This is a genomic window from Prosthecobacter sp. (assembly GCF_044226605.1).
Taxonomy (GTDB): domain Bacteria; phylum Verrucomicrobiota; class Verrucomicrobiia; order Verrucomicrobiales; family Verrucomicrobiaceae; genus Prosthecobacter.
In genome coordinates this window covers 112,948-168,848 of record NZ_JBGAGS010000016.1, presented here as the reverse complement: position 1 = coordinate 168,848, position 55,901 = coordinate 112,948, and the positions used below count along the sequence as shown (strand labels likewise).

General features: G+C 60.7%; 54 protein-coding genes (2 of these 54 only partly in view). 23 read left to right on the top strand and 31 right to left on the bottom strand.

The window, feature by feature from the left end; translation table 11 throughout:
- Positions 1–61: the 5' portion of a preprotein translocase subunit SecG gene (gene secG, locus ACILSO_RS22155; RefSeq protein ID WP_395739646.1), read on the bottom strand. The gene continues 620 nt to the left of window position 1, outside the view; 61 of the gene's 681 nt are visible here — the first part of the coding sequence; the start codon lies at positions 59–61; the stop codon falls past the left edge of the window.
- Between the two features lie 536 nt (positions 62–597).
- On the opposite strand from secG, the gene ACILSO_RS22150 reads away from it, so the two are divergent.
- From ACILSO_RS22150 to ACILSO_RS22135, 4 genes are all read left to right on the top strand, one after another.
- The gene (locus ACILSO_RS22150) at positions 598–2,751 is read left to right on the top strand and encodes a VIT domain-containing protein (protein WP_395739645.1); all 2,154 of its coding nucleotides are present in this window, start codon (positions 598–600) and stop codon (positions 2,749–2,751) included.
- Positions 2,752–2,812: 61 nt separating this feature from the next.
- Complete coding sequence (locus ACILSO_RS22145; protein ID WP_395739644.1) at positions 2,813–3,976, top strand: VWA domain-containing protein; 1,164 nt, start codon at positions 2,813–2,815, stop codon at positions 3,974–3,976.
- 494 nt (positions 3,977–4,470) lie between these two features.
- Positions 4,471–5,157, top strand: a complete 687-nt coding sequence (locus ACILSO_RS22140; RefSeq protein ID WP_395739643.1) for a response regulator transcription factor — start codon at positions 4,471–4,473, stop codon at positions 5,155–5,157.
- Between the two features lie 104 nt (positions 5,158–5,261).
- Positions 5,262–7,688: a sensor histidine kinase gene (locus ACILSO_RS22135; protein ID WP_395739642.1), complete on the top strand. Its 2,427-nt coding sequence runs from the start codon at positions 5,262–5,264 to the stop codon at positions 7,686–7,688.
- Here ACILSO_RS22135 and ACILSO_RS22130 read toward each other — a convergent pair whose 3' ends face one another.
- Positions 7,689–8,129, bottom strand: a complete 441-nt coding sequence (locus ACILSO_RS22130) for a 3-hydroxyacyl-ACP dehydratase FabZ family protein (protein ID WP_395739641.1) — start codon at positions 8,127–8,129, stop codon at positions 7,689–7,691. It abuts the gene before it with no gap.
- A gap of 59 nt (positions 8,130–8,188) precedes the next feature.
- Between ACILSO_RS22130 and ACILSO_RS22125 the strand changes: the two genes are divergently transcribed.
- From ACILSO_RS22125 to ACILSO_RS22115, 3 genes are read left to right on the top strand one after another with little or no spacing between them, the layout of a single operon-like run.
- Positions 8,189–8,953 carry a lysophospholipid acyltransferase family protein gene (locus ACILSO_RS22125; RefSeq protein ID WP_395739640.1) on the top strand — a complete coding sequence of 255 codons (765 nt, stop codon included), beginning with the start codon at positions 8,189–8,191 and terminating at the stop codon, positions 8,951–8,953.
- A gap of 32 nt (positions 8,954–8,985) precedes the next feature.
- Positions 8,986–10,353, top strand: coding sequence for a sulfatase-like hydrolase/transferase (locus ACILSO_RS22120; protein WP_395739639.1), 1,368 nt, complete (start codon positions 8,986–8,988; stop codon positions 10,351–10,353).
- Between the two features lie 59 nt (positions 10,354–10,412).
- Positions 10,413–11,291, top strand: a complete 879-nt coding sequence (locus ACILSO_RS22115; RefSeq protein WP_395739638.1) for an alpha/beta hydrolase — start codon at positions 10,413–10,415, stop codon at positions 11,289–11,291.
- A 23-nt stretch (positions 11,292–11,314) separates the two neighbouring features.
- Here ACILSO_RS22115 and ACILSO_RS22110 read toward each other — a convergent pair whose 3' ends face one another.
- Complete coding sequence (locus ACILSO_RS22110; RefSeq protein ID WP_395739637.1) at positions 11,315–11,779, bottom strand: L,D-transpeptidase family protein; 465 nt, start codon at positions 11,777–11,779, stop codon at positions 11,315–11,317.
- 110 nt (positions 11,780–11,889) lie between these two features.
- Here ACILSO_RS22110 and ACILSO_RS22105 point away from each other — a divergent pair, with 110 nt between their 5' ends.
- The 4 genes from ACILSO_RS22105 to ACILSO_RS22090 are packed head-to-tail and all read left to right on the top strand — an operon-like array spanning position 11,890 to position 14,152.
- Positions 11,890–12,477 (top strand): TetR/AcrR family transcriptional regulator, encoded by a 588-nt coding sequence (locus tag ACILSO_RS22105; RefSeq protein ID WP_395739636.1) that lies wholly within the window; start codon positions 11,890–11,892, stop codon positions 12,475–12,477.
- Positions 12,478–12,532: 55 nt separating this feature from the next.
- Complete coding sequence (gene trxA, locus ACILSO_RS22100) at positions 12,533–12,847, top strand: thioredoxin (RefSeq protein ID WP_395739635.1); 315 nt, start codon at positions 12,533–12,535, stop codon at positions 12,845–12,847.
- A gap of 49 nt (positions 12,848–12,896) precedes the next feature.
- Positions 12,897–13,340, top strand: a complete 444-nt coding sequence (locus ACILSO_RS22095) for a DUF5069 domain-containing protein (RefSeq protein ID WP_395739634.1) — start codon at positions 12,897–12,899, stop codon at positions 13,338–13,340.
- A gap of 53 nt (positions 13,341–13,393) precedes the next feature.
- Positions 13,394–14,152: an SDR family oxidoreductase gene (locus tag ACILSO_RS22090; protein ID WP_395739633.1), complete on the top strand. Its 759-nt coding sequence runs from the start codon at positions 13,394–13,396 to the stop codon at positions 14,150–14,152.
- A gap of 255 nt (positions 14,153–14,407) precedes the next feature.
- On the opposite strand, the gene pncA is transcribed toward ACILSO_RS22090, so the two are convergent.
- Genes pncA through ACILSO_RS22030 form a run of 12 tightly spaced genes read right to left on the bottom strand, consistent with a single transcriptional unit; the run spans position 14,408 to position 23,429 of the window.
- Positions 14,408–15,007: a bifunctional nicotinamidase/pyrazinamidase gene (gene pncA, locus ACILSO_RS22085; RefSeq protein WP_395739632.1), complete on the bottom strand. Its 600-nt coding sequence runs from the start codon at positions 15,005–15,007 to the stop codon at positions 14,408–14,410.
- Positions 15,004–15,525 (bottom strand): endonuclease V, encoded by a 522-nt coding sequence (locus ACILSO_RS22080; protein ID WP_395739631.1) that lies wholly within the window; start codon positions 15,523–15,525, stop codon positions 15,004–15,006. Before ACILSO_RS22080 ends, pncA begins: the two co-directional genes overlap by 4 nt.
- A complete protein-coding gene (locus tag ACILSO_RS22075; protein WP_395739630.1) occupies positions 15,522–16,961 on the bottom strand; it encodes a nicotinate phosphoribosyltransferase in 1,440 nt (479 codons plus the stop codon). Before ACILSO_RS22075 ends, ACILSO_RS22080 begins: the two co-directional genes overlap by 4 nt.
- Positions 16,962–16,968: 7 nt before the next feature.
- Positions 16,969–18,006: an ADP-ribosylglycohydrolase family protein gene (locus tag ACILSO_RS22070; protein WP_395739629.1), complete on the bottom strand. Its 1,038-nt coding sequence runs from the start codon at positions 18,004–18,006 to the stop codon at positions 16,969–16,971.
- Positions 18,003–18,350 carry a hypothetical protein gene (locus ACILSO_RS22065; RefSeq protein WP_395739628.1) on the bottom strand — a complete coding sequence of 116 codons (348 nt, stop codon included), beginning with the start codon at positions 18,348–18,350 and terminating at the stop codon, positions 18,003–18,005. Before ACILSO_RS22065 ends, ACILSO_RS22070 begins: the two co-directional genes overlap by 4 nt.
- Positions 18,347–18,862, bottom strand: a complete 516-nt coding sequence (locus ACILSO_RS22060) for an O-acetyl-ADP-ribose deacetylase (protein WP_395739627.1) — start codon at positions 18,860–18,862, stop codon at positions 18,347–18,349. Before ACILSO_RS22060 ends, ACILSO_RS22065 begins: the two co-directional genes overlap by 4 nt.
- On the bottom strand, positions 18,859–19,377 hold the full coding sequence (locus tag ACILSO_RS22055; RefSeq protein WP_395739626.1) for a macro domain-containing protein: 519 nt from the start codon (positions 19,375–19,377) through the stop codon (positions 18,859–18,861). Before ACILSO_RS22055 ends, ACILSO_RS22060 begins: the two co-directional genes overlap by 4 nt.
- Complete coding sequence (locus ACILSO_RS22050; RefSeq protein ID WP_395739625.1) at positions 19,374–19,919, bottom strand: RNA 2'-phosphotransferase; 546 nt, start codon at positions 19,917–19,919, stop codon at positions 19,374–19,376. Before ACILSO_RS22050 ends, ACILSO_RS22055 begins: the two co-directional genes overlap by 4 nt.
- Entirely contained in the window at positions 19,916–20,872 is a 957-nt protein-coding gene (locus ACILSO_RS22045; RefSeq protein WP_395739624.1) for an ADP-ribosylglycohydrolase family protein, read from the bottom strand. Before ACILSO_RS22045 ends, ACILSO_RS22050 begins: the two co-directional genes overlap by 4 nt.
- A gap of 24 nt (positions 20,873–20,896) precedes the next feature.
- Entirely contained in the window at positions 20,897–21,910 is a 1,014-nt protein-coding gene (locus ACILSO_RS22040; RefSeq protein WP_395739623.1) for a hypothetical protein, read from the bottom strand.
- Complete coding sequence (locus tag ACILSO_RS22035; RefSeq protein ID WP_395739622.1) at positions 21,907–22,737, bottom strand: TIGR02452 family protein; 831 nt, start codon at positions 22,735–22,737, stop codon at positions 21,907–21,909. The genes ACILSO_RS22040 and ACILSO_RS22035 overlap by 4 nt, the downstream gene beginning before the upstream one ends.
- Positions 22,734–23,429, bottom strand: coding sequence for an NUDIX hydrolase (locus tag ACILSO_RS22030; RefSeq protein ID WP_395739621.1), 696 nt, complete (start codon positions 23,427–23,429; stop codon positions 22,734–22,736). Before ACILSO_RS22030 ends, ACILSO_RS22035 begins: the two co-directional genes overlap by 4 nt.
- A gap of 257 nt (positions 23,430–23,686) precedes the next feature.
- Between ACILSO_RS22030 and ACILSO_RS22025 the strand changes: the two genes are divergently transcribed.
- From ACILSO_RS22025 to ACILSO_RS22010, 4 genes are all read left to right on the top strand, one after another.
- A complete protein-coding gene (locus tag ACILSO_RS22025; RefSeq protein WP_395739620.1) occupies positions 23,687–24,712 on the top strand; it encodes an aspartate-semialdehyde dehydrogenase in 1,026 nt (341 codons plus the stop codon).
- A gap of 382 nt (positions 24,713–25,094) precedes the next feature.
- A complete protein-coding gene (locus ACILSO_RS22020; RefSeq protein ID WP_395739619.1) occupies positions 25,095–26,771 on the top strand; it encodes a sensor histidine kinase in 1,677 nt (558 codons plus the stop codon).
- The gene (locus tag ACILSO_RS22015) at positions 26,768–27,451 is read left to right on the top strand and encodes a response regulator transcription factor (RefSeq protein WP_395739618.1); all 684 of its coding nucleotides are present in this window, start codon (positions 26,768–26,770) and stop codon (positions 27,449–27,451) included. Before ACILSO_RS22020 ends, ACILSO_RS22015 begins: the two co-directional genes overlap by 4 nt.
- Positions 27,452–27,568: 117 nt before the next feature.
- The gene (locus ACILSO_RS22010; protein WP_395739617.1) at positions 27,569–28,645 is read left to right on the top strand and encodes a dipeptidase; all 1,077 of its coding nucleotides are present in this window, start codon (positions 27,569–27,571) and stop codon (positions 28,643–28,645) included.
- Between the two features lie 15 nt (positions 28,646–28,660).
- On the opposite strand, the gene rtcA is transcribed toward ACILSO_RS22010, so the two are convergent.
- The 4 genes from rtcA to ACILSO_RS21990 form a co-directional block, all read right to left on the bottom strand.
- Positions 28,661–29,686: an RNA 3'-terminal phosphate cyclase gene (gene rtcA, locus ACILSO_RS22005; protein WP_395739616.1), complete on the bottom strand. Its 1,026-nt coding sequence runs from the start codon at positions 29,684–29,686 to the stop codon at positions 28,661–28,663.
- A gap of 93 nt (positions 29,687–29,779) precedes the next feature.
- Positions 29,780–31,267: an RtcB family protein gene (locus tag ACILSO_RS22000; RefSeq protein ID WP_395739615.1), complete on the bottom strand. Its 1,488-nt coding sequence runs from the start codon at positions 31,265–31,267 to the stop codon at positions 29,780–29,782.
- Positions 31,268–31,298: 31 nt separating this feature from the next.
- Positions 31,299–31,991 (bottom strand): hypothetical protein, encoded by a 693-nt coding sequence (locus tag ACILSO_RS21995; RefSeq protein WP_395739614.1) that lies wholly within the window; start codon positions 31,989–31,991, stop codon positions 31,299–31,301.
- Between the two features lie 541 nt (positions 31,992–32,532).
- The gene (locus ACILSO_RS21990; protein WP_395739613.1) at positions 32,533–34,101 is read right to left on the bottom strand and encodes an RNA-binding protein; all 1,569 of its coding nucleotides are present in this window, start codon (positions 34,099–34,101) and stop codon (positions 32,533–32,535) included.
- Between the two features lie 196 nt (positions 34,102–34,297).
- Here ACILSO_RS21990 and rtcR point away from each other — a divergent pair, with 196 nt between their 5' ends.
- Positions 34,298–35,899, top strand: coding sequence for an RNA repair transcriptional activator RtcR (rtcR, locus tag ACILSO_RS21985; RefSeq protein ID WP_395739612.1), 1,602 nt, complete (start codon positions 34,298–34,300; stop codon positions 35,897–35,899).
- Positions 35,900–35,903: 4 nt separating this feature from the next.
- Here rtcR and ACILSO_RS21980 read toward each other — a convergent pair whose 3' ends face one another.
- Genes ACILSO_RS21980 through ACILSO_RS21970 form a run of 3 tightly spaced genes read right to left on the bottom strand, consistent with a single transcriptional unit; the run spans position 35,904 to position 39,289 of the window.
- A complete protein-coding gene (locus ACILSO_RS21980; protein WP_395739611.1) occupies positions 35,904–36,650 on the bottom strand; it encodes a pseudouridine synthase in 747 nt (248 codons plus the stop codon).
- A gap of 9 nt (positions 36,651–36,659) precedes the next feature.
- Entirely contained in the window at positions 36,660–37,784 is a 1,125-nt protein-coding gene (rsgA, locus tag ACILSO_RS21975) for a ribosome small subunit-dependent GTPase A (protein ID WP_395739610.1), read from the bottom strand.
- Positions 37,772–39,289 (bottom strand): glucan biosynthesis protein, encoded by a 1,518-nt coding sequence (locus ACILSO_RS21970; protein WP_395739609.1) that lies wholly within the window; start codon positions 39,287–39,289, stop codon positions 37,772–37,774. The genes rsgA and ACILSO_RS21970 overlap by 13 nt, the downstream gene beginning before the upstream one ends.
- Before the next feature lie 128 nt (positions 39,290–39,417).
- Between ACILSO_RS21970 and ACILSO_RS21965 the strand changes: the two genes are divergently transcribed.
- Complete coding sequence (locus ACILSO_RS21965) at positions 39,418–40,020, top strand: hypothetical protein (RefSeq protein WP_395739608.1); 603 nt, start codon at positions 39,418–39,420, stop codon at positions 40,018–40,020.
- Here ACILSO_RS21965 and ACILSO_RS21960 read toward each other — a convergent pair.
- From ACILSO_RS21960 to ACILSO_RS21925, 8 genes are read right to left on the bottom strand one after another with little or no spacing between them, the layout of a single operon-like run.
- Positions 39,992–40,597, bottom strand: coding sequence for a hypothetical protein (locus tag ACILSO_RS21960; protein ID WP_395739607.1), 606 nt, complete (start codon positions 40,595–40,597; stop codon positions 39,992–39,994). The genes ACILSO_RS21965 and ACILSO_RS21960 overlap by 29 nt on opposite strands.
- Before the next feature lie 29 nt (positions 40,598–40,626).
- Positions 40,627–41,385: a hypothetical protein gene (locus tag ACILSO_RS21955; RefSeq protein ID WP_395739606.1), complete on the bottom strand. Its 759-nt coding sequence runs from the start codon at positions 41,383–41,385 to the stop codon at positions 40,627–40,629.
- 49 nt (positions 41,386–41,434) lie between these two features.
- Entirely contained in the window at positions 41,435–42,133 is a 699-nt protein-coding gene (locus ACILSO_RS21950) for an SGNH/GDSL hydrolase family protein (RefSeq protein WP_395739605.1), read from the bottom strand.
- 9 nt (positions 42,134–42,142) lie between these two features.
- Positions 42,143–43,123: a C-terminal binding protein gene (locus tag ACILSO_RS21945; protein WP_395739604.1), complete on the bottom strand. Its 981-nt coding sequence runs from the start codon at positions 43,121–43,123 to the stop codon at positions 42,143–42,145.
- Positions 43,124–43,147: 24 nt separating this feature from the next.
- Positions 43,148–44,644 carry a polysaccharide lyase 6 family protein gene (locus tag ACILSO_RS21940; protein ID WP_395739603.1) on the bottom strand — a complete coding sequence of 499 codons (1,497 nt, stop codon included), beginning with the start codon at positions 44,642–44,644 and terminating at the stop codon, positions 43,148–43,150.
- Positions 44,645–44,700: 56 nt separating this feature from the next.
- Positions 44,701–46,155 carry a DUF1501 domain-containing protein gene (locus tag ACILSO_RS21935; protein ID WP_395739602.1) on the bottom strand — a complete coding sequence of 485 codons (1,455 nt, stop codon included), beginning with the start codon at positions 46,153–46,155 and terminating at the stop codon, positions 44,701–44,703.
- 2 nt (positions 46,156–46,157) lie between these two features.
- Positions 46,158–49,091, bottom strand: a complete 2,934-nt coding sequence (locus ACILSO_RS21930) for a DUF1553 domain-containing protein (protein WP_395739601.1) — start codon at positions 49,089–49,091, stop codon at positions 46,158–46,160.
- Entirely contained in the window at positions 49,088–49,789 is a 702-nt protein-coding gene (locus ACILSO_RS21925) for a FadR/GntR family transcriptional regulator (RefSeq protein ID WP_395739600.1), read from the bottom strand. The genes ACILSO_RS21930 and ACILSO_RS21925 overlap by 4 nt, the downstream gene beginning before the upstream one ends.
- Before the next feature lie 166 nt (positions 49,790–49,955).
- Between ACILSO_RS21925 and ACILSO_RS21920 the strand changes: the two genes are divergently transcribed.
- Together ACILSO_RS21920 and ACILSO_RS21915 are read left to right on the top strand one after the other, a co-directional pair.
- Positions 49,956–50,648 carry a hypothetical protein gene (locus ACILSO_RS21920; protein WP_395739599.1) on the top strand — a complete coding sequence of 231 codons (693 nt, stop codon included), beginning with the start codon at positions 49,956–49,958 and terminating at the stop codon, positions 50,646–50,648.
- A gap of 72 nt (positions 50,649–50,720) precedes the next feature.
- The gene (locus ACILSO_RS21915; protein WP_395739598.1) at positions 50,721–51,698 is read left to right on the top strand and encodes an ArsR/SmtB family transcription factor; all 978 of its coding nucleotides are present in this window, start codon (positions 50,721–50,723) and stop codon (positions 51,696–51,698) included.
- Here ACILSO_RS21915 and ACILSO_RS21910 read toward each other — a convergent pair.
- Complete coding sequence (locus ACILSO_RS21910) at positions 51,667–53,268, bottom strand: serine hydrolase (RefSeq protein ID WP_395739597.1); 1,602 nt, start codon at positions 53,266–53,268, stop codon at positions 51,667–51,669. The genes ACILSO_RS21915 and ACILSO_RS21910 overlap by 32 nt on opposite strands.
- A 26-nt stretch (positions 53,269–53,294) precedes the next feature.
- Between ACILSO_RS21910 and lpxK the strand changes: the two genes are divergently transcribed.
- The 4 genes in view from lpxK to ACILSO_RS21890 are tightly spaced (each overlapping or abutting the next) and all read left to right on the top strand, a layout consistent with a single transcriptional unit that may run on beyond the window.
- Positions 53,295–54,617 carry a tetraacyldisaccharide 4'-kinase gene (gene lpxK / locus ACILSO_RS21905; RefSeq protein WP_395739596.1) on the top strand — a complete coding sequence of 441 codons (1,323 nt, stop codon included), beginning with the start codon at positions 53,295–53,297 and terminating at the stop codon, positions 54,615–54,617.
- Positions 54,617–55,441, top strand: coding sequence for a formate dehydrogenase accessory sulfurtransferase FdhD (gene fdhD / locus ACILSO_RS21900; protein WP_395739595.1), 825 nt, complete (start codon positions 54,617–54,619; stop codon positions 55,439–55,441). Before lpxK ends, fdhD begins: the two co-directional genes overlap by 1 nt.
- Positions 55,438–55,866 carry a hypothetical protein gene (locus ACILSO_RS21895; RefSeq protein WP_395739594.1) on the top strand — a complete coding sequence of 143 codons (429 nt, stop codon included), beginning with the start codon at positions 55,438–55,440 and terminating at the stop codon, positions 55,864–55,866. The genes fdhD and ACILSO_RS21895 overlap by 4 nt, the downstream gene beginning before the upstream one ends.
- Positions 55,863–55,901: the start of a cysteine desulfurase family protein gene (locus ACILSO_RS21890; protein ID WP_395739593.1), read on the top strand. Its footprint extends 1,077 nt past the window's final position; 39 of the gene's 1,116 nt are visible here — the first part of the coding sequence; the start codon lies at positions 55,863–55,865; its stop codon lies off the right edge, out of view. Before ACILSO_RS21895 ends, ACILSO_RS21890 begins: the two co-directional genes overlap by 4 nt.

The following is a 55,901-nucleotide window of genomic DNA, read 5'->3' as shown; positions in this document are numbered from 1 at the left end:
GGATGAGCAGAAGACAGACGATGACCTCGACTGCGGTAAGAATGCCAATGAAGATGTCCATAAGAGGGGCTGGTAGGGGGGCGCGAATATGGGGGGACTTCCCGGGTTGGCAAGGGGGAGTTCGCGTTTGAGCAGCCGGGGAGGGGTGCGTGAGCCTGGGGAGGTGCGTGGTTTTGTGTCACCGCTACGCGGTTCCACGGGTTTGACAGGGGTGGGTGATGCGGGTTCCGTGGGTTGACACCAACGGCTACGGTTGTGAGAGCCCTACGGGCTTGGGGGCGGGCGCTCGCGCACCCGCTCTTTATGCTCCAACACGTTGTGACAGCCCTACGAGTTCGGGGGCGGGCGGTGGGACCATGACCAAGCGGCGGTGGAGGCGGTGAAGTGGCGATTAACTGAAAGAGCGGGAGTATTGGGAGGTGCGGCACTGCAAACTGGGAACTGGGAACTGGGAACTGGGAACTGGGAACTGAAAACTGTAAATTGAGGAAGGAGGGCACGCGGGAGCGGTGGTGTTTGCCAGGGGCGACGATGGGACGACACCTTGTTTACAGGGCGTTTACAGACGGGGCTGGGGGAAAGGGGGACGATGGGGGCATGAAGACGACTTTTTGTGCTGTGTTTGTTTTTCTGGCCGGGCCGCTGATGGCGCAGACTTCGCGGATGCCGGGGTGGATTTCTCCGAGTGCGCGGGTGATTCATGGGCAGCCGGTGGTGGTGACCGGAGTGGAAGCTCGGATCGATGTGGCGGATCAGGTGGCGACGACGACGCTGGACATCGCGCTGAGGAATCCGACGGGGAGGCCGCAGGAGTCTGAGCTGCTGGTGCCGGTGCCGAGCGGGGCAGTGCTGAAGACGTTTGCGTTTGAGGGCGGAAACGCGGAGGGCACGGCGAAACTGCTGCCGAAAAATGAGGCGAGGCGGATTTACGACAGCATCGTGGCGCAGACGCGGGATCCGGCGCTGCTGGAATTTGTGGGAAACGCGGTGGTGAAGTCGAGCGTGTTTCCGGTGCCGGCGAACGGGACGCAGAAAGTGCGGGTGACGTACGAGCAACTGCTGGAAGCGGACGGAGCGCGGATCGACTACGTGCTGCCGCGGTCTGAAGCGGTGGAGTATGCGGTGCCGTGGAAGCTGACAATGCGGGTGAAGTCGACGGCGCGGATTGCCTCGGTGTATTCGCCGAGTCATGAGGTGGCGGTGAAACAGCCAGGCGGGAACGAGGCGAGCCTGACGTGCGAGACGAAGGACCCGGGGGCCTTCCGTGTGGCGCTGCTGCGGGAGACGAAGGACGAGATGACGGCCTCGCTGCTGGCGTATCCGGACCCGAAAATCGGTGGCGGCTATTTTTTGGTGATGATGGCGCCGCCGAAACCGAAGGCGGACGCGAAGGAGATGCTGCGCGAGGTGACGGTGGTGATCGACCGAAGCGGGAGCATGGCCGGGCCGAAACTGGACCAGGCGAAGGCGGCGGCGCTGCAAGTGATCGAAGGACTGAAGGACGGGGAGGGATTCAACCTCATTGTCTATAATGAGGCGGTGGAGATGTTTGCGGCGCAGCCGGTGGTGAAGAATGCGGAGACGACGAAGCAGGCGCGGGAGTACATCGGCACGCTGCGGGTGAGCGGGGGCACGAACATCCATGACGCGGTGGTGGAGGCGCTGCGGCAGAAGCCGCTGGAGGGGATGCTGCCCATCGTGCTGTTTCTGACGGACGGGCTGCCAACGATCGGCCAGACTTCGGAGAAGGCGATCCGTGAGACGGTGGCGAAGGGGAATCCGCATCAGCGGCGGGTGTTTACATTTGGCGTGGGGGTGGATGTGAACACAGCGCTGCTGACGCGCATGGCGCGCGAGACGCGTGCGACGGCGGAGTTTGTGCTACCGAGGGAAGATGTGGAGGTGAAGGTGGGGCGTGTGTTTGAACGGCTGCGCGGCCCGCTGCTGACGAAGCCTGCGCTGCGGGTGCTGGATGATCCGAACCGCGTGAGTGATTTGATACCCTCTCCCCTGCCCGACGTTTTTGAAGGAGAGCAGATCCTGCTTTCGGGCATGTATCGCGGTGAGGCGCCGCTGCATTTCCACCTGACGGGTGCAGGGGCGGAAGGAGAGAGGAAATTTGATTTCACGTTTAACCTGGACAAGGCCAGCACGGCGAATGCCTTTGTGGCGAGGCTGTGGGCGAGCAACAAGATCGCGGTGCTGAGCGAGGCGATCCGCGACATGGGGGCGGATGGCGGAACGGGGAACGCGACGGAGCTGGTGAACGAGATCGTGCGGCTGTCCACGCAGTTTGGCATTTTGAGCGAATACACTGCGTTCCTGGCAGAGGAAGGAACCTCGCTGGCAGCAGCGCCGGCGAACGCAAGCAAGGCGGCGGACAACTACAGCGAGAAGGCGATGAAGCTGCGCAGCGGACCGGCGGCGGTGGCACAGCAGGACAATCTGAAGAAGGGTGTGGAATCGAAGCAGCTGAACGTGCGCAACCGCTGGCTGGACGACAAGATGCGGGCTGTCGAGATCACGAAGGTGCAGCAGTGCCAGGGCGGGGCGCTGTTTAACAAAGGCAACCGGTGGACGGATGCAGGCGCGGCCAAGGCGGAACAGGCACCGGACCGCACCATCGAGATCGGCAGCGCTGAGTTCAGCCGGCTGGTGGACGAACTGGCGGAAGACAACCGGCAGGGGCTGCTGGCGCTGCGTGGCGAGCTGCTGCTGGAGCATCGCGGCCAGGTGGTGCTGGTGCGCTGAAACGGCCTTTTCAAAACTCATTCAACCGAACTCAACTCAATCAACCCAACCTATCCTAAACATGAAAACAAAACATATCCTGATGGCAACGGCACTGACCGTGTGCGTGGCCCATGCGAAAGACATTCAGCCTGCCCCTTCTCCTGTGGTGGAGGTGGCCAAGGTGGAAACGGCGACCGACACACCGCTGGTGCAAATAGCGGTGCTGCTGGACACGAGCAGCAGCATGAGCGGCCTCATTGAGCAGGCGAAGACGCAGCTGTGGAAGCTGGTGAATGAATTCATCTCTGCGAAGCAGGATGGCAAGACGCCTGCGGTGCAGGTGGCGCTGTATGAATACGGCAAGTCTTCGCTGCGGGCGGAGGAGAACTGGATCCGGCAGATCCAGCCGCTGACGCGGGATCTGGACAAGGTGTCCGAGGAGCTGTTTGCACTGACGACGAACGGTGGTGAGGAGTACTGCGGGGCGGTGATTCAGCGGGCGACGACGGATCTGGCGTGGGATGCGAACCCGAAGGTGTACAAGGCGATCTTCATTGCCGGGAACGAACCTTTCACGCAGGGGCCGGTGAACTCCACCAAGAGCTGCAAGGAGGCGATCGCGAAGGGGATCATTGTGAACACGATCCACTGCGGCAGCGAGGCGCAGGGAGTGGCGGAGCACTGGAATGAGGGGGCGCTGCTGGCAGACGGGAAGTATCTGGTGATCGACCAGAACCAGGCGGTGGTGCATGTCGAGGCACCGCAGGACAAGGAGATCGTGAAGCTGAACGAGGCGCTGAACCGCACATATGTGAACTATGGAACCGCGGCTCCGGCAGCGAAGGCGCGGCAGATCGCGCAGGATGACAATGCGGCGGCGAAGGCGGCATCGGGCGCGCAGGTGCAGCGCACGCTGACGAAGGTGGGGAAGAGCTACCTGAACATCACGTGGGATCTGGTGGATGCATGCCAGCAGAAGGATTTTGACCTGGCGAAGGTGAAGGAGGAGGACCTGCCGGAGGAGATGAAGAAGATGACGGTGGAGGAGCGGAAGGCGTACCTGGAGAAAAAGACCGCGGAGCGTGCGGAGATTCAGAAGAAGGTGCTGGAGCTGAACAAGGAACGTGAGGCGTATGTGGCAGCGAAGAGCAAGGAAGCGAGCAAGAAAGAGACCCTGGACACGGCCATGTGCAAGGCGCTGCGGGAGCAGGCGGAGAAGAAGGGGATCGCCTGGGAGAAGTGAACGGAAAATGATGAAGGGTGAGTTATGAAGGATGAAGAAGGGGAGCCGGGATCTGTGATGAGGATTTTCACCTCAGAGCGGGTTCCGGCTTTCTTTTTCGCGGAGGTTTGGGGGAGCTGGAGTGTTGGATGACTTGGGGGAGTTTTTATGGACTGTGGTGTGGCTGTGATGGTCATCACGTCGCGTGGCCGCAAACGGGAGCTTCTGTCGTCCCCTCACCCCGGCCCTCTCCCCGAAGTGAATTATCTTTTGTGTGCGTGCTTCTGGGGCGGTGGGAGGGGGAACGGATGCGGCGGTTTGGATAGATCGCGGGGGCCGATGCGGGGAGCGCAGCGAATTCGCCTGAGTTTTCATGATGAGACGGCGAGGCATGCTGATGGCGGAGTCGAAGAGGTGGATGGGACTGTCTCTTTACATTCCGTTTACAGACAAAGGGTGCGGACGGCGGGAAGATTTTGGGCGTGCAATTTCCCTGTGCGCCTTGAAACTGAGCCATGCCTTCCACCATTCTCGTTGTTGAAGATGATGCCGCGATCCGACGTGGGGTTTTGGATGCGCTGAAATTTGCCGGGCATACGACGCTGGAGGCGGGGGATGGTGACAAGGGAATGAAGCTAGCGCTGGGCTCCACCTTTGACCTCATGCTGCTGGATCTGGTGCTGCCGCATGCGAGCGGGTTTGACATTCTGAAAGCATTGCGGCGTGAAAGGCCGGGAACACCGGTGATCATTCTTTCGGCGCGAGGCGAGGAAAATGACCGCGTGCGGGGGCTGCGACTGGGGGCGGATGATTATGTGGTGAAACCCTTCAGCGTGCGCGAACTTCTGGCCCGGGTGGAGGCGGTGCTGAGGCGCGCGCCGGAACGGCAGCCGGTGAGCGAAACACTGACGCTGACGGCGGCGACGATTGATTTCGGCCAGAGTGTGGCGCGGTTCGAGAACGGGGAGAGCGCGGAGCTGTCCGAGCGGGAGCGGGATGTGCTGCGCTATCTGGCGCTAAACCGAGGCAGAGCGGTTTCGCGTGAAGAGCTGCTGCAGCGGGTGTGGCACATCGAAAACAAGCAGACGGAGACGCGGACGGTGGACATGCACATCGCGAATCTGCGCCACAAGCTGCGGGATGATGCGGAGGCGCCGAGGGTGATCGTGACGGTGCGGGGGAAAGGGTATCAGCTGGCGTGAGGGCGGAATTTTTTTAACCACTAATCGCACACTCATAAAACACTAATACCGGAGCCGGATTTGATGATTGGTGAGAATTTGTTGCTTTTTATAATCTGATTTTCATGCGCAAACCGCTTCACATCTGGATCACTTTTATCTGCTGCCTGGGGCTGCTGCTGGCGGCGATGGGGTGGGTGAGCTGGAACACGCTGGCGCTGGAGAAGGAACGGGAGACGGCGGCGCGGGAGGCGGAGCAGCAGGAGCGTGTGCGGCTGGCGCTGTGGCGGCTGGATTTCCAGGCGAGCGCGCTCATGATACGGGAGAATGCGCGGCCATCATATGATTTCAGGCCCTTCCATTCTCCGGAGGGCCTGGTGAACAAAGCGTATGACAATGTGGCGAAGGGCGAGGTGCTGGTGCCGTCTCCGCTGCTGGCCGAAGTGCCGGAGCATGTGCTGCTGCATTTTCAGATGGATTCACGGGGCCAGGTGCTGTCTCCGCAAGTGCCGCAAAACGACGAACGCACGCTGGCGCTGGCGCAGTTCATCAATGCGGAGGATCTGACGCGCAGTGAACAACGGCTGAGCGGCCTGCGCGAACTGCTGGCGAAACCGGCCCAGGGGATCGCGCCGCCGAAGGAGCGAGAGTCGAGGCTGTTGAGGAGTTCGAGCGCGCCTTCGTCTTTGCCTGCGCCTGCACCCGTTCCTGCACCTGCCTCTGTTTCGGCGGGTTCACCTCCCCTTCCCTCTGCGCCCGGCCCGGTGCGGACACCTGCGCCAGCGCCGAGCGTGGTGCTGAACCGCCAGGTACTTGCGGAGATGGCGTGTGTGGTGCGCTTTGACATTGATGATTCGAAACCCACGGAGATGAATGATGCGAAGATGCCACGCAACTATGCGTGGAATTCACAGCAGGGGCAGGTGACCACGCAGCAGGTGCAGCTGAACAATTCGGAAAACATTTCGCGCAACCGCGCGGTGACTCTGCAGGCGGAGGAAGCGATCAAGCAGCAGCCGATGATCAAATTGAAAACGGGGAGCGGGACGCTGGTGCTGAACGATGCGAAGGAGGGGGAGGCAAAAACGTCGCCGGCCAAAGCGCTGAAAAAAGAGGCTGAAAAACCGGCGGAAAGCAGCAAACCCGCCACCCGCCCTGCCATGCCAGCGCTGGCTTCGAAGGCAGTGAATGACAAAGCGGAAAAAGACCAGAAACCCATGCCGCCTGCGACACTGGCGCCCATGCCGAAGCCAGATGCTGCACCTGCCCCTGCTCCGCCTGGAACACCTGCTACGCCAGCTGTTCCCAAAGCTGCTGCCTCGCTTGCAGCGAATGCGGCACCGCCCGCAGCCGCGGCGAAAAGCGCGCTCCCGGCTTCGATAACGCTGAGCGGAGGTGCGCCGGCGCCCACCGACCCTTCCAGCATGAATTCCCTGAGTCTGGCTGCCCAGCCTGCCGTGGCATTCCAACGGAGCACCAACAGCTCCCGCCCATTTCAAGGAGTGTGGCTGGGCGGGAACCTGATGCTGACGAGAGAGGCCTATGTGGACGGCGTGCGCATGGTGCAGGGGGTGTGGCTGGACTGGCCCGCACTGCGCGCGGCGCTGCTGCGGGAGATCACGGATTTATTTCCTGATGCGAAGCTGGAGCCTGCGGCGAACGCGACTGCCGGCACCCGGCCGGAGGATGACCTGCTGCGCTTTGCGGCACTGCCGGTGCGGCTGGTGCCGGGTGCGATCCAGCTGCCGCCGCTGCCGTTTTGGACCCCGCTGAGGAGATCGCTGGGCATCGCGCTGGCGTGCGTGCTGCTGGCGGCGGTGGCGGTGGGGCTGGTTCTTTTCGGGACGGTGGCGCTGAGCGAGAGGCGCGCGGATTTTGTGTCTGCCGTGACGCATGAACTGCGCACGCCGCTGACCACCTTCCGGCTGTACTCAGAGATGCTGGCGGACGGGATGGTGGCGGATGAAGCGCAGCGAAAGACGTACCTGGACACTCTGACGGGTGAAGCAGGGCGGCTGAGCCATCTGGTGGAAAATGTGCTGGCGTATGCGCGGCTGGAACGTGGGAGCGCGAAGGCGCGCGCGGAGAATGTGACGATCGGCGAGCTGCTGGACCGCATCCTGCCAAGGCTGCAGCAGCGGGCGAGTGACTGCGGCATGGAGGTGCGGGTGCAGGCGAGCGAGACGGACCGTAAAACGCAGCTGCATGTGGATGCGGCGGCGGTGGAGCAGATCCTTTTCAACCTGGTGGACAACGCGTGCAAATACGCCGCGCCACGAGCGGCGGAGCCGGTGATCCACGTGGAGGCGGACACGAGCGGGAAATTTGCCATGCTACGCGTGCGCGACCATGGCGGCGGGATTTCCCGCAGCGAGCGGCGGCGGATTTTTCATCCGTTTCATAAAAGCGCGGACCAGGCGGCGCATTCGGCTCCCGGGGTGGGACTGGGGCTGGCGCTGTGCCGCAGGCTGGCAACGGCGCTGGGAGGAGAGATCTCGCTGGATGCGACGCACAAGCAGGGGGCTTGCTTTATGCTGAGGCTGCCGAAGTGATCAGCGCTCACCAGCGAGTGTGACGGCGCCGGTGAGGATGACATGGCCGGAGTCGTCGCGGATTTCTCCAATGACCTGGCCGAGGGTGTCCAGCATGGCCTGGAGGGAGGCGCTGAGGTGCAGGGACTGGCCCGGGGTGATGCTGCCGAGGATTTTGATCTGGCGGACGGCGGTGAGGCGGAGGTTTTTCAGCTGTGGCTCGCCGGGGCGGGTCTGAATGAGGATGCCACCGAGCTGGGCGAGGGCCTCGATCATGAGCACGCCGGGCATGAGGGGCGAGTGGGGAAAATGACCGCGGAGAAATTCCTCGTCTCCTTTGAGCCGCCATACAGCGCTGGCGGAAGCGCCTGGGGCGAGCTCGGTAAGAGCATCGATGAAGCGAAACTCAGAACCGTGAGGCAAGGAGGAAAGCGCTTGAACTAGGTCGGCAGGAGATGGCATGCTGTGGTCATATTCACGATTCACTCACAGAGCAATCGCCAAGATGCGCGCCAGCGCCGATGCTGTGGCGTGTGCTGATGCAGATGTGGCTGGGGGTGGTGCTGGTGCTGAGCATGGCGTACTGGGCCGTGGGCGGGCTGTTGTTTGTGATAGGCGGAGCGGTGCTGGTGCCGCTGCTGCCGGTGGAAAACTCCCGCGCGCTGGGGCAATGGCTGCTGAGCGTGGCCTTCCGGATCTTCCTGGGCTTTTTGCGGATGTGCGGGGTGTATGAGTGTGAGTACGTGGGCTTTGAAGCGCTGAACGATGTCAAAGGAGGATTGATCATCGCGCCGAACCACCCGGCACTGTGGGATGCGGTGTTCATCCTGTCCAAGGTGCACGGGCTGCGCTGCATTTTAAAGGCGTCGCTGATGCACAACCCTTTTCTAAGAGGGGGCTCGAAGCTGGCGGGCTTCATCCCGAACAAGCCAGCGCACAAGATGCTGCAGCAGTCCATCGAGGCGCTGCGGCAGGGAGACAGGCTGCTGTTTTTCCCGGAAGGAACGCGCACGCGCAAACAGGAGGACTGCATCAACACGCTGCAAGGCGGGCTGGGCATCATCGCCACACAGTCGTGCGCGCCCGTGTGGCCGGTGTTCATCGAAACAAACAGCGACTACCTCTGCAAAGGCTGGCCGCTGTGGCATCTGCCGGACAAGAAGATTCGCATGCGGATCACGCTGGGGGAACCGATCGCGAGTCCGCCGGATGAAAGCGCGGCGGAATTTACCAAGCGGCTGCGGGAGGTGTACGTGGCGGCGCTGGGTGGCGGGGAGAAAAGGTGATGGGAGAGGCGATGGCCGACGTTTTGATGCGAATGCGTCTGCTGCTTTTCTTTTTGATCTGCGCCGCCGGACTTGAGGCTGCGCCCAACATACTTCTCATTGTGGCCGATGATCAGCGGCCGGACACGGTGCATGCGCTGGGGAACGCGGTGATCGAGACGCCAAATCTCGACCGGCTGGTGGCATGCGGCACCTCTTTTTCGCGGGCGTATGCGGGGTATCCGATCTGCCATGTGAGCCGTGCGCAGATCCTGACGGGGAACGCGGCTTTCAAGGCGCTGCCGAAGTATCCGGAAGGGGCGATCGATCCGAAGCTGGCGACGCTGGGGGGCACGCTGCAGAAGGCAGGCTACCATACGTGCTACACCGGCAAGTGGCACAATGACGGACATCCGAAACAGCGTGGATACACGACGACGAGCGGGCTGTATTCGAGCGGGGGGGGCAAGGGCGTGACGCAGCCGGAGATGGATGAGCGAGGGAGGCCGCTGACGGGGTATCGCGGATGGACTTTCAAAGACGAAAGCAACAAGGCTGAACTGGACAAGGGCGTGGGACTGCAGCCTGACAACAGCCGGAACGTGGCGGAGGGAGCGATTCACGCGATACTGAGTGCGCCGAAGGACCGGCCGTTCTTTCTGCATGTGAACTTCGCCTTTCCGCATGATCCGCGCCAGTGGCCAGCGGGGATGAAGGACCGGTATGAGGCCACCAAGATGAAGCTGCCGGCGAACTTCGCGCCGAGGCATCCGTTTGACCATGGGAACATCGACGGGCGGGATGAACTGCTGCTGAGGACGCCGCGGGTGGAGAACGAGGTGCGGGAGGAACTGGCGATATATTATGCCATGATCACGGATCTGGATGAGCAGCTGGGGCGCATCCTGGAAGCACTGCCTGCGAGGGACGAGACGATCATCCTTTTTACCAGCGACCAAGGTCTGGCACTGGGGAGCCATGGACTGCTGGGGAAGCAGAATGAATACGAGCACAGCATCCGCAGCCCGCTGATCATCTGCGCGCCGGGGCTGCCGAAGAACGAACGCAGCGCGGCGCTGGTGAACCTGAGCGATCTGTTTCCGACGCTGTGTGATCTGGCGGGTGTGGCGACGCCGGCGACGGTGGAGTCTAAGAGCCTCGTGCCTCTGCTTCGGCGTGAGACGGAGCGGGTGCATGAGTTTGTGACGGGGGCGTTTACGGATACACAGCGGATGATCTGCGACGAGCGCTGGAAGTACGTACTGTACCCGAAGGCTGGGAGGGAGCAGCTGTTTGATTTGCAGAATGATCCGGATGAGATGCGGGACCTGAGCGCGGACCCGGCGCAGCGGGAGAGAAAAGACGAGCTCGCCGCCAGACTGCGCAACTGGCGGGAGCAAAACGGCGACCCAGACTTGTAGAGAAGCTGCAGCCTTGCGGATGAAAGGCTGCGCAGGAGCGACCGTTCATGGCATCTCGCATGAAACACCTCTCGCTGGCACTCGTCTTCGCCCTTTCGACCGTACAAGCACAGAATCCCGCTCCTGCCGCCAAGCCAAAGGCGCCTGACGCTGTGGACAAGCTGGCAGCGGTGCACAAGCCCACGCGGGTGGTGACGTACAAGAAGGTGGGGGAGCAGGAGCTGCAAATGCATGTGTTTGAACCCGAGGGCCTCAAGGCGGGCGACAGCCGCGCCTGCTTTCTCATCATTCATGGCGGCGGGTGGACTGGCGGCGCCCCTCCACGGATGTACTCGTTTGCAGCGCACTATGCGAAGCTGGGGATGGTGGGGATCAGCATGCAGTACCGGCTGCACAGCAAGAAGACGGGTGTCACGGTCTTTGACTGCGTGAAGGATGCCCGCTCAGCGGTGCGCTACATCCGCAGCCATGCCACGGAGCTGGGCATTGATCCGCAAAAACTGATTGTGAGCGGCGGCTCGGCCGGAGGCCATCTTGCGGCAGCCACGGCCCTGTTTGACAACGTGAATGAGGATGGCGATGACCTCAAAGTCCCGGCCACGCCGAACGCCCTGGTGCTGCTTTTCCCCGTGATCGACACTTCCAAGGAAGGCTACGGCAATGAAAAAATCGGCGAACGCTGGGAGGAACTGTCCCCCTTGCATCACGTGCACCCGGGCGTGCCGCCCACGATTATCTTCCATGGAACGGGAGACACCGTGACGCCGTATGCGGGAGCCAAGGCCTTTCAGGAGGCGATGGTCAAGGCGGGCAACCGCTGCGAACTCGACACGAATGAAGGCGGCGCGCATGGATATCTCATGCGCAGCAAAGCACTGCACGATGACACCCTGCAAAAGACGGATGTGTTTCTGAAGTCCCTGGGGCTGCTGCCGTGAAGAGGGGCCGCCGGGAGCGGCATTTACTCCTCGATCCACACGGGCGTTCCTTCAGGAACGAGATCAAAGAGATCGATCACCGCACGATTGCGCAGGCGTATGCAGCCGTGGCTTGAAGGGCGGCCAATGCTGCCTTCGTCATTGGTGCCGTGGATGTAGATGTAGCGCTGGTAGGTGTTGGCATTGCGCGGCTCAGTGCCGTGCAGCCAGAGGATGCGGCTGAGGACGAGGTCTGACTGAGTCTCCATGCCGCGGGACCAATGGCCGACGGGCTGCCGCGATTTGAAGATGGTGCCGCTTTCTGCTTCATCGCCATGCTTTTCCTTCACGACGAAACGACCCAGCGGAGTTTTGTTGCTGCCTTCAGTAAAGCCGATTCCAAATTTGGAGGTGCTGCAGGGCCACTCGCGCACGAGGCGTCTGCCATCAAACAAGCGCAGGCGCTGAGTGCCAATGCTGACTTCCAGGCTGGGGGAGATGAGTTTCATGCTGAGTAGGGTGGAAAGATTGATCAACGGCGACCTTTGCGCATGTGTTTTGGGAAAAATCAAAAAGGCGATTGACGGATTAGACCATTCGGTCTAATGGTTTGCGTATCATGAGCGACCGATCGACCAAAGAACGCATTCTCGACGCAGCCGAAGGGCTGATGCTCGAGAAGAGCTTTCACTCGGTCGGGCTGACGGAAATCCTGGAAGCGGTGAAGGTGCCGAAGGGGTCTTTTTACCACCACTTCAAGTCCAAGGAGCAATTCGGCGTGGAGATGCTGAAGCACTATGTGGCGGATGCCACGGCCTATAAAAAGGAGATGCTGCTGTCCCCGACGCCTGAGCCGGATCCGCTGCGCCGGCTGCTGAGCTTCTGCGAGGGCACCATCTGCCGTGTGATGGAGACCAAGGGAAAATGCCCGTGCCTGGTGCTCAAGCTGGCGGCTGAAGTGACGGACATGAGCGAAGCCATGCGCGAGGTGCTCGCGGCTGGAAATCGTGATGCGATCGCCATTCTGGAGCAGGTGCTGCAGGAAGGCATTGAGAAGAAGAAGATCGCTAAAAGTGTGCAGCCCGCCGAAGCGGCAGGAATCATCCACGACCTGTGGAACGGAGCCATGCAACGCTCCGCCATCTGCCGGGATGCCGCTCCGCCGCGTGAGGCGCTGAAGTTCATCCGTGAACTGCTGACACCGTGATTTTTATTTTTCCAGCAACTAAACCGACCAGTCTATTTTTTAACCCTAACATCCTATGAAACCCATTGCCCTAACCACTGAAACCTTTGATGCCGCCCTGGCCAACACCGACAAGCCCGTCCTCGTGGACTTCTGGGCGGAGTGGTGCGGCCCCTGCAAAATGATGTCTCCCATTCTCGACCAACTCGCCACGGAGCAGGAAGGACGGGCCACGATTGCCAAGGTGGACATCGACACCTACCCGGACCTGCAGGAGCGTTTCGGCATCCGCGCCATTCCCACGCTGATCGTCTTCAAAAACGGCCAGCCGGTGAACACGATCACCGGTGTGAAAAGCAAGGGCTTTCTCGAAGCCGCACTGACCGCCTGATCCCCCCTTCCCTTCCCGATCACAAGACAAACCATAAACCACCACACTCATGTCCATCGACCTCACCCAACGTCCCCCACGCAGCCCGCGCGTCCGCCTCGGCGGCTATGTGCTGCTGCCACGCCTGCTCGACAAATGCCGCGCTGAAATCGCCGGCAAAAACGGCGAGTACCATTACAACTGCCCGCTGGATCAGCGCTTTCTCAAGTTCACCGGCATTGACGCCGAAGCGCTGAAAGCCGAGGCGGCCAAAGGCCTGGGGGATGCCGACATGTTCTCCTGGATCGAGAAAAGCGCTCTGTACAAACGAAGCGATTATGAAGTGGAGCAATGGAGCCGGTTCCGCGAAAGCGCGGTTCCTGCGGACAACGAAAGCCGCGAGTACATCAGCGCCCAGATCGCCAAGTCAGGCGGCGAAGCGCGTGAAGACATCGGCACGTGGTTCGACTTTCTCGACTTCGACGACTACGTCTCCTTCGGCGGCAAAGCTTAATCCCATCTCAATCACTCTCTCAATCCATTCAATCAACTCAAGATCTCATCTCCATGAAAACCTCATTCGAAAACAAAGTTGTCCTCGTCACCGGTGCCACCAGCGGCATTGGCAAAGTCACTGCACTCGCTTTTGGCAAGGCGGGAGCGAAAGTCGTCATCAGCGGCCGCCGTGAAGCTGAAGGGCAGGCGGTGGTGGCGGAAATCAAAAGCGCGGGTGGCGAGGCGACGTTTGTGAAAGCGGACGTGGCCGTAGAGGCTGACGTTGAGGCCCTGGTGGCGAAGACGGTGGAAACCTACGGCCGCCTCGACGTGGCTTTTAACAATGCGGGCGTGGAACTGACCGGCCCAGTCGTGGACGTGAACGAAGCGGACTATCGGCGCACCTTTGACATCAATGTGTGGGGTGTGATCACCTCGATGAAACATGAGATTCCCGTGATGCTGAAACAGGGCGGCGGTGTGATCATCAACACAAGCAGCGCCGCCGGGCATGTGGGCATAGCCGGAGCCAGTGTGTATGTGGCGAGCAAGCATGCGGTGGAGGGACTGACAAAAGCCACCGCTCTTGAATACGCCAAGCAGGGAATACGCGTGAACGCCGTGGCCCCCGCTGTGATCGAGACCGACATGTTTGAGCGCTTCACCGGTGGCAGTGAAGAGGCGGCCAACTACATGCGCTCCCTGCATCCCGTTGGCCGAGGAGGACGTCCGGAAGAGATCGCCAATCCGGTGCTGTTTCTGGCCAGCGATGCGGCCTCGTTCATCACGGGTGCTTCGCTGAATGTGGATGGTGGGTTCCTGGCGCAGTGATTTGCTGGGATTAACTCTTTAAACCGCAGAAAAAATTTCACAGCCATCCTTGGTGATGGCTGTGTTTTTTTATGCTGGATGTGCACCAGTATTTGGCTGTTGAAGGAAAAATACCCTGGATTTCCCCTCACCCTTACCTCTCCCCAGAGGAGGCCTTGAGCAATGTCATATCATCGATGGGAAGAGGGGATTCGCTTTGTGGCCGAGCGGTATTTTGGGGACCGTTTGTCCAGAAGACACCAGGAACCAAGGGCTTTAGACCTGGAGGACGGCACCCGCCGCCTGCATTTCAGCGAGCGCGCTGTCCACATCTCCGGGGTGCAAATTGACGCCGCGGCAGGCTGAGCTGAGAACATTGACTTTGAAGCCTTCGGCCAGGGCATCGAGCACGGTGAATTTGACGCAGTAGTCCGTGGCGACACCGGCGATGCTGAGTTCGCTGACGCCCTGAGCGCGCAGCCATATCCCCATGCCGGTGGAGGCGCGATGGCCGTTGTCGTGGAGGCCGCTGTAGCTGTCGATGAGGGGATTCATGCCCTTGGTGAAAACGCGGGAGATGCGGCGTGTGTCGAGGCCGGGGGCAAAGAGGGCGCCGCCGGTGTTTTGCACGCAGTGCACGGGCCAGAGGGTCTGAGGCAGGCCATCGAGAGTGATCTGATCAAAGATGTTTTTGCCGGGGTGACTGGCGGCGAAGCTGCCGTGATCGGCAGGATGCCAGTCCTGGGTGGCGACGATGAGTTCGAACTGGGGCATGAGATCATTCACGAGCGGAATGATTTCATCGCCGCCTGATACGGCGAGAGCGCCGCCGGGCATGAAGTCGTTTTGGATGTCGATGAGGAGGAGAGTTTTCATGTGGGGGCGAGGCTGCTGCTGCGGCAGAGATGATCCACGAGCTTGAGCAAGGTGGGGAGGCGGAACGGACCGTGCATGGACTCGATGTGTTGTGCAGCGACGTCTTGAGCAATGCCGATGGAGGTGACGAAGAGAGGCTTCAGGCTTTCACCGCGAAACACGTGGGCGGCGTGAGGAGACTGATCGAAGGAAGTTTTTGCCACGCCGATGACGGGAATGCCGGTGGCCTCATAAAGATGCCAGCCGAGGCCGGGCTCGTCGGGGCGCAGCCAGACATGGCCGTCGATCACGATGACGAAGGGAGTCTGGGGCAGAAGTTTTAAAACGGCGAGCACGCAAGGCAGTTCCCGACGGTAGAACTGGCCGGGCTGATACTCCGCCACCTCGGGAATGTGGCAGAGGTGCTGCGCCGACGCCTGCTCATCCGCCCAATCTGCAAACACCACGGCGGCGGAGGTGGCTCCGTGCTCGTGGTAGCACACGTCCACGGCAGCGATCATGGATGGAGTGGTGCTCACGATCTGGCTTTTTGAATGAGCTGCAGCTTTTGCTCATGCAGTGTTTTTTCCACACCTGCCGGGTAAGCATGTGGATGCTGGAGGCGCTTCACCGTGGCATTCAGGTGAGCGAGCTGCTCGCGGCAGCGGCTTTGGATCTCGGGGAGGCCGGGCAGCGCGGCCACCAGCGTTCCCGCCCTGAAAACGGGCTGCAACAGGTCCTCGTGCGAGGAGCCTTCCGGAGGGTGCATGTGGCGTGAGACATCGGTGGGATGCACGATCTCCACCTGCTCTGGGCAGCCGTGTTCTTCATCGTAGATGGCATCGCCGCGAAATTCCCCATCCAGAATGAAGCGGCGCACCTGCTGGATGCCGGGATTGCTGACTTTGACGGCCTGCTCGCTGAGCTTGATCTTGGGCTCCCAGGCGCCGTGTTCGTTGCGGATGGCGCCGAGTTTGTACACGCCGCCGAGAGCGGGCTGCGAGCCGCCGGTGACCATCTGAGTGCCGACACCCCACACGCTGATCTTTGCGCCCTGATGCTTGAGGCTTTCGATGAGGTTTTCGTCGAGGTCGTTGCTGGCAACGATGAATGCGTTGGTAAATCCGCCTTCATCGAGGATGCGGCGGGCTTCGATGCTAAGCCAGGCAAGGTCGCCTGAATCGAGGCGGATGCCTGCAAGGTCGTGACCACGTTCGCGAAGGCGTCTGCCCACCTCCACGGCGTGGCGCACGCCTTCGAGGGTGTCGTAGGTGTCCACGAGGAAGACGCAGTTGTTGGGCAGCGCATTGGCGTAGCACTCAAAGGCCTCCAGTTCGGTATCGAAGGACATGACCCACGAATGGGCATGAGTGCCGCGCACGGGAATGCCGTGGGTCATTCCGGCGAGCACGTTTGAAGTGGAAGAACAGCCGCCGATGAAGGCGGCGCGGCTGGCCATGATGGCGCCATCCGGCCCCTGGGCGCGACGCAGGCCGAACTCCAGCACGGCCTCCCCCTGTGCGGCGAGACAGACGCGGGCGGACTTGGTGGCGATGAGGGTTTGGAAATTGATCATGTTCAGCAGGGCCGTTTCGACGAGCTGTGCCTGAATGAGCGGGCCTTTGATGCGAAGAAGAGGCTCGTGAGGGAAGACGACGGTGCCCTCGGGGATGGCGTCCACATCGCAGGTCCATTCGAGAGCGGCGAGGTAGTCGAGGAAGCCGCGTTCAAAGAGGGGCTTGCCGTCACGCCCCGGGAGCGTGGCGAGGTATTCGATCTCCGCCGTGCTGAAGCGGAAGTTTTTCAACCACGTCACCACATCGCCCAAGCCAGCGGCGATGGCGTAGCCACCGGAGAAGGGCAGCTTGCGAAAGAACAGATGGAACACGGCCTGCTGCTCGGCCTTGCCGCATTTCCAGTATCCGGCGGCCATGGTGAGCTGGTAGAGATCGGTGAGGAGAGGGCTGGTGGTCATGGATGGATTAATAAGGAGGCAGCAGGCGACGGAAGCCGTGAAGGATGACGATGACAAGAAAGAAGAGGTTTCGCAGAAGAATGGCGGGCCAGAAAAATCCGGGGCTCTGGCGGCTGTCTGCGGCCAGTGCATCGGCCATATGCCGAATGTAGCCGACCGAGCGGGGCCATTCGAAAATGCCATTGATCCATTCGCGAGGGATGCCCGCTTCGCCCGTTTCAGCACCGCAGACAGCCCCGGTGATGGCTGCCACGGTGTCGGTGTCTCCACCGCAAAGGATGACGGAGCGTACGGCGGAACTGAAGTCGCCACGATGCCGCAGCCAGGCATACAGAGACACCGCGACGGTGCTGGGAGCGAAGCCGCTCACGCCATGGTCGCAGCCGATTTCTGCGGCGTAATCGGGCACGCTTTTGTCAGCGACCAATGCGGTCTTCAGGACAGCAAAGCGTGTTTTCATTTCGGCGCTGAAGATGAGGTTTTCCAAAATGGGGAGCACATCCTGCGTTGGGATGTGGCGTGCAGCGAGGCATGCGGCTTCGGCGACAAGAACGGCTGACTCATAGGCACGCGTGTCTGTGTGAGTGAGGCGGCAGGCGGCGAGGGCAAACGCGTGGCGTTTGATTTCATCATCGGCAAACACCACGCCGATGATGGCGCTGCGCATGGCGGCACCATTGCTGGCCGAATGCACCCCTGCCTTTGAAGCCGGAAAGCCGGTCCACATTTTTAGGATGGCCCGGGCGGTGCTGAGTCCGACTCCGGCCGGCAAGGCCAGCAGCCACCAGCGCAGCTTCCAGCTCAAGGCCTGCTGCATGGCCAGGGGATCGTCTCCATGCTCGACGAGAGCGGCGGCCAGCATGAGGGTGTGCTCGGTGTCGTCGCTGCACATGCCGCGGCCGAAAAGGAAGCGATGCCCATCGCCGAGCTTCATCGCGGCAACGCGCCTGCGTGACAAGCCCTCGGCAGGAAGACCGAGGGAATCTCCCACCGCGGTCCCGAGCAGGCAGCCGAGGATGGAAGCATGATGGCGAGGGGCGCTCATGAGGTGCCGAATTTCTGAGTGACCGTGATCTGACCGACGATGTGATGATTGAACTCTTCAAGCTCCTCGGCAGGGACCCAGAGCTCCCGATGCACGGCGGCGCCGACGACCTGCTCTGAGAAGCGGCTCAGGTATTCAGTGTCCACATCAAAACGGGTGACGAAGCCCGAGCCTGAGGCGGGCACGTTCCAGTCGCGGGCGATCTGGATGGCGTAGTCCTCATTCATGACGGGGTAAAAGATGGGCTGATCGGGGAGTCGCGGCGGAAAGGCTTTCCAGCCGGAGTCTTCGATCAGCTTCAGTTCCTTTGGGCCGACGGGGCGGTAGAGAGTGGTGGTGCTCATGGCTGTGGCTGAAGCAGAGCTTCGTAGCGCTGCCGATCTGCCGCCGCGAAGCAGCAGAAGATGACCTGCTTCAGGGACGAGGGCGTGCCGAGGAACTCGCGGACTGTCTCCACAGCGATCTGTGCGGCCTGGTCCGGCGGGAAGTGGTAGACGCCGGTGGAGATGCAGGGAAAGGCAATGCTGACGAGGTGATGCTCCGCGGCGATGCGAAGCGAATTTGCATAGCAGGAGCGCAGCTTTTCATGCTCGCCATTTTCACCACCGTTCCAAACGGGGCCGACGGTGTGGATGATGTGGCGCGCTTTGAGATTGTAGCCTTTTGTGATTTTGGCCTCGCCGGTGTGGCAGCCATTGAGCGTGCGGCATTCGGTCAGGAGGTCTTTTCCCGCGGCGTGATGAATGGCGCCGTCGACGCCACCACCCCCGAGAAGGGAGGAGTTGGCGGCATTGACGATGGCATCCACATCGAGGGTGGTGATGTCGGCCTGAAGAACGGAGATGATTGGATTCATGGTTTTGAAATTTCTTGTGGTGGTGATCCGAAGTCGTAAACAATGGCGGCAATGCCGCGGTTGCTGAGACGGGAGAGGATGAGAGGCTCGATGCGAACCCAAGCGCCTCCTGCCAGACCGCAGCCGATGCGTGGCATGTGGACGCTGGCGCCTGTTTGCAATGCCTCATCGCCCACACGGGACAATGCTTGATCGACGGCTTCGTAACGTATGGGAGGGAGCTTGGCAGTGGCGCGAATGCCGTGCTGGCCGATCATGTTTGCGACGGTGATCGTTTCGCTCACGCGAACAAACTGGACTTCGCCGAGGGCAAACGGGGGCGTGCATGATACGCCCTCTTTGTGCCACTGGCGGTATTGCAACTCGGGCTGCTTCCAGCGCTTTGACAGCGCGAGGACAAAGCCCGCGCCCCAGCCGCCGATGTCATTGCAGATGTGCGCGATGATGGCCAGACCGGTGGTGGCAGGCAGGGTGGCATCGCCCACAACGCAGCGAATGGGAATGAGTTCGCTCATGGGAAACGAATGAACTGCGGTGGCACGTGATCGACGAGCCAGACGTTGTTGGTGCTAAGGTAAAAGAGGTGACCCGCCTGATGCATTTCAGCAGCGAGGATGGTGAGGAGGACGGGCTTGCCACGACGTGCGCCGACTTCCAAAGTCATCTTGGTATCGACCGAGAGATGCACGTGATGACGTTTCATCTTGAGAAGGCCTTCCGCACGAATGGCGTCAAGGAACTGCCTGGCGGCACCGTGAAAGAGGAGTGCGGGCGGCACTTTGGCCTCGTAGTTTAACTCCACCGGAACCGAGTGCCCCTGACTGGCGCGAATGCGGGTGCCATCGGCACTGTACTCGAAACGCTTTTTGGGATTGGTGGCGACGATGTGATCGAGATCGGCACGGCTCATGGTTTGGTGCGCTTTGGCGCAGCCGGCGAGGAGGTCATCGACACCGACCCAGCCTGCGGAGTCGAGGGTGATGTGGGCGGATTGGGGCTGATGCCGCAGGACCAGACTGAGGAACTTGCTGGTGCTGACTGTTTGTGCGGGAGTCATTGAAATCTGGATGTGAAATGTTTTTGCTCAAATCTGGCGAAGAGTTCGCGCAGCTCTTGCTGGCGCGGGAGTGTCATGCGCCATTCGGCAGGGATGGCGTCGAAGCCGTAGAGCACGCCGGCCAATCCACCGGCGACGCAGCCGGTGGTGTCGGTGTCATCGCCGAGGTTCACGGCTTTGAGGACGCAGTCGGAGAAATTGTCGGTGGTGAGCAGGCACCAGAGGGAGGCGGTGAGCGTCTCCATGACGTAGCCGCCGGAATGGACATGAATTTCTGGCAGGGAAGCGAGGTCGCTATGCAGCAAGCCACGGAAGGCAGCGAGTTCAGGGGAGTCTGGGTAAAGACGCTGGAAGGTCTGCTGTGTTTTTTGAAGGGCATCGTGCGGAGCCGCATCTTGCATGAGTTCTCTAACAACGAGGCCGTGGAAGACGCAGGCCATTTGCGAGCGGGTGTGTCCATGCGTGATGGCCGAGGCCTGCGAGATGCGGGTGATGAAGGTGCTTTCGTCCTGAGGGAGGCTGGCGAGCACCACGGGCAGGATGCGCATTAGGGAGCCGTTGCCGTTGTCATATTGATCGCGGCCTCCAGCCTGCAAGGCGGGAATGCCCTGCCGGATGCGGAGCAAAGCACGCCGGGTGGCAATGCCGATGTCGAAGACGAGTCCATGAGCAGCCCAGTGCCCATGCTCGAACCACTGCAGGAAGCGCTCGCCCATGTCCTGCGGATCAAAGCCATTTTCAGCGAGGCTTTCGGCAGAGCAGAGCAGCAACGAACCATCGTCGCTCCAGGTGCCTGCGGGCTGACCGTGAACACCCTGGCCGCGCATGCCAAGCACGGGATCCTTCCTGCGCATTTCTCGCGGAGCGAACTCCACGGGCACGCCGAGGGCGTCTCCAACGAGGGAGCCGTGGAGGCCGCCGAGGATGCGTTGATGTGGAGTGAGCAGAGTCATAGGTGAATTTGTGAGAGGGTTGGTTCAATTCCCGTCGCTTTGGCCCCAGTGGAAATTGAGGGCTTCGATTTCTGAGATGATGGCGGGAATGCCGCTGGTGGTTCCTTGAGCGGTGACGAGGTCGAGGAATGAGAGGGCATCCGTGAAATGGCAGCGCTCTCTCTCACCGCCAATGTGGAAAACCAGACGGCCGACGGCAGCCATTTTTGCAGCGAGGGTCTGGAGAAGGGCCATGAGGGTGCGATTGCCGCCGAAGGCGCCGCAGCCCCACCAGCCAGTGTGGATGGTGATCTGGGCGGAGGGTACTCCGTGGCGAGCGGACTCAATGACTGCGGCGCTGAAACCGCTGAAGGCGGTCTGTAGAATGTCGGTGATCTGCCGCGGCGTGTAAACGCCTGTGCCAGTGGGCGCGGCGAGGGCAATGATGTGGGAGGGGATGGGAGGATTTAAAACGGTGGTGGCATGAAGCACAGCATCCTGTGTGGCAGAGGCGAAGGCATTTCCATAAAGCGGCTGCGGCGTGGCTGAACTGAGAAATCTGCTCCACCACGGGCGTGCGGAGGTGGCACTACCGGACAGATCGATGCAGCATTGGCGGGGGGCATTGACAATGAGCACGGGGGTGCTGATGCCGTTCTCTCGTGTCAGAGCAGGAGGCTCATGGCGGAGCATGGCCTCGCGCAACGAAGCGAGTGCGGGATGCTCAAGCACCTGCCACTCGTCCTGCGCCATGAGGGGCGAGCCATAGGCGGCGAACAAACGGGGATCGGCGAAGTTCATGTGCCAGATACCGGGATTTGATTCGGTGTAGGTGAAGAAGCCGGCTTCCGCGCGGACCTCGCAGGCATGCAGGTTCATCTCCTGCGGGAGCGGGGCCATCTGCCAGCGGGTATAGCGCAGGGTTCCTGTGAGCGGACCACCTTCGCGACGGACGCGGTCATGGATGGCCTGCTTGTGCGGATGGCGCCAGACGGGCGGGAAGTCGATGGTGAGCCGGGCGAGATCGAAGTCGAGCTGCTGCTGGAGCAGGGGAGTCATGATGAAAACTGGTCTTTGAAGGCGTGGAGATTGGGTCCGGTGCCGGAGGGATCGAAGATGGCGAAGACCACTTCTTTGAACTGGGTGGCGAATGCGCCTCCGGGCTGGAGGAGCATGGCAAACGTGCGGGCGACGAGACGTGGGTCGTTGCGAAAGACACCGCAGCCCCAGGCACCGAGAACGAGACATTCGATCCCGCTATCCACGGCGACATGCAGCACCTGGGTGGCACGCCGACGCAGGGTGGGCTCAACCTCCAGGATGCGATCTGGCTCATTGCGAGAGACGGCACCAGCGTTCGGTGCGGGTGCAGTAATGACGGTGGCAAGCATGGGCTCTTCGAGCAGCTCGCCGCCGTCATCGCGAAAGAACGGAACCTGGGGAGAAGCGATGATGAGATCGAGATAGAGGCAAGAGTGGTGGCTGCGATTGCGATCGTAGTATGTCGGCGCGCAGAGCAGGCAGTCATAGAGCGCGCTGGAGCGTGAAAGGGCCTCCTCCTGGGCCTCGGCTCCATTGAGGAAGCCGCCGCCGGGATTTTTGGCGGAGGCGAAATTGAGGCAGCCGATGCGGGCATGCCCCGCCTGCTTGAGGCGATGCAAGGCAGCGAAGGTGCTCTCGCTGGTGACGGTGAGACGTGCATTGGGCTGGTCACTCTGAAGAGCATGGATGGCTGGAAGAGGGGCATCGTAAATCCGGGTGCCGGCTTTGGCAGCAGCGACCGCGGAGGCGATGTCGATGCGGCAGCCTGAAGAGGCGATGTAGTGGCCGTCTTGAACAATGGCGACGGTTTGCCGGGCGAGCACCTGGCGGGTGGTGCGTTTCATATCTCGAAAAGGAATCCTTTCTTTTTCAGCCGCTCGTATTTCACGGGATCAAAACGGAAGAGCTGAGCCGGGCGGTGGGCTCCTTCGCGGTGCTGCTCTTTGAGGGGGATGAGGAGGTCGAAGCTGAGTACTTTTTTGCGGAAGTTGCGTTTGTCGATGCTGGTGCCGAGAACGCTTTCGTAGAGGCGCTGGAGCTGGGTGAGCGTGAACTTGGGAGGCAGAAGCTCGAAGCCGATGGGCTGGTAGGTGAGCTTGGCGCGGAGGCGGGCGAGAGCGGTGGCAAAGATCTCGGCGTGGTCGAAGGCGAGGGGTGGGACGTCGGACACCGGGAACCAGCGGGCCTCGGCAGCGTCTGTGGAAGCGGCGGTCGTATGGTCCGCGGGTTTTGTCAGTGCGTAGTAGGCGACGCTGACGACACGCTCGCGGGGATCGCGATCGACGGTGCCAAAGGTGTAAAGCTGCTCGAGAAAGATGGTGGTGAGGTTCGTCTCCTCCGCCAGCTCACGGCGTGCGGCCTCGTCCAGGGTCTCCTCCACACGAACGAATCCGCCGGGAAGCGCCCAGTGATCTTTGAAAGGAGCGATGCCGCGGCGGATAAGCAGGACCTGGAGCGCTGATTCGCCGCCATCAAAGCCGAAAACGACGCAGTCCACGGTGAGGGCGGCCCTTGGATATTCGTAAGTGTGTTTCACACACGAAGTAATGTGTAATTTGCACACTAAGTCAAGAGCGGAGTTTGGAGAGGCGGAGCGAGGATATCAGCAAGGGGTCAAGGTGCGCATTCCGGGAGCAGGAGTATGAGGAAGAGGACGAAGCGACCGATCCGGGAGGAGGAAGAAGCTTTTCCGCCCTCCCCTGCCAGACCCACCCCGTCCTTGCATACCCGCTGGGAGGGGGTAGTATCGCGGCCCCCTTGAACCAACCCCATCGTTAGAACCGTCAGAATACCATGAGCACCCTGAAAAATGTCGCCATCGTCGGAGCCACAGGCGCTGTGGGCGCGGAGATGATCCGCTGCCTGGAAGAGCGCAAGTTTCCCGTAGGCAAGCTGACCCTCCTTGCCTCCGCACGCAGCGCCGGTAAGAAGCTGAAGTTCAAGGGCGCAGACATCACCATTCAGGAGCTGACTCCGGATTCTTTCCAAGGCATCGACATCGCGCTGTTCAGCGCGGGTGGCGGCATCTCGCGTGACTTTGCCCCGCATGCGGTGACGGCCGGTGCGGTGGTGGTGGACAATTCCTCCTTCTTCCGTCAGGACCCGAATGTCCCGCTGGTGGTGCCGGAGATCAATGCGGCAGACGTGAAGAGCCACAAGGGCATCATTGCCAATCCGAACTGCACGACGGCGATCTCGCTGATGGCGCTATATCCCCTGCACCAGGCGTTTGGCGTGAAGCGCATCTTTGCCTCCAGCTACCAGGCGGTGTCCGGCACCGGAGCGCAGGCCATCGAAGAACTGGCGAACCAGTCCCGTGAGTGGGCGAGTGAAAACCGCGCCTGGGATGCCGCTAAGCTGGACAGCAAGCCGCACGTTTACCCGCACCAGATCGCCTTCAATGCGATCCCGCATGTGGATTCCTTCCTCGAGTCTGGCTACACGAAGGAAGAAATGAAGATGGAAAACGAAGGCCGCAAGATCATGCACCATGACAAGTTCCGTGCGTCCGTGACCTGCGTGCGCATCCCGGTCTTCCGTGCGCACAGCATCGCCATCAGCGCGGAATTTGAAAAGCCCGTGACGGTGGAAGCCGCACGCGAAATTCTGAGCAAGGCCCCGGGCCTGGATGTGCTGGATGATCCTGCCGCCAAGCAGTATCCGCTGGCGCTCGACATCGCCGGCCGAGACAACTGCGCCGTGGGCCGCCTGCGCCTGGACTGCGCGCTGGACAACGGTCTGTGCTTCTGGGTGGTGGGCGACCAGCTGCTGAAAGGTGCGGCGCTGAATGCCGTGCAGATTGCCGAGTGTCTGCTGTAAGCAGGCTGGCGAAAGGAAGGATTTTCAGGAAGGCGGGGCCACTATCTGGCCCCGCCTTTTTTGCAGTTTGGCTGCGGGACTTGCCGATGAGCGCGCGGAAACCTGCGGAAAAAGCACGACTTACAACTTTCTTACAACCTGCTCACAAGTGGCTGACTCATTCTTCCTGGCCTGTGAGAAACTATCCGCAGATCAAAGGGAAGGCGGCAGTGGCCGCAGGCTCAAAAGATCACCCATTTCTCAAGTGTGGCTATCCTTCTGGCTGTTGGAGACACCTACAAGTTACCGGGGCGGACCTCAAAGTCCGCCCCGGTTCTTTTTATGGTTTTTATAAATTTTAGATGACCGGATAAAGCATGAGGCTAAATTATACGTCTCTCGCATGCTTCAACGCCGCTCCACGATCCTGTTCATCATTCTGGTGATTTTGCCACTGGCCCTGCTGGCGTGGCTCGGAACGTACCTGATCCGCGATGCCGAAAAACGCACGGACGCCTCCATGCAGGCCATTCTGGCTGAAAGACTTAGCTCGGCTGACCAGCACCTGCTGCATGACATGCGACAGCTGACGGACCGGCTGGATGCGTGGGGGGCGCAGAGCATCGGCTCGGCGCGCCTGATGTCGCAGAGGCTGGCAACTCACCCATGGATCGCCCAGACGTGGTCGGTGGCTGGAGAGGGTGAGGGAAAGGCGATCGAAACCTTTGAAGGCAAGGCCGGCTACCAGCCGGGTCCGATTTTTAAAGCCGACGAGCGCATCCAGGCCATCCTGGAGTCCACGCGAAATCCGGACAGCATGCCTCAATTTGTCTCGGCACTGGAGGATGGCGGGCCGCCGTTTCAGCGGGCGAATATCTCCGGCATTTCCGGGGCAAGGCAGCGCGCCTCCGCGTGGATGACCTATTTGAAAATGTTTGGCTACCACATTGACGACCGTCCGGTGGAATCTGGCGAGCCGATGATGTGGAGCGGATGGCATGTGGGGGACTCCGTCTTCATGTACTGGCACCGGTTTGCCGATGGGAGTCTGAGCTGCGCCCTGATGAACCCGAAGATGCTCATGACCTCGCTTTTTCAGCGCCTGCCGCAGCCGGGGCTGGCCATTCCCCCCGGCCGGATGATGCTGACAACGGTCAAGGGCATCCCTCTGCACGAATGGGGCAAGAGGCTGCCCGGCTCCGAAGGACCACCTGCAGCTCACCGGGCCTGCTCGGAGCCGCTTTCCCAGTGGGAGATGGCCTATACGCCGGCGAATGAGGAGTTCCCAAAACCGTACCTGTTTCCCATCCTGCTGGGGGTGAGCTCAGGCATTGTGCTCGTGTTTGTGGTGGGCTGGCTGTACTTCCATGAAAGCGCCAGCGAGATCCGCGTGGCGCAGCAGCGGGTGACGTTTGTGAACCAGATCTCCCACGAGCTGAAGACGCCGCTGACGAACATCCGCCTGTATGCCGAAATGGCAGCGCACCGCGCGGAGTCGCAGGGCGACAGCATCGCCAAACGACAGCTGGGAGTGGTGGAGGCGGAGACATGCCGGCTGGACCGCCTGATCCAAAACGTGCTGAACTACGCACGCCAGCAGCGTGACAAGCTGACCATCCAGCCGAAGGAGCTGGCGCTGGATCAAACGGTGTCCCGCATTGTGGAATTCTGGAAGCCGCTGCTGGAAAACAAAGGCTTTGAGATCATGACCTCGCTGAACGGTCCGGCGACCATTCATGCGGACCCGGATGCCATCGAGCAGGTCCTGGGCAATCTGATTTCCAACGTGGACAAATATGCCAATGCCGGAAAATGGATCGGCATTCACACGGAGCACGACGAGCGGAATACGCGCATCATCGTGGAGGACCACGGCCCCGGCATTCCATCCGGCAAACGGCGCACGGTCTTCGAGCCATTTGAACGGCTGCGCTCCGACCTGGCCGAAGGAGTGAGCGGCACCGGCATAGGATTGACCATCTCCCGCGAACTGGCACAATTGCACCGCGGCTCGCTCACGGTCTGCCCCAATTACCGCGAAGGCGCACGATTCATTCTCACCCTCCCCAACCAGTCATGACCAAAATACTCATCGCCGAAGACGACGACCACACACGCGATGCCCTGCGTGAAGTGCTCACCATGGAAGGCTACGAAGTCATCCCCGCCAGCGACGGGCTGCAGGCGGTGGATTTCTTCCGTGCCGAAAATCCGGACTTTGTGTGCCTGGATGTGATGATGCCCGGCCTGAACGGCTACGAGGTCTGCAAGCAGATCCGCCGCCAGGATGAGAAGGTGCCCATCCTCTTTCTGACCGCGAAGGCCGAGGAAATCGACACCGTGCTGGGTCTGGAACTGGGCGCGGATGATTACATGACGAAACCTTTCGGCGTGAAGGAGATCATCGCGCGCATCCGGGCCATCCTGCGTCGCACGGCCTCTCGTGGCGGTGGCAGGACGGATGACGATTTCACGATGGATGATCTGCGGATCGTGCCGACGGAACTGCGCGCCTACCGCGACAAGGTGGAGCTGGCGCTCAGCCCGCGCGACGTGAAGGTGCTGCGGCTGCTGTATGAGCGCCGCGGGAAGGTGATCGACCGCAACACGCTCGCGGACGAAGTCTGGGGCGTGGACTATTTCCCGGAAAGCCGCGCGCTGGACCAGCACATTTCGCAGCTGCGCAAACGCATCGAAAAAGACCCGGCGCAGCCGCGAATCATCCGCACGGTGCACGGAGCGGGCTATCGGTTTGAATGACAGGTGCATTAGGCTGCGTAGAATGACGCTTCCGTTGATTTGCCTTGCCCACCCTTCGGGCTGGCGGCGGTCGCTTGTCTCGTTATCACTCGGCTTCATCACCCGTCATTCCTTCTCATGCTTACTTTCGACGCCCACCTCGATCTCAGTCTCAACGCCCTTGGCGGGTTCAATCGCGACCTGCGCCTGTCTGCACATGAGATCCGCCGCCGTGAAGCGGGGATGACGGGAAAAGGACGCGCGGGCGGGACAACGACCTTTCCTGACATGCGGCGCGGAAGAGTTGGCATCTGCGTGGCCACCCAGCTCGCGGGCTGCATGCCGGGGCCGTCTCCCATCGCGGGCTGGATGTCGCCCGAGCAGGCCTGGGCGGAGACGCAGGGGCAGCTATCGTGGTATCGCGCCATGGAGGAACTGGGGGAGATGCGCCAAATCAGAAATGTGCGTGAGCTGGACGAGATGGTGGCACTATGGAATGACACCTCCATTCCCGACGAGAAGAAGGCCATTGGCTACATCCTCAGCCTGGAAGGCGCGGACTCCATTCGCACGGTGGGCCATCTGGAGAAAGCTTGGGAGCAGGGACTTCGCGCCATGGGGCCTGCGCACTACGGTGTGTGCCGCTATGCGCTCGGTCATGACAAGGTGGGTCCCCTGCCCTCCGGCGGCAAAGAGCTGATCCAGGAGATGGACCGCCTGGGCATGATTTTGGATGTGACGCACCTCAGCGACGAGTGCTTCTGGCAGGCGCTGGAAATTCATCAGGGTACGGTGTGGGCCAGCCACAGCAACTGCCGGGCGCTTGTGCCAGATCCGCGCCAGTTTTCCGATGACCAGATCAAGGCGCTCATTGCACGCGGTGGCGTCATGGGTGCAGCGCTGGATGCGTGGATGATGGTCCCTGGCTGGGTGCGTGGCAAAACCACGCCGCAGGAAGTGGGGCTGAAGCTGGAGGTGATCTGTGATCACATTGATCATGTCTGCCAGCTGGCGGGCAATTCTTTGCACAGTGGCATCGGCACCGATCTGGATGGTGGCTACGGCATCGAGCAGACACCGGAGGATTTGGACACCATCGCTGATCTGGCGCGCATCCCGGCCATGCTGCAAAAGCGCGGCTACAAGGAACAGGACATCGCCAACATCATGAGCGGCAACTACCTGCGCCTGCTGCGTGAGGCATGGGCGGAGTGATGCGGCGCGGCAGACTTAGCCGCACTGAATTTTCTTCACGCCGCCCTCCAACTCCTCCACCGTGAACTTCACGGGAAGGAACTGCTCGATCAGCGCCATGTTGGTGCGGATGTGATTGCTGAGCGCCAGCGTGTGAAAGACACCGCTGCCAGCCAGAGCCATGGGCAGGAGAAGCTGATCCGCCAGATGCACCCCCACGGGTGCGGAGGAGGCCAGATAGGAGCGCAGGCCTTTCGCCGCGCCGGTGGCCACGGCTTCAGACGACTTGCCCATTTGGGCAATGCCGGTGCTGATCTCGCACACATTGGCAAACCGTGCGCCAAGCAGGATGGTATTGCCAGGACCGGCGCTGTCAGTGGCATAGCGCAGTTCGATCTGATCGGCGGGCCATTCCAGGAGATGGGATGCCGTGGCGATCTCACGATCGGCGATGTCGCGATGCAGATGTGCATGCAGGACGCGGCCAAAGGTTCCCACAGACTCGCCACGCTCGATGAGCTTGAGCTTCTTCCATTTTTTGACTGGATGAATTTCCGCCGTGATCACGCCACCGCCTGCCTGCATGAAGCCATGACGCTCCAGCGTGGTGGAGGCCTTCACGCCCATGTTCTGAATGACCGGCAGGTAGCAATGCTCGATGAAATCAAAGGGTGGAGCCATGGGGTTGTGCGTGGCGCCTTCGATGCGCACCGTGCTGGACTTCTCCGCATGCAGCAGCGCGGGCAGCAAGGTCTGCAGCACCAGCGTGGTGCTGCCACCTGAGCCGATGGCAAAGCTGTAGTCTCCACCCACGACTTTCCCGGGGCGGAAGACGAGTTCCAAAGAACCCAGCTCCGCGCCATCGACGCAGGCATCGCACACTTCCGCCGCCGCTTTCACGCAGGTGAGGTGCTGGCGCATGAGGCCCGGCTTCTCCCGCTTGCCGCGAATGTTTGTCATTCGAAACGGCTGGCCGGTGGCCAGAGAAAGGGAGAGCGAGGAACGCAGAAGCTGCCCGCCGCCGGACTCGCCGGAGATTTGGAGAATGGAAGAGGATTTCACAACGAAGAGACAAAAATTATGTGGTTGTTAACCGGGTGATGAAGAAGCCATGAGTCGCATGCCTCATGTACTTCATGGGGCATGCAATAAGACTCAATCATCCGCCTCCGCCGCGTCTTTGATCACGAAGCGAGCCTTCAGTTTGCATACCTGCTGGGCCAGGCCGGCGGACTCGACGCTGCGGAGGACTTCTTTGAAATCCTTGTAGGCGTTTGGAGCTTCGTCGATCGGGTACTGGCGGGAGTTGAAGAGAATGTCGTGGGTGTCGAAGTCGGCGTCCACGCTCTTTTGATCGAGCGTGCGCGCAGCGGCCTTGCGGCCCATGCAGCGGCCGGCGCCGTGGTTCACGCTGTAGCAGCTTTTCACGGCATCGGGTTTCGCCACCATCACCACCGAGCCATCGCGCGGATTTCCTGGCAGCAGGATCGGGTGACCGGTTGCGGCAAACGGCGTGTCTTTGAGCGAGTGGTGGCCACCTGGGAAGGCGCGCGTGGCGCCTTTGCGGTGCACCCAGGAGAGCTGATTGTCCACCACCTCCTGACGCGCAATATTGTGGCTGATGAAGTACACGAGCTGGCCTTTCGCCCCTGGCAGCACTTCCTGGAAGGCTTCAAGCACGAGCGCATTGATGAGCATGTGGTTCACGGTGGCGAAGTTCGCCCCGAGCGCCATGTCATCGAGATAAGCGTCCGCCTCAGGCGTACCGAGCGGGGCATACACGAGCTGCTTGTCTTCGGCTGGGAACGACAGCCCCCAGGTGCGGAAGAAACCTTCCAGCGCCTTGAACTGGCGCTGCGCCAGGATGTTCCCAAACCCGCGAGACCCGCAGTGGCTGAGGAAAGCGACATGGTTGTCCTGCAGGCCGAAAACTTCGGCCGTCTGACGCATCGCCGGATCATCGGCAAGCTGCACCACCTCGCACTCACCGAAGTGGTTTCCACCCCCGTAGGAGCCGAGCTGGGTCATCTTGTTTTCAAAGGATGGGAAGCCATTGAAGGCACGCATCTTGTCCAGGCGCTCATGCAACGCGGAAACAGTTCCGTCGTGGCCGGAGTGCGCGCTGTCTTCGCAGCGCTGCGCCCACTCAGGTGGGATACCGAGTGCTTCACACACGCTCTTGCTCGCACCTTCGGCGCACACCTGCACACCGAGAGCCTCGGACACGCGGCGGGATTTTTTAGCCTCGCGCTGACCGCGGCCGGCACCCGTAGGCGTACGCTCCACGATGGCGTCGATGAGACGACGGCGGATGGATTTGTCCACGATCGCATCGGCAGGAATGTTCATCTGCAGCAGCGACATGGAGCATTTGATATCCACGCCCACCGGGCCTGGATAGATGTGCGTTGGCGAAACCATCACGCAACCCACCGGCGCACCGTAACCGGCATGCGCGTCAGGATTGAGCACGAGATCGGTCACGCCCGGAGCAGAACGCGAGTTCAGCGCCTGGTCGATGCAGGTCTGGTCGAAGCCGGAACGGATGGCCTCCGTCCCGATCACAGTGATCGGTTTACCGGCATTGTTACGCGCAGGCAGGAAGGCTTCGGCTTCGTTGGTAATGTGGAATGGAGATGTCATGGTTGGAAATGGCTAAGAAGGGGGGGGGAAGTTATAAACCGGCGTGATTTTGGAGGACGCCGAGAAGCCTTTGTTCGGCCTCCAAGATATGCTTGGATTGAAGTTTGAAGCGACGAAGGGGAGCACCATTGGAACTCCATGCAAAATCGCGCCAGAGAGCGAGAACAGCAGGCCCATCGGAGATGCCCTTGAGGCGGTTGAGCAATGCTGCACCGTAGGCGGAGAGGGATGCTTGAATTCGCAAAGACTCGTCACTGAGACAGTCTTTGATTCGCAGTTCATAGGATGGCAGTTTCTCTTCACGAGCAATCATCTCCATACGACGCAGGCGGAGTTTGGCAGCACGCTCCTTGTCCTCGCGAGTGAGAGCTTTAGGCTTCAGGTGTTGCGCTTGCGCCAGGCGTGAACACCAGGGACAAAAACAGCCGCAACTGCTGAAATAGCGCTCCTTTGGCCGGGCGACGAGGTCGAAAGATGTCTCGAGGTAGGTGCCAAAGAAATTCGCAAAGGGCGTCAGTTCATCGGAGAGCGGGCGACATTCATCTGGAAGATTGTAGAAGTGGGTTTCCACCCACGATCTGGCCGCATGACCGGCGCCCGCCAAGTCATGAGCTTTGATCAACGGAACGAACCCTTCACGAATGGCATTGCCGAGCCAAAGCAGGAGCTTGAAGCAGCGATTTTGGATCGAGAGGGCGAATTCGATGTCAGATTTGGCGAGCATGGGACAAAAAGAAGGCGGTGACGACAAGGATTTGATGAAACGTTTTCTCTGCTCTACCACTGAGCTACGGTCCCGTAAGGTGGGACCGGAGGGATTCGAACCCCCGGCCTGAGGCGTTATGTGATGCATGTAGTTCCATCGGGCATTCGTCACCATTTTGAGGTGATGTGGTTTATCAAAAAAAAGTGGCGACAAGGATGGAGAGACTTCTCCGCATTGCTGCGGGGCGGGGTTTGCACCCGCTAGTCACGATGTAGTCCGCTCCGGCATTCGCCAGGATTGATGCGATAAGTTTAAAAAGGTGATGGCGACAAGGGTGTGAGAAACGCATCCAATTGCTCTGCCAACTGAGCTACTGCCATGCTTGCGCAGGACAGGCAGGACTCGAACCTGCGGCCGATTGGTCCCAATGTAGTTCCTCGGGCATTCGCCATCATTTTGAACAGAGTTGGAGATGGAGCCTGGTGACAAGAGTTGGAGAGACGTTACCGTGAAAATGTAGTCCGCTCCAGCATTCACCAGGCTCCAAAGGGTGGGTTGTTTACAGAGGTGTTTTTTCGATCTCGCCGACCCAGTGTTCTCCGCTGAGTTCGCCACGGGCAAAGGCCGCAATCACACTGAAGACTGAATCGGAGAAACCACCGATATTGAGGATGTCTGCGCGCTCCTGGGCCTGGGTGGTCGCGTAAGGCTGGATGTCCAGACATACGAGGCGGGCTTTCGGATTGCGCTGCTTGAACTTCTGCCACTCGCTCATCGTGCGGGTGGCGGAACCACCGAAGTGACCATGATAAGGAGTGTCCATCCACGACTCGTTGTCGGAGACGAAGATCACCAGATCTGCCTGCACCTTGCGGGCATTGAGATCGATGAGCACGGCGCTGCAGTTCGTCCCACCGCAAGGCAGAGACGCGAGCTTCTGGGCGTTCGTCATCACCGAATCACGGGGATTCAGGGACACACGAACGACGTTGTTCTCAAACGGCAGCACTTCGGCATCACGGTTCTGACGCAGGAAGGCGGCGGCGACCAGGGCGGCCACATCAATGCAGCGCACCTTGCTCGTGGCGCCCTTGCGGACACCGGTCACAGCAGAGTGCATGGAACCGGACACGTCCGGAGCCACGATCACCTTCCCCGCCACCACAGGCACATTGGAAACCGAGATCTCCATCGCATCCTGCAGCGCCTCTTTCACATCGTGCGGGACTTCCCCACCGACATTGAGATAGGCAGCCAGGAGCTGATAAGGGAACACCTTGGCTCGGTGCACCTGCTCCTCATGGCGCAGGCGGCTTGCCACCAGTCGGGTGATCTCCTTGATGGAGAACACGCCGTGACGGGCGAAGGTGTTGAGGTTCATGCGCGTCATCTGCCATGGGGCGCGACGGGCGATGGCCTGCCAGTGATCTGCCGTCAAAGGCAGCGCGGTGAGCATCTGAAACGGCAGGTCGGGAGGATTTCCCTCCGGCTCGGCTTTCCAGGCCTCGTACTCGCGCACAATGCCTGGCAGCGCCGACGCATCATGCTTGCGGCCGATGAGGTAGCCATACAGCGCCTCGCGGCTTTTCGTGGCAGGATGCGGGTGCACCATTTTCACGATGTCCGCCAGCGAAGGCGACTGCCCCACATCCGCACGAAAGATGGCCTCGTCAGAGCGGGTCTCGAACCAACGACGCACAAGGCGCTTTGGCAGCGAGCCGAGCGACTTGCGACCCGTCACGCCGGAGCGGAGGATCTGCACAAAGTTGCGCAGCATCTTGGCATCATCGATCACGCGATCAAAGATGAGCTCCAGACGTTCGGCATCGCGGGCGGCCAGCACGGCGCAGAGCAGGGCCGGCACGTCCTTCATGAAACCTTTCTGGCGGCAGTGCAGCGCCGTGCGGGCGATGAAGTCCGTCGGCACCTTCGCGCACAGCTTCAGCACCTGCTGGAGCTGATCTTCCGCCGTGGCGTAGTAGGTGCTGTTCAGGCAACCCGTGGCCCCATACTGGGCCAGAGCGTGACGTGGCGAGAGCTTGTAAGCCAGGCCACCGGCTTCATTGAAGCTGTCGGCCTTTGGAGAAAGGATGCCGCGCAGAGTGGAGAAGAGAGTTTTGCTAGCCATGGTGTTGATCAGGTTGGTTGTTTCGTGTGCCAATCCTTATTGCTAGCGCCGTGCCAAGTGCTGAAACGCGAGATGCGAACGGGGCTGCAGGCCTTGTAAATCAAGGGTAAGAAAGTTTTTATGATTTTTTGCTCTGCAATCGTCCCGAGTTTCCACTTGCTCCTATTTTATCCCATTAGATAATGTTTTATCTCAAATGCGTTCGACTAAGTCTGCCATCACCTTCGGATTCCTTGGCGCGACGCTGGATCGTGCTTCCGGGCCAGAACGCTGGTCCAAATGGCGGCCCACGGTGGCCATGTGCCAGCAGGAGGATCTGCTGATTTCACGGCTGGAACTGCTGGTGGAACCCAAGTTCGCAGATCTGGCGCAGCAGGTGAAGGCAGACATCCACAAGGTTTCGCCGGAGACCGAGGTGGTGCTGCACGAGTTTGCGCTGAAGGATCCCTGGGACTTTCAGGAGGTGTATGAGCGGCTCTATGATTTCGTCCGCGCCTACAGTTTTGATCCGGAGAAGGCGGATTATTTGATCCATCTCACCACTGGCACACACGTGGCGCAGATCTGCTGGTTTCTACTAAACGAGGCGAATTTCATCCCCGCGCGTTTGCTGCAAACTTCCCCCTCACGCGAAGGTGGGCGTGATGCGAGTGCGGCGGGGCGCTACGAGATCATCGACATCGATCTCTCCAAGTATGACCGGCTCTCCACCCGCTTTGCGCAAGAGCAGGAGCGCACACTGGATTTCCTGAAAAGCGGCATCGCCACAAAGAGCAAGGGCTTCAACAAGCTCATCGAGCAGATCGAACTCGTGGCGGTAAATTCGAAGGCACCCATGCTCATCATGGGGCCGACGGGTGCGGGCAAGTCGATGCTGACAAGCCGCATTTATGATCTGCGTCGTTCGCGTGCGGGACTCAGCGGAAAATTCGTGGAGGTGAACTGCGCCACCCTGCGTGGCGACCACGCCATGTCTGCACTCTTTGGCCACAAGCGCGGATCATTCACCGGCGCTCAATCAGATCGGCCAGGCCTGCTCAAGGAGGCGGACAAGGGACTGATCTTCCTGGATGAAATCGGCGAACTCGGCCTCGACGAGCAGGCGATGCTGCTTCGAGCGCTCGAAGACAAAACCTTCCTGCCCATGGGCGCCGACAAGGCGGTGCAGAGTGATTTCCAACTGATCGCAGGGACGAATCGTGATCTGCGCGCGCAGGTGGCCGCAGGCAAATTCCGTGAGGATTTGCTGGCGCGAATCAATCTGTGGACCTTCACGCTGCCGAGTCTCGCCGAGAGACGCGAGGACATCTCGGTGAACCTGGATTTCGAGCTTGAGCGCTACGCCAAGGTGCAGCGCCGCCAGGTCCGAATGAACAAGGAAGCCCGCGAATCTTTCCTCAAATTCGCCCGCAGTCCCGAGGCAAAATGGAGCGCCAATTTTCGTGACCTGAACGCCGCCGTGACACGCATGGCGACGCTGGCGCCGAAGGGAAGGATCACCGTAGCATGCGTGGAGACAGAAGCTGCGCGACTGATGGAAGGCTGGAGAGATCCGGGGGCACAAGCGCACTCAGGAAATGCAGTGCTCACGGAGGCACAGCGGGCGGAGATCGATCCGTTTGATCTGGCTCAGCTCGAGTTTGTTTTGCAGGTGTGCCAGGACAGCAAGACCCTCTCGGACGCAGGAAGAAAATTGTTCTCCGTTTCGCGCGCGAAAAGGGCGAAGATGAATGACGCGGACCGGCTGAAGAAGTATCTGGCGCGGTTTAAACTAAACTGGGATCAGGTCACCCGGTGATCGCTCACGCCTGCGGCTCGCGTGATTTCAGCACCTCATGCTTGGTCAGTTCGCGCCACTGCCCTTTCGTGAGGTTTCCTAGAGCCAGCATGCCGATCTTGACGCGGACAAGGCGGAGGACCTCGATATTAAATGCCTCAAGGAGGCGGCGGATGTGGCGGTTGCGCCCTTCATCCAGCACCACCTCCAGCCACACGTTCTTCTCACCAGCGCGGAGAATCTTGATGGTCTTGGCGGAGAGGTGGTCGCCCAACTCTTCGTCCACGACTCCCTGACGAATCTGCGCCAGACGCTTCTCATCCACCGTGCCGCTGATCTGCACGTGGTAGGTTTTGTCGAGGTGAGTGTCGGGATTGGTGATGGCATCCGCCCAGGCGTTGTCATTGGTGAAGAGCAGCATGCCCTCACTGGCCTTGTCCAGCCGGCCAACGGGGGAAAGATGCGGCAGCCTGGAACCTTCAAAGCAGGAGTACACCGTCTCGCGCCCCAGTTCATCCGACGCACTCGTCACCAGGCCGCGGGGCTTGTTGAGCATGACATAAAGCTTCGGCGCCTGATTGATGCTGACATCATCCATGATGATGACATCTTTTTTCAGGATCACCGGAAACTCCGGATTTTTCCGCACCACGAGATTCACCTTCACCTTACCCATGCGGATCAGCTCGGTGGCACGGCTGCGCGAGCAGAAGCCGAGTTTTGACATGGCGCGTGCGAGACCGGTGCGCGTGGGAGGTGGCTGCTGTGACATGGCGACAGACTACATGCGCGGCTTCAAATCGCGCTCAATATCCTCACGATCAACACGATTTCGTGCCTTGATTTTGTGGTCGCGCTTGTTCCGCCGCTCGACGGTCATCTGGCGCTTCTTGCGCTGTTTGCGCAGCTTGGCGATCTCATCCTCCAGCTTCAGATAGCCCTCATAGCGCTCGGCATCCAGGCTACCGGCCTCCACGGCGCCGCGAATGGCGCATCCGGCATCGGTGCCGTGCTTGCAGTCGCCGTACTTACACTGCCGCGCCAGCTCATCGATGTCGGCGAAGCGCTCCCGCAGCGTGGTTTCATTCGTCCACATCTGCACCTCTTTGATGCCGGGGTTGTCGATGATGATGCCGCCCTTGTCGAGCACCAGCAGCTCGCGCGCGGTGGTGGTATGGCGGCCTTTGCCGGTGATCTCGTTCACCTCATCCACCCACTGCCAGTCTTCTCCCAGCAGCAGATTCACCAGCGCGGATTTGCCCACGCCGCTGGAGCCGATGATGGCCACGCTCTGCCCGCGCTTGAAGTAATCCTTCAGCACCTTCAGCCCTTTGCGTTTCTTCACGCTGGTCACATACACATCAGCATCGGCATTCAGCGCGCGGATTTCATCCGCCGCCTCTTGATTCTGCTTGTCGGGATAGAGGTCCGCCTTGTTCACCAGCACGACCGCCTTCGCACCGCTGCGGGCGATGAGGGTGAAGTAGCGTTCCATCCGCCGCAGGCTGTAATCCGGCCCTGAATCCGTGACGACGATGACCACATTCACATTCGCCGCGATCACCTGCTCCTCCGCGCTGAAGCCGGAAGCCTTGCGTGAAAAGCATGTCTGCCGTGGCAGGCGGGCGCGGATGATGTTGTCGCCATTTTCCCCACCCACCTCCAGCGCCACCCAGTCGCCCACTGCAGGCAGGTCGGCATCCGTTTCTGCATCGTGATAGACCTTACCGCTCAGGATGACCTCGAACTCATCGAAGCCGTTCGTGCCGTCTTCAAGCAGCGCACCATAGCTGATCTTGTTGTCCCGGATCAGGCGCGCGGGCTTCCAGCCCTGGGCATGATACGGCTCAAAGTGCTTCGCGAAGAAGTCGTTCCAACCGAGGTCGATGAGACTTAGCGACGCCATTGGTACATCCAGCGTTCAGAGATGACCTTCTCCTTGTCCTTCAGCTCCATCATGATCTCCAGCAGGTTGGTGCTCTCGGGAATATCCAGCTTGAAGAAGGCGCGCCAGCCGCCGGTCTCGTTGTTTCGCATGACACGCTTGTCCAGCACCTTGCCTTCGCCGGCACTGAGAACGACGTCGATGTCGGGCGTCCAGTCCTTTGCCTTGTCAGCACTGTTTTCCAAGCCTTTGCCGAAGTCGATCACATACAGGTGATCGTCGGAGTCCATGACAAACCCGCGGCGTGAACTGATGACGCGGCAGAGCGCGCCGGGGTAATGCTGGTCGAGCCAGTTGAGCTTGTATTCGACTTTGAGAGGTTCCGCGGGTGTGGCTGGGAGCTGATCTGGTTTCCACATGGCCACGATGTTGTCCCAAGTTTCTTCACCGCTTGAAAGCTCCACAAGGGTCACCGCGCCTTTGCCAAATCCGCTCACAGGCTCCACCCACACTGCCGGGCGGCGGTGGTAGCTGGCTTCGAGATCCTGGAAGTTGTTGAAATCGCGATCGCGCTCCGCGAGTCCGAAGCCCTTGAGCTTGTCGGTTTCAAAAATGCTCAGGCGCATGTCGCGGCTGACATCCAGCGGACGCCAGATGGAAGGACCATCCGTAATCTCCACCTGCAGGCCGTCCGAATCGTGCACCTCAGGGCGGAAGTCATAGGGTTTGGGATGCGAATTTTCACCGAACCAAAACATGCTCGAAAAAGGTGCGATGCCGAGCATCTTCACCGGCTTGCGCAGGTGAAGCGTGGCTTTGATTTTCATCTCAGTGGTCACTCCGGGTGCGGACTCAAACTCGTAAGCGCCGGTGATGCTAGGCCCATTGAGCAGTGCGAGCAGCTTGAAGGATTTGTCTCCCACCTTGGGCTGCTGGAACCAGAAATGCGTGAAATCAGGGAACTCCTCCGGCTCGCCACCGATGGTGTTTACCGCGACGCCGCGGGCGGAGATGCCGTAGCCGAGTTGCGTGGTCACGGCGCGGTAGTAGCTGGCGCCCATGAACACCATGAACTCAAACGGGCGCTTCACCAAAGAGTCCGGAGCCAGCACACGAAAGCCGGCGTAGCCCACGGGATTCTTGGCATCCGCGGGGACCTTGAGATCGCCATATTCGAAATGACTGCGGTCAAAGGGAACTTCGACGGTCTGCGGCTCCTTGATATTGTAAAAGACCACGGGCTTTTTGAACATCCAGCCTGGATGGAAGAATTCGATACGGAAGGTGTCTCCCTGCTCGGCAAACAAGGCCTTGTCCCGCAGAAAGCGGATCTGGCGATGGCCGTCGTATTTCAATCCTTCGAAATAAGGATCAAGCTGCTGCGTGGGCGCCTGGTAGGGCTGCAGCGCGAGTTGCGCGGCCACTTTTTCGAGATCGGCAAAACCTTTGACCGTTTCCAGGGCAACCTGGGCCTGGCTGGGCAGGGCGGAAACGAGCAGAGCAGCAAACGGGAGGAGGAATTTCATGCGGGAGGGGTGCGCTAGGATGCAGCACAGAGGGTGCCAGTCAACCGGCGTGGCAGGGTAAGCTCTTGCCAAGTTTGAGGCAGATGCTGCATCATGGCCGAATGACCCCTACCCCACCCCCAAGGCTGATGCCGGTCGTCCTGTTCAATGCCGTCTACATGCTGACCTCTATCGTCATGGCGGCGGTGGCGGGCAATCGTGAGTTCATTTTTTACATTGTGATCATGATTATCCTGATCGGTGTGATGGGAGTGGTCAACCACCGTGTGCGGCTCACGGCACCGCTGCTGTGGGCATTCTCGCTCTGGGGGCTTGCCCATATGGCGGGCGGGCTCTGCCCCCTGCCCCCGGGATGGCCATACAATGGCGATCACGCAGTTCTCTACAGCTGGTGGATCATCCCGCAGAAGCTGAAGTATGATCAGATCGTGCACGCCTACGGCTTTGGCATCACCACGTGGCTGTGCTGGCACAATCTTCGCAACGCGCTGCGGCAGCCGGATGGCAGCGCCGTGCGTCCGACCTTCGGCATGCTGACGCTGTGCGCGGCGGGCGGCATGGGCTTCGGAGCATTGAATGAAGTGATCGAATTCATCGCGGTGCTCACCATTCCAAACACCAACGTGGGAGGCTACGAGAACACGGGCTGGGATCTCTTTTCCAATCTAGTCGGGGCCTCCATCGCCGCGGTGTTCATCCGGTTCACGAACCCGGCTTCGTCTCGCCGCTGATCTTGAGATTGCGAATTTTCACCGACTTTCCTGCGGCAAGCCAGCTACGGCTTTTGGGAGTGGCAAAGAACGCATGCTGCGCGCGCAGTTCCTTGCCGTCGAGACTGGCGGCCATCTGATCGCCCTGCCACTCGACGCGGAGCTTGTGCCATTCGTGTGGCTTTACCTCCATGGGCAGCTTGGCGATGGTTTTGGAAGGGGCTGCCGTGTCTTCGGCGATGCTAAGCGCCGTGGCTGTGACAACCACGCGGCCGATGTGCTTGCTGGAGTCGCAGCCGACCAAAAAGGTGCCAGGGCCTTCGATGAGAAACTCCACCTCGATGGTGGCGCTGGCGAGCCCCGCTTTGTGATGCAGCACCGGAATGTGCTTCTGCTCGGGCATGTCAAGCACGCTCAGCACGCCGCCCTCAGGCGTCCATTTGCCTTTGGCGATGCTGAAGCTGGCATCGAGCGGCCCTTTGAAATCGGGTGCTGCCAGCAACGGCAGAGTGTGGTCATGCAAAAGTGGTTTGGCGTCTTCGGCGTGGGCTGAAGTGACCAGTCCGACAAGGGCGGCGAGGGTGAGGAGTGTTTTCATGATTCGAGACTTCTTCAAGCGGGGCAGATTTATTTGACCTTCCAAATTTTAACGTCATCGATCCAGACCGTGCTTGGAACGAGGAAACTGAACCATCGCTTCATCGGATGGGCGAAGCCTTCGGAGCGGTGACGGGCAAGCAGTTTGCCGTCAATACTGAGGCGCATTTCATCGCCTTCGGTCACGAGGACGAGTTCGTGCCATTCGGTGTCAGGCTTGTAGGGTGCCGTGGTCTGCTTGGTTTTGAGAAGGGCATCGAGCTCCGCGGGAATCTTTGTCTTTTTCGCGGCCGCTTCTTCCCGCTGTTTGCGGATCTCCAGATTCATGACGCCCGTCTTGTGGTCGATCAGCGTGATGCCGCTCTGGCCGACGATGCCATAGCACAGGTGCCCCGCGTGCACGCCTTTGAGTTCACGGTCCACAAATCCAAGCTGGAGAGATTCGCCCTTGCTGAGGCCGGGAAATTTGAAACGAATGACCGCACCGCCGTCCGTGAATCCCGCGTCGTGATGAATGTGCGCGGCGTGTCCCGCCTCCTTGGTCGCGCTGCTGATTTTCAAGATGCCTGAGTCCAGGTCTGCCTGCTTGATCTTCGGAACGCGGTCGGCGGTGGCGCTTTCCCAGCCGTTGCCGATGGCTTTCAGGGAGTTGCCTGTTTCTTCGCGCTCGAAGGCATCGTGGAAGATGAGCCCGCCTTTTTCACGCAGCCAGGCGGCATCATCGGCTGTGTCTGCAAACGAAGAGGAGCTGAGAAAGAGTAGAGCGAAGAGGCGAAGGGAGGACTTCATGACAGTATCCAGGTTTAACGGTCTTAAATGCGTTTCCCTGAGCGAAAAATCACTTCCAGAACTGGCGCACCACGCGCTCCCATTCATCGGCCATCAGCTGATGACCCCGATAGGTGGGATGAACGCCATCCCATATCCAGTAGTCAGCGGGAGCACGCCTGCTGGCTTCATCAAAGACACGCTGAAAAGGCACGAACGCGGCACCATGTTTTTTCGCTAGCCGCGCGACGATTTCCTGCCGCTGCCTGATGCCGGCAAACCACGCTTCGAAGCCCTCCTTGCGCCTCCCGGCTGGCAGAGAGAATGGCTCACACAGCACGAGCTTGAGCTGCGGATTTACGGCCCTGGCTTCGGCGATGATCTTTTCATACGCGGGTTCGTATTCATCAACCGGGAGATTGTGCCCTGCATCATTCACGCCGATGAGGATGCTCAAGATGTCTGGCTTTAGATCCAGAGTGTCCTTCTGCCAGCGCTTCTGCAAATCGGGAACGGTATTGCCACTGATGCCGCGATTCATGAAGTCGAGCTTCAGTTCTGGAAACGCAGCCCCAAACCTAGCTGCAATGATAAAGGCGTAGCCATGACCCAAGATGTGATTGGGATCGGCGCTGCGCCCGCGATTGCCATCAGTGATCGAGTCTCCCTGAAACAAGATGCGTGCTTCTGGTGCAAAGGCCGCGATGGGTTCGACTGCATGCAGCGGAGAGATCAACGCTGCCATAAATAAAGTGAGCGTGTATTTCATGTGAAGTGATCAGGCGATGCCATTGACGACGTTTTCCAGCGCCTGACCACTCACCGCCGCCAGAGCGATACGGGCGGAGGTGCTGCGCATTTCGATTTTGCTTTCCACGCTGCAAAACGCGGCGTGGCAGGTGGCGATGAGATTCGGGGTGGCAGCTTCTTCTTCAGTGCGGAGGGGCTCGTCCTCGATCACGTCGAGCCCGGCACCCGCGATGCGATTCTCAGCAAGAGCAGAGAGGATGGCGGTCTTTTTAATGACGCCACCACGCGCAGTGTTCACCACGAAAGCGGAAGGCCGGAGGAGTGCGAGTTCACGCTCGGAGATGAGATGGCGTGTTTCGCTGTTCAGGGGGCAATGAAGCGAGAGAACGTCTGTCTGCGCTAGAAGTTCATCAAGTGTTCTCACACGGGTGATGCCGACGGCCTTGTCAGCGCCGTTTGGCAAATAGGGGTCGTGGAAGACCACACAAAAACCAAGAGCTTTGGCACGCAGCGCCGTGGCTGTGCCGATGCGGCCCAGGCCGATGATGCCGAAGGTGAGGGTGCTCAGGCGGCGGAGTTTCGGCGTGACACGGATGTTCCATCCAAGCTGCTTCGCCTCGGCGTCCAGCGGCATGATCTGGCGGCACAGCGCCATGGCGAGCGCGATGGCGTGGTCGGCGACTTCTTCGGTGCCGTAATCAGGCACGTTGCACACGGCGATGCCTCGCTCGCGAGCGGCAGCCACATCCACGCTGTCGAACCCCACCCCGTTGCGAATGATGGCCCGGCAGTTTTGCAGCCTGGCGATGCCCTTGGCCGTTAGGGGCATGTTGTGCCAGATGATGATGGCATTGGCCGTGCAGATGTCTTCGGTCAGATCGGCGTCGGTTTCGCAGAGCGTGCGGGTGATGCGTGCGGCGTCTCCGATGACCTGACGCTCGATGGTGGATTCCGGATCACCCTGCGGAGAAGTGGTCCAGTCGATGATGGCAATATGAGGCTGTGGCATGGATGAAATGATGGATTGGGGAGTTCAGGGGGCATCCGGCCCGACTTGATCTGCCGTCAGAATTCCGTGGACGGGTGTTTCCGAGCCGAACTCCTCGGCGCCGATGTCGCAGCGGCCTTTTCTTGGATGACCAAAGATGTCCTGCGGCAGATTCGCGGAGCCCTCGACGGCGGCATCCACCGCGGGGCTCTTACCCGTGAGACGCCATGTCCCCTGCCCTTTTTTCTCCAGGAGAAGCTGAGGCTCGGCAAAGCGGAACCAGCCTGCCCACGGTGCCGCAGGCGCGGGATCCATGGCGGATGCGAGATTATCATGCGCTCTGAGGTCATGCACCATGCCCAGGTTCACGAGCGGCTTGGCCATGGGCTGCGTGCGCACGATGAGATTGTTGATGAAGACACAGTCTGTCGGCACGTGCTCCCGCCCCTTCTCCTCTTTCTCAAAGCCGAACTGAAGCGGCGAGCAGTCCACCCAGGTATTGAAGGCGATCCAGCATTTCGTCGGCGCGGTGGCGGTGTTGTCGTCGTACTTTTTGCCGATGTTTTCGGTGGTGGGCGTGTCATGCATGCCGGGCACAAGCGCAAACGGCGCTTCGTGACGCCTGCCGGTCAGGCCCTGGAAGTAATTGTTAAACACACGATGCTCAAAGCCGTAGAGCTTGACGCCGCCAAAGCCCGGACCGTCCTCGCTGGCGATGATAAAGTTCCCGGAGGTTTCGCTGCGATTGCCCAAGCGCATGCAGATGGCGCCTCGGCAGTTGATGAGAGTGTTGCGGCGGATGATGTTGTCCGAGGACTTCAGCGACACGAGTTCATCCTCGCCGCTGCAATGCTCAAGCAGGTTGTCCTCGATAATCGTGAACGAGCTTCGGCCCGAAGCACCGAGGTCATTGCCACCGGTTCGGATGGTCTCGTGGCCGTTTTCGCCGTTGGCATAAATGACATTGCGAAAGTGATTGTGGTCGATGCGGTCGCGCTGCGAGCAGACGAGCGCGGTGTCATCTCCCCGCACAAAGACGGGGCTGCCACGATTGATTTTGCGCTCAAACAAATTGTGATCAACACGGTTGTCACCGCTGTTCGCGCCATCCACCGTCACCCAATGCTCCCAGTGGCGCGGCTTGGCCCTTTCGGTGGGGCGGAACGTGTTGCGAGTGATCCGCACATGATGGCAGTTTTCGAGCATCACGCACTGCTGGTCGGCATCGTGCACAAAAGTGAAGCCTTCGAGCATGAGGTGCTCGCAGTCTTTAAAGATGAAGCCGGCCGCGCCATCGATCAAGGCTTTGCCGCGATGCTGCGCGCGGAGCACAATGGGCTTTTCCTCCGTGCCTTTTTTCCCCACAATCTTTATCCCGCCTTTGGTGGTGTAGATGCCGTCTGCGACTTCGAGAACCACACCAGGAGAGAGCGAGGCGGAGGCCTTGCTCAAGGCGCCGAGTGAATCAATCACCTGCGCCATGGCAGGGGAGGAAAACACGAGCAGCGCGGCAAGGAGCAGGTGGGGATGTCTCAACTTCATTCAAGGAGGATGACAAACTGAGGAGCGCCGCGATGTCTTCCAGAAAAAAGGCGCGCTCATGCGATGATGTCCCTGATGACATGCCCGTGCACATCGGTAAGGCGGCGCTGAATGCCGTTGTTGTAGAAGCTCAGCTTCTCATGATCGATGCCCAGCAGGTGCAGCGCGGTGGCGTGCAAATCGTAGCAGTAGGCGGGATTTTCCGCCGCCTTGGAGCCGAGATCATCCGTGCTGCCGTAGGCGCTGCCGCCGCGGATTCCGCCGCCGGCCATCCATGCAGTAAAGGCCCCCGGATTGTGATCGCGCCCTTTGCCCTGCGCGGCAGGCTGCCGGCCAAACTCGCTGGTGCAGATGACCAGCGTGCTGTCCAGCATGCCGCGAGATTTGAGATCACGCAGCAGAGCCGCGGCGCCGGTATCGAGCACCGGCCCCCAGTAGCCGTGGTCGCGTACGAGGTCCTCGTGACTATCCCAATTCGGGCGAATTTTCTTCGTGTTGGTATTTTCCGCGCCGCAGTAGATCTGCACAAAACGCACTCCACGCTCCACAAGGCGGCGCGCCAGCAGGCACTGCCGGCCAAAGGGGCCGATGTCTTCATGATCGAGCTGGTAGAGCTCCTTGGTGGCGGAGGTCTCGCCGCGCAGATCCGTCACTTCGGGCGCGCTGAGTTGCAGGCGAGCAGCAAGTTCATACGCGGAGATGCGGGCCTCCAGCTCCGTGTTGCCCGCACGCTCGGCGGCGTGGGCACGATTGAGTGTCTGCAAAAAGTCGCGGCTGGTCTGCTCGGTGTCGCCGCGCAGTTGTGCGAAACTTTTGGACGGAAAGAGATCGGCGATAGGCGGCCTTTCGGCATCCGTCTGCAAAGTCGTGCCCTGATGCACGGCGGGAAGAAATCCCGCGCCCCAGTTGATCACGCCCCCGGGCGGCAGGCCACGCGGATCTGGCAGGACCACAAACGCAGGCAGATTTTCGCTCTCGCTGCCGAGGCCGTAAGTCACCCACGCCCCCATGCTCGGGAAGCCGGGAAGAATGAAGCCGGTGTTGGCCATGAACATCGCCGGGCCATGCAGCGCACTCTTGCTCTGCATGGAGTGAATGAAAGCCATGTCATCCACACAGTTCGCAAGCCTTGGAAAGAGATCGCTGATCCAGCGCCCGCACTGACCATGCTGCCGGAAGGGCCAGTAGCTGCCCTGACAGTTGCCAGGTTTCGAAGCGAAGAACTGCATCTTCCCATCAGGATCAAAAGGCTTGCCGCTGCGCTTGGTCAGCTCAGGCTTGTAGTCCCACGAATCCACATGGCTGAGGCCACCCGGGCAGAAAATCTGAATGACCGCACGCGCCTTGGCAGGCAAAGGAGGACGTTTGGACGCGAGCGGATTCGTCCCGGCTTGCGCGTCATTCAGCATTGCTGAAAGCGCGACACCACCAAGCCCGCCGCCGAGCTCCCAGAGGAAGTCACGGCGCGAGACGGAACGTTTTTGCTTATGACAGGGAAAGGCGGAGATCATGTCTAGTCGATGTAAACAAACTCGTTCGTGTTCAGCAGCATGCGGCACAGCGCAAAGAGGTTTTGCTCCGCGACGAGGTGGACTGCCGCATGAAGCTCTTCCGTTTTGGGTTCCCTCTGCAGACAGAGCAGGAACGCGCGGCGGATGGCGGCTTCGCGGGAGTCCGTTTCGTTTTCAATTCGCGTCACCAGACTGCCCGCCTGCTGCAGCATGAACTCGTTGTTGCTCAGCGTGAGTGCCTGCAGCGCGGTGGTGGTTTGCGCACGGGCCGGGGTGAGATTAGCGGGATCTGGACAATCCAGCGTGGACATGAACTGATGCGGCGTGGTGCGTACCACGAAACGGTAGATGCTGCGCCTCAGAAGGTCGGGCTTGTCGGGCGTGATATATTCGTACACAGGCGCGTAGGCCTCGGTGAAATTAAAGTCGCGAAAGCCAGGGCCACCCATCTTGGAATTCAAGGTGCCTGCGATGCTCAGCACGGCATCGTGCACGGACTCGGCATCGAGCCGCCGCGGGTTCTGCCGCCAGAGCAGGCGGTTCTGCGCATCAAGGCGCAGGGCGGCATCGTTCTGTGCAGTGGACTGCTGCTGATACGTGGCGCTCATGACGGTGAGCTTGTGCATGTGTTTTAAGGACCAGCCGCTGCGCAAGAATTCATCGGCCAGCCAGTCGAGGAGTTCGGGGTGTGATGGCCTGTCACCACCGAGGCCAAAGTCACTCGGCGTGGTGACGAGACCCTGCCCGAAGTGATGATGCCACAGGCGGTTCACCAGCACGCGACGTGTCAGCGGATTATCAGCGTGCGTAATCCACTCCGCCAGCATTCGGCGGCGCTGGCCTTCGGGCGTTGCATTGCTGCCGAAATCCATGCTCGCGTGCCTGGGCCAGGCGAAGGCCCCAGGCTGCACCTCCTGCTGCAAATCTTCAGGATTGCCGCGCCGCTGCACCTGGATGGCAGGCGGTGCGGCATCGCTGGTGACGGCATAGACTTTGGCCGGATCTGGCAGGGCCTTGAGCGCGGCCTCCAGCTTCACAGCTTGAGCGCGCAGACCTTTCAGCCGCTCCTGCTCAGCGGCAGTAAGTCTGCTGTGCTCGACTGCGGGCACGAGCCGCGCATCGCCAAGGAACAACAGGTCGCTGCCGATGCCATCGCCCCCGTCCGTGGCGATGAGGCTAAGAGTTTTCGCGCTGGCAGGAATGGCGATGTCTAGGTGCGTAAACTCATCCTTGCGCATCTTGAGCTTTTGAAACTTCCGCTCCGCATCCACATACACGGTGAAGTCAGCACGTGAAGCCGCGGCACCTGCGTCCGCACCGAAACCGAGCGCCGCAGTGAAATGCATGACGTCGAGGCCCCTGCTCTCGCGAATCTTGGTCAGGTCAAAGGTGATGCCGCTGTTGGCATGAAGGCCAAGGATGGAATGATCTTTCTCCGCATAATCCACACCGCCGATCTTGGTGCTACGCTGGGCATTGAGCGGGCCGTTGCGAATCACGTCCCAGGTGTGGCCGCTGGTGGCGGGAAGTCCGGTGACCTCCTGCTTGGCAAACACCGGCACCGGGTTGCGGCCGTCGGGCACGAAAACCGACAAGACGAAGCGATCCGTGTCTTTCACCTCGGCAGGCCATTCAATGCGCTGCAGACGGTTGGTTTGGATATCACGATGGTAGCCGAGCTTGGCAGTGGTGAGATTTCCGGTGCGCAGGTCGATCCCACGGCCTTTCACTCCGGCGCCCACCATCCCAGCGAGGTCGAGGCCGTCGCCCGCCAGTTTTGCGATGTGAGCACGCGTGGCCGCAAGCTCCTGGGTAAGCCGTATTTTCTCACCCGAGTTGCGCTTTGCCTCCGCTTCATCCACTTCGCGATCCCCGCGCTTCACTCCTGCAAACACCGCCCACAGGCGGTAGTACTCCTCCTGCTTCACAGGATCGAGCTTGTGATCGTGGCAGCGCGCGCAATTGATGGTGATGCCCATGGTCGAAGTGATAACCTGCGTGACCATGTCATCGAGGTCTCCCGCGCGTGCGGCGCGCTTGAGCATGTCGCTCTTGGTTTCCACATGCCCCACATAGTCCCACGGACCGGCGGCGAGAAATCCGGTGGCAATGACCGCCTGCGGATCCTGCGGAGCGATCACATCTCCCGCGATCTGTTCACGGATGAACTGGTCGTAAGGCTTGTCATCATTGAGCGCTGCAATGACGTAGTCGCGGTAGCGCCACGCATTGGGCCGGAGCTGATCGCGCTCAAAGCCGTGTGTGTCTGCGTAATGAGCGATGTCCAGCCAGTGCCGCGCCCAGCGCTGGCCGTAGTCGGGTGAGCGCAGGAGTTCATCCACCAGCTTCTCATACGCCTTGGGGTCGGCATCTTTGACAAACTGCTCCACACGCTCCGGCGACGGCGGCAAGCCGGTGAGATCAAAGCTCAGACGGCGGATGAGTGTCCGCCGATCCGCAGGCGGCGACATCGCAAGATTTTTCTCCGCAAGTTTCGCTCTGATCAGCGAATCAATGGAGGCGCCTTTCACCGCGCGCACCGGCTGCACCGACCAATGCTGGAGCCGCTTATCCACCGCAGCGGCTTTGTCCGCCGCATTCTCAGGCCACACAGCTCCTGCGGCGATCCATTCCTGCACGAGCGTGATCTGTGCGGATGAAAGCGGTCCTCCTTTCGGCGGCATGCGCTCGTCATCGTCACCAGAGGTGATGCGTTTAAACAGCAAACTCTTGCCCGCATCTCCCGCCACGATGGCCTTGCCGTCGTGTCCGCCTTTGAAGGCAAAGATTTTGGCATCCAGGCGCAGTTCTCCCTTCTGCTTCTTTTCGCCATGGCACTCCACGCAGCGCTGCTGCAGCAGCGGGCGGATGTCCTTGTCAAAATCGACGGCCAAAGCTGGAGCTGCGGCGAGAAAGATGAAGAGCACAGGTTTCATCGTTTGGTTTTTGTCTTGGCGGCCAGATCGCGCGCCGCTTCCTCCAGATGGTGCTTCATCGCCCTAGCGGCGGCGGTTGCATCGTGCGCAGCCACCGCGTTCAGAATCGCGGCATGATGGTCGATGGCACGCTGCCTGCCCACATTGCCAATGGTCACACGTCGGCTCTCGCGTCCGAGATCGGCAAGCGACTCAAGCATGAGCTTCAGGATCTCATTCCCCGCGATGCGGGCCAGCGTGCGGTGAAAGTCGATGTCGGCTTCCACGGCCTCATCATGCGCCTCAGCCGCGATCAGACGCTCATGAATGCCGCGCAGCTGCTTCACATCGGCGGCCTTCGCCTTCAGCGCGGCCTGCCGCGCAATCTCCGGCTCGATCGCGGCGCGGGCTTCGCTGAGCTGCCGCAAGCGTTCTTGCATCTCAGGGAGCAGGATCGAAAGAGAACCACTCAGCGGCTTGTGCAGCCGGTTCACGGCACGGATGCCGCTGCCGTGGCGGATTTCCAGCAGGCCCTGCAGCTCAAGGCGTTTCGTCGCCTCCCGCAGCACGGTGCGGCTCACCCCCAGGCGCTCCGCCATCTGCCGCTCCGGCGGCAGCCTGCCATCGCCGGATTCACCTTCATCGCGCAGCTGGCGCGCCAGGCGCGAGCACACCTGCTCGACGAGAGATGCGGAGGATTTGAGCGGGGTGATGGTCATGCTAAAATTGGTAGGAGGTCATACCAATTACGAGCGATCCATGCCATTCTTTCCCGCTTCCTTTTCGAAACAGCACGTCACCCCATTCTCATGATCGTGCCACTTGATGCTTGAGCACCCGCCTGAACGCGGGAAAATAGGCTGGCAAACCCTCCGCCCCAACCGAATGCAATTTCGCGACACACTGCTGAACATGGCCATCACCTGCGTGCTGGTGCTGATCATCGTGCTCGTGGCGGTGCTGCTCAAAGAGAGCAGGCCGCGCCCGGTGCAGGCGCTTCCAGTGGCGGTGGCCCAGGTGCCGCCGGGCCAGATGACCGGGGGCCCCGGGACCGCGCCGCTGCCCCCGTTTAAAATATTCCCCAGGGCCAGGCTCATCGAAAGCCGCGCCAATGAGGCGGACACGCTGCGCATCAAGGTGAGCGACACGGAGGACGAGCATATCTTTGTGCTGTACTTTGTCGATGCGGCGGACACCTCCCTGACACACCCCCAGCGGGTGCAGGATCAGGCGCGCTACTTTGGGGTGAGCACCCAGCGCGTCATTGAAGAAGGGCAGCGAGCCGCCCAGTACGTGACGCAGTTGCTCAAGGACCATCCATTCACCGTGATGACCCGCTGGGAGGAGGTTCCTGGCCTGAGCCGGTACTACGCGCTGATTTTGGTGGAGATGAGCCCCGGCAGGCCGGTTTATCTCGCGGATCTTCTCGTACAGCAGGGCTTTGCTCGCGTGGCGGGTGTCACCTCCAGCCTGCCGGCAGATGCGCGGTCCATCAATGACTACGCGCTGGAGCTCCAGTCCCTGAGGCAGCGCGCCCAGCAGAGCAAAGTGGGAATCTGGGCAGCTTCAAAGCTCTGAATGAGACTCTTACCCCGCCGGAGGAATTCTGGCATTGATGTATCATGATGCGTTGATACGTTGAGTCTTACTTTGGCCTCCATCCTTAAATCCCTCAGCCTGATCGCCGATCCCACCCGGGTACGGCTTATGCTGCTCCTCAAGCAGGAGGAGCTCAGCGTGGCGGAGCTGCAGGAGGTGCTGTCCCTGCCACAGTCCAATATTTCCGCGCAGCTGGCCAAACTGAAGGCCGCCGGTCTGGTGGCGGACCGCCGCAGCGGCAAGAACCGGCTCTACCAGCTGGACAAACCGGGCGCCAAAGACCTGCCCACGCACGAGCATTTTCTCGCCCTCCTGGATGCCGCGGGAGCCGAACTGCGCGAAGTGTCCAAGGACACGGAGGCGCTCCAGATCGTGCTGCGCAAGCGGGCCCAGACGGCTAAAGCCTACTTCGATGCCCTGGCGGGCAAGTTTGGCCGGCACTACATCCCCGGCCGTTCGTGGAAGGGTCTGGGCGAGACCTTGCTCAAGCTGATGCCGCCGCTGGTCATCGCCGATCTCGGCGCTGGCGAGGGCACGCTCTCCCAGCTGCTCGCCGAGCGGGCAAAGAAGGTGATCGCCGTGGACAACAGCGAGAAGATGGTGGCCTATGGCGCGGAGCTGGCCCAGAAGCACGGCTTCACGAATCTGGAGTTTCGCCTGGGCGACATCGAGTCGCCCCCCATCCCGCCGCTGAGCGTGGATCTGGTCTTTCTCAGCCAGGCTCTGCACCATGCGCAGAATCCAGAAAAGGCGCTGAAGGGTGCTTTGACCATCCTGCGGCCCGGTGGCCGCATCGTGGTGCTGGACCTTTTGAAACACCAGTTTGAGCAGGCGCGCGATCTGTACGCGGACGTGTGGCTCGGCTTTTCTGAAAGCGACCTGCATGACATGCTCACCCGCGCCGGTTTTAAAAAAATCGAAACAAGCGTGGTGCACCGCGAAAGCAAAAGCCCGCACTTCCAGACGATCCTCGCGCTGGCCGAAAAGGAAAACCGTCTCACTTCTTCGGGGCACTGGTCGGGCTCTTGACGCGCGGAGCCGGCACGGTCATGCCGTTCTGCAGAAGCGTGAGGCCGTTGATCTGCTGCTGGTCGTCTCGGGTGAAAACGAGCACCGCCTTCACCACATCGTATTCAAACCGGTCTGCCCCAGTCTCAAACACCGGCATGGCAGGCTGGCCTTCCAGTTGCGCAAAAAGGGTGCTGGCCTTCACGCTGATGGTGAAAGGCTTCAGCCCCATCAGCCGGTAGTCGCCCGCGTAAGGCTGCAGTTCCTTGGCGCTGCGCAGTTTGAAATCCGGCGGCGGCACGCTGCTGCGTTTGGCGGTGATCTCGTTGCCGTTTTGAAACAGCGTCAGTGACCGCACCTCGCCCTCGCTGCGATTGAAAGCGATTTCCGCCGCCACGGCCTTGTAGAAAAGGCGGTCCGGTGCCTTGGCAAAGCCGCGCAGAAAGGGCTGCCCGGTCAGGTTCACATACAGCTTCCCCTCGCGCAGCAGCACCGTGAAGCGCGAGTCGCGGTCGAGTTCATACACCCCGGGATACTGCTTCAGCATGTCTTCCGGCAGGCTGATCTCCTTCTGCGCCGCCGGATCCACCGGCTTGATGTCTGACGTGCCCGCGATCACCATCGAGCCTGGCACACTGGCATTGTTGATCAAAACCACGCGCACGATGCGTCTGGCCGGAATCACCTGCAGAGCGGAGCAGTAGCCGTAGGTGCCGCCGTCATGGTGCAGCGTCGCATCTCCTTCAAATTTGCCAAGGAAGACACACAGACCGATCTGCCCGCCATAGGCACCAGCATCAGCCTGCGGCTGCAGCGCGATGGCAAAAGCCTCTTTCAATGGCGTCGCCTCGGGGTGCAGCATCGCTTCGCCCAGCTTCATCAGATCCGCCGCCGTGCTGCGCAGGGCGCCACAGCCTGCCAGGGCTTCAAAATGCCAGGACTTCATCTCCTTGCCACCGTCATAGGGTTTGGCCACGGGCAGTTCCGCAGCCGGCTGTACCGCGGTGTCGTTCAGGTCCAGCGGCCGGCAGATTTTTTCCACCACTGCCTGCTCCCACGGCATGCCATACACCTTGCCAAGCAGGTGGCCGAGCAGGCCCACACCGAGATTGGAGTAGCTGCATGTGAAGGGGCCTTCGCCATCCAGTTTGGCCTCGGAGAGGCAGCTCAGCAGCAGCTTTTCATCATAGGCCGCATAGGGGTCCTCCTCCTTGGCACCTGCGGCGGCGTTCTCAGGCATGCGTGGCAGGCCGCTGGTATGAGTGGCCAGTTGCTTCAGCGTGATCGCCGCCACGCGAGGGTCAGCAAACTTCACCTGCCCTTCCAGCAGGCTGCCCAGCGTGGTCTCCAGCGTGACCTTTTTCTCCACCACCGCCTGCGCCAGCAGCAGCCCCGTGAAGACTTTGGTGATGGACCCGATTTCGAAAACAATCTTCTCCGGTGCTGCATCTCCGGCCTCAGGTGCCTTGCCCGCCATGGCAAACTTCACCTCCGCTCCTACGCGCTCTCCCGTGACGATGCACCCGGCCTTGAGCGGCTTGGCCGCCTGCGCAGCCGCTTCAGCCAGGGTGCGCGCTTGGACAGAGCTCACGAAAACAGAGAGAACCAGAAGCGCAGATGCAAAGCATTTCATGGCCGCGAGGCTACAAAACTCCGCTGCAAACCGCAAGGCGTCTCATTGACGCGGTGCGCTTTCCCGCCTCCAATGCCTCGCTCGTGAAAGACACCCTGGAAGACATCGAAAATTTCATCATCGACGTGGTGATCAACAACCGCCGCGGCATCCGTGCCTCGCTGCTGCGGGTGGTTTTCCGTGGCCTGTCCGGCATCTACTCCGCCGTGGTGCGCACGCGGCTGTATTTGTACCGCCACCGCTACATTCACGATCACCACCTGGGGGTGCCGGTCATCAGCGTGGGAAACCTCACGGTCGGCGGCACCGGCAAGACGCCGGTGGTGGAAATGCTGGCCAAGGCCCTGCACGAGCGTGGCCGCCGGGTGTGCATCCTCAGTCGCGGCTACAAGAGCAAGCGTCAGAAGAAGCTGGCGTTTTCAAAGAAAATGGCGGCGCGTTTCGGCCTCATCCCCAAGCCGCCTCAGCCGCTGCCACGCATCGTGTCCGATGGCGAAAAAATCCTGCTCGACTCCCACAATGCCGGAGACGAACCCTTCATGCTGGCCAAGAACTGCCCGGGCATCCCCGTCGTGGTGGACAAAAACCGCGTGAAGGCCGGGGCGCATGCCATCCAGCGCTTCGGCGCCGATGTGCTCGTCCTCGATGACGGCCTGCAATACCTCAAGCTCAAGCACCGCCACGACATCGTACTGATCGACAAAACCGCCGCCTTTGGCAACAACGGCCACCTGCTGCCGCGCGGCACCCTGCGCGAGCCTCCGCGCAGCCTTCGCCGCGCCAGCTACATCTTCATCACCAAATCCGACGGCGACAGCGAGGACGTGATCAAGCAGATCCGCCGCTACAACCGTGCCGCCGAGATCATCGAGTGCCGCCACCGCGCCATGCATTTTGAAAACATCCACACCGGCGAGCGCATCCCCATCGATTCATTGCGCGATAAATTCGTGGGCGCGCTGTCCGGCATCGCCGTGCCCGAGAGTTTTGAAAACGGCCTGCGCAGGCTCGGCGCGAAAGTGGAGGTCATCGCCCGTTTCGCGGATCATCACCGCTTCCACGGGCCCGAGCTCAAGCAGTTCATCGAGCGCTGCGTGCGGCGGGACGTGCACTGCATGGTCACCACGGAAAAAGATTTCGTGCGCTTCCCCAAGCTGCCCGTGGCGGACATCCCCTTCTACTTCATGCGCGTGGAGATCGAGATCATCCGCGGCCGCGACATCTTTGACAAAATGGTGCGCCTCATCGCCGAGCCGCGCCGTGTGCCTGCGGGAGTGCTGCCGGCAGATTTCATGGAGGCTTCGTGATGAACACGGAGCATCCAGCCATGGCCGAAGTGCGCCTGCACAAGGTCAGCATATCCGGCGGCAGCAGCGAGGTCAGCGACGTCACCGCGCGTGAGGAGCCGCTCGAGATCCGCGTGGAAGGCCGCTCCGTCGCCGTGGTGATGCGCACACCCGGGCATGATGAAGAACTCGCCGCCGGATTTCTCGTGAGTGAGGGCGTGGTGCAGCGCCCGCGCGACATCCTTGAAGTCTCGCAATGCCCCAGCACCAACAACGAGCATGGCAACATCGTCGATGTGCTGCTCGGCGGCGCCGTGGTGAACTGGGACTCCCTCACGCGCCATGTCTTCAGCGCTTCCAGCTGCGGCTTGTGTGGCAAAACGAGCATTGAAAGCGTGTTTCAGCAGTTCCCCTCGGTGAAGGGTGAATGGCAGGTCTCGCCGAAGTTGATCGCCACTCTCCCGGACAAGCTGCGTGCTGCACAGGAAACCTTTTCCAAAACCGGCGGCCTCCACGCCAGCGGCTTGTTTGATCTGGAAGGCAACCTCGTCGTGCTGCGTGAAGACGTGGGCCGCCACAACGCACTCGACAAAATCCTGGGCTACGCCTTGCAGCGTGGCCTGCTGCCCCTGGACCGCCACATCCTGCTCGTGAGCGGCCGCGTCTCGTTTGAAATCATTCAGAAGGCGCTCGCCGGTGGCATCCCGCTCGTGGCGGCCATTTCCGCACCGAGCAGTCTGGCCGTCGATTTCGCCCGTGAGGCCGGCCAGACACTCATCGGCTTTCTGCGTGGTGAGACGATGAATGTTTACACCCATCCACAACGATTAAGCACTGCATCATGAACAAAGTTCAACAGACAGTCTTTATCATTTGGGGCGTTCTGTGTGCCTCCATCTGCGGTTATGCCGCGATGCTGAGCTCGATGGCTTTTGCCCCCGGCCCGGCCGCTTCACCGTCCGGCTCATTCGGCGGCATCCTCGCCATCATCGCCGCCAGTTCGACCATCCTGAGCCTTCTCCTGCGCCCGCTGCTTCTCGGCGGATTTTCCGCAGGAACCCTGAGCCTGGACAATCCTCAGGGACGCGGCCGCTTCGTCGCGGGCAATTTCGTCCTCTTTGCCCTGAGCGAAGGCATCGGTGTGCTAGGCTTCGTCAATGGCATCTCCTCCACGGGCCGTGGCGAAGCGTGGCTGCCCTACATCGGCCTCGCCCTGCTGATGATGCTGTATCACATCCCCCTGCCTTCACGTTTCAGGCCCGCAGCATGAACGGCTACTTTGATCACAACGCCACCACACCGCTG

Bases quoted from the DNA above. Each gene is read 5' to 3' on its own strand.
- ACILSO_RS22150 (WP_395739645.1), top strand. From the start codon at position 598: ATGAAGACGACTTTTTGTGCTGTGTTTGTTTTTCTGGCCGGGCCGCTG.
- ACILSO_RS22145 (WP_395739644.1), top strand. From the start codon at position 2,813: ATGAAAACAAAACATATCCTGATGGCAACGGCACTGACCGTGTGCGTG.
- ACILSO_RS22140 (WP_395739643.1), top strand. From the start codon at position 4,471: ATGCCTTCCACCATTCTCGTTGTTGAAGATGATGCCGCGATCCGACGT.
- ACILSO_RS22135 (WP_395739642.1), top strand. From the start codon at position 5,262: ATGCGCAAACCGCTTCACATCTGGATCACTTTTATCTGCTGCCTGGGG.
- ACILSO_RS22130 (WP_395739641.1), bottom strand. From the start codon at position 8,129: ATGCCATCTCCTGCCGACCTAGTTCAAGCGCTTTCCTCCTTGCCTCAC.
- ACILSO_RS22125 (WP_395739640.1), top strand. From the start codon at position 8,189: ATGCTGTGGCGTGTGCTGATGCAGATGTGGCTGGGGGTGGTGCTGGTG.
- ACILSO_RS22120 (WP_395739639.1), top strand. From the start codon at position 8,986: ATGCGTCTGCTGCTTTTCTTTTTGATCTGCGCCGCCGGACTTGAGGCT.
- ACILSO_RS22115 (WP_395739638.1), top strand. From the start codon at position 10,413: ATGAAACACCTCTCGCTGGCACTCGTCTTCGCCCTTTCGACCGTACAA.
- ACILSO_RS22110 (WP_395739637.1), bottom strand. From the start codon at position 11,779: ATGAAACTCATCTCCCCCAGCCTGGAAGTCAGCATTGGCACTCAGCGC.
- ACILSO_RS22105 (WP_395739636.1), top strand. From the start codon at position 11,890: ATGAGCGACCGATCGACCAAAGAACGCATTCTCGACGCAGCCGAAGGG.
- trxA (WP_395739635.1), top strand. From the start codon at position 12,533: ATGAAACCCATTGCCCTAACCACTGAAACCTTTGATGCCGCCCTGGCC.
- ACILSO_RS22095 (WP_395739634.1), top strand. From the start codon at position 12,897: ATGTCCATCGACCTCACCCAACGTCCCCCACGCAGCCCGCGCGTCCGC.
- ACILSO_RS22090 (WP_395739633.1), top strand. From the start codon at position 13,394: ATGAAAACCTCATTCGAAAACAAAGTTGTCCTCGTCACCGGTGCCACC.
- pncA (WP_395739632.1), bottom strand. From the start codon at position 15,007: ATGAAAACTCTCCTCCTCATCGACATCCAAAACGACTTCATGCCCGGC.
- ACILSO_RS22075 (WP_395739630.1), bottom strand. From the start codon at position 16,961: ATGACCACCAGCCCTCTCCTCACCGATCTCTACCAGCTCACCATGGCC.
- ACILSO_RS22070 (WP_395739629.1), bottom strand. From the start codon at position 18,006: ATGAGCGCCCCTCGCCATCATGCTTCCATCCTCGGCTGCCTGCTCGGG.
- ACILSO_RS22065 (WP_395739628.1), bottom strand. From the start codon at position 18,350: ATGAGCACCACCACTCTCTACCGCCCCGTCGGCCCAAAGGAACTGAAG.
- ACILSO_RS22060 (WP_395739627.1), bottom strand. From the start codon at position 18,862: ATGAATCCAATCATCTCCGTTCTTCAGGCCGACATCACCACCCTCGAT.
- ACILSO_RS22055 (WP_395739626.1), bottom strand. From the start codon at position 19,377: ATGAGCGAACTCATTCCCATTCGCTGCGTTGTGGGCGATGCCACCCTG.
- ACILSO_RS22050 (WP_395739625.1), bottom strand. From the start codon at position 19,919: ATGACTCCCGCACAAACAGTCAGCACCAGCAAGTTCCTCAGTCTGGTC.
- ACILSO_RS22045 (WP_395739624.1), bottom strand. From the start codon at position 20,872: ATGACTCTGCTCACTCCACATCAACGCATCCTCGGCGGCCTCCACGGC.
- ACILSO_RS22040 (WP_395739623.1), bottom strand. From the start codon at position 21,910: ATGACTCCCCTGCTCCAGCAGCAGCTCGACTTCGATCTCGCCCGGCTC.
- ACILSO_RS22035 (WP_395739622.1), bottom strand. From the start codon at position 22,737: ATGAAACGCACCACCCGCCAGGTGCTCGCCCGGCAAACCGTCGCCATT.
- ACILSO_RS22025 (WP_395739620.1), top strand. From the start codon at position 23,687: ATGAGCACCCTGAAAAATGTCGCCATCGTCGGAGCCACAGGCGCTGTG.
- ACILSO_RS22020 (WP_395739619.1), top strand. From the start codon at position 25,095: ATGCTTCAACGCCGCTCCACGATCCTGTTCATCATTCTGGTGATTTTG.
- ACILSO_RS22015 (WP_395739618.1), top strand. From the start codon at position 26,768: ATGACCAAAATACTCATCGCCGAAGACGACGACCACACACGCGATGCC.
- ACILSO_RS22010 (WP_395739617.1), top strand. From the start codon at position 27,569: ATGCTTACTTTCGACGCCCACCTCGATCTCAGTCTCAACGCCCTTGGC.
- ACILSO_RS22000 (WP_395739615.1), bottom strand. From the start codon at position 31,267: ATGACATCTCCATTCCACATTACCAACGAAGCCGAAGCCTTCCTGCCT.
- ACILSO_RS21995 (WP_395739614.1), bottom strand. From the start codon at position 31,991: ATGCTCGCCAAATCTGACATCGAATTCGCCCTCTCGATCCAAAATCGC.
- ACILSO_RS21990 (WP_395739613.1), bottom strand. From the start codon at position 34,101: ATGGCTAGCAAAACTCTCTTCTCCACTCTGCGCGGCATCCTTTCTCCA.
- rtcR (WP_395739612.1), top strand. From the start codon at position 34,298: ATGCGTTCGACTAAGTCTGCCATCACCTTCGGATTCCTTGGCGCGACG.
- ACILSO_RS21980 (WP_395739611.1), bottom strand. From the start codon at position 36,650: ATGTCACAGCAGCCACCTCCCACGCGCACCGGTCTCGCACGCGCCATG.
- rsgA (WP_395739610.1), bottom strand. From the start codon at position 37,784: ATGGCGTCGCTAAGTCTCATCGACCTCGGTTGGAACGACTTCTTCGCG.
- ACILSO_RS21970 (WP_395739609.1), bottom strand. From the start codon at position 39,289: ATGAAATTCCTCCTCCCGTTTGCTGCTCTGCTCGTTTCCGCCCTGCCC.
- ACILSO_RS21965 (WP_395739608.1), top strand. From the start codon at position 39,418: ATGCCGGTCGTCCTGTTCAATGCCGTCTACATGCTGACCTCTATCGTC.
- ACILSO_RS21960 (WP_395739607.1), bottom strand. From the start codon at position 40,597: ATGAAAACACTCCTCACCCTCGCCGCCCTTGTCGGACTGGTCACTTCA.
- ACILSO_RS21955 (WP_395739606.1), bottom strand. From the start codon at position 41,385: ATGAAGTCCTCCCTTCGCCTCTTCGCTCTACTCTTTCTCAGCTCCTCT.
- ACILSO_RS21950 (WP_395739605.1), bottom strand. From the start codon at position 42,133: ATGAAATACACGCTCACTTTATTTATGGCAGCGTTGATCTCTCCGCTG.
- ACILSO_RS21945 (WP_395739604.1), bottom strand. From the start codon at position 43,123: ATGCCACAGCCTCATATTGCCATCATCGACTGGACCACTTCTCCGCAG.
- ACILSO_RS21940 (WP_395739603.1), bottom strand. From the start codon at position 44,644: ATGAAGTTGAGACATCCCCACCTGCTCCTTGCCGCGCTGCTCGTGTTT.
- ACILSO_RS21935 (WP_395739602.1), bottom strand. From the start codon at position 46,155: ATGATCTCCGCCTTTCCCTGTCATAAGCAAAAACGTTCCGTCTCGCGC.
- ACILSO_RS21930 (WP_395739601.1), bottom strand. From the start codon at position 49,091: ATGAAACCTGTGCTCTTCATCTTTCTCGCCGCAGCTCCAGCTTTGGCC.
- ACILSO_RS21925 (WP_395739600.1), bottom strand. From the start codon at position 49,789: ATGACCATCACCCCGCTCAAATCCTCCGCATCTCTCGTCGAGCAGGTG.
- ACILSO_RS21920 (WP_395739599.1), top strand. From the start codon at position 49,956: ATGCAATTTCGCGACACACTGCTGAACATGGCCATCACCTGCGTGCTG.
- lpxK (WP_395739596.1), top strand. From the start codon at position 53,295: ATGCAAAGCATTTCATGGCCGCGAGGCTACAAAACTCCGCTGCAAACC.
- fdhD (WP_395739595.1), top strand. From the start codon at position 54,617: ATGAACACGGAGCATCCAGCCATGGCCGAAGTGCGCCTGCACAAGGTC.
- ACILSO_RS21895 (WP_395739594.1), top strand. From the start codon at position 55,438: ATGAACAAAGTTCAACAGACAGTCTTTATCATTTGGGGCGTTCTGTGT.